42 protein-coding genes, 2 tRNA genes and 1 pseudogene (1 of these 45 only partly in view) are annotated in these 42,249 nt (G+C 70.9%); 33 read left to right on the top strand and 12 right to left on the bottom strand.

Features of this window, described 5'->3' with window-relative positions; translation table 11 throughout:
• Positions 1 to 189 precede the first annotated feature (189 nt).
• Positions 190 to 1,413, bottom strand: a complete 1,224-nt coding sequence (locus ABZ881_RS13325) for an FAD-dependent oxidoreductase (protein WP_358484385.1) — start codon at positions 1,411 to 1,413, stop codon at positions 190 to 192.
• Positions 1,410 to 1,730, bottom strand: a complete 321-nt coding sequence (locus ABZ881_RS13320) for a 2Fe-2S iron-sulfur cluster-binding protein (protein WP_358484382.1) — start codon at positions 1,728 to 1,730, stop codon at positions 1,410 to 1,412. The genes ABZ881_RS13325 and ABZ881_RS13320 overlap by 4 nt, the downstream gene beginning before the upstream one ends.
• Positions 1,731 to 1,785: 55 nt before the next feature.
• On the opposite strand from ABZ881_RS13320, the pseudogene ABZ881_RS13315 reads away from it, so the two are divergent.
• The 9 genes and pseudogenes from ABZ881_RS13315 to ABZ881_RS13275 form a co-directional block, all read left to right on the top strand.
• A pseudogene (locus ABZ881_RS13315) lies at positions 1,786 to 1,959 on the top strand (hypothetical protein); the annotation flags it as partial.
• The gene (locus ABZ881_RS13310; protein ID WP_358484380.1) at positions 1,916 to 2,254 is read left to right on the top strand and encodes a histidine phosphatase family protein; all 339 of its coding nucleotides are present in this window, start codon (positions 1,916 to 1,918) and stop codon (positions 2,252 to 2,254) included. The pseudogene ABZ881_RS13315 and the gene ABZ881_RS13310, both read left to right, overlap by 44 nt.
• Positions 2,251 to 2,772: a histidine phosphatase family protein gene (locus ABZ881_RS13305; protein WP_358484395.1), complete on the top strand. Its 522-nt coding sequence runs from the start codon at positions 2,251 to 2,253 to the stop codon at positions 2,770 to 2,772. The genes ABZ881_RS13310 and ABZ881_RS13305 overlap by 4 nt, the downstream gene beginning before the upstream one ends.
• A 319-nt stretch (positions 2,773 to 3,091) precedes the next feature.
• Positions 3,092 to 4,630: a tripartite tricarboxylate transporter permease gene (locus ABZ881_RS13300; protein ID WP_358484378.1), complete on the top strand. Its 1,539-nt coding sequence runs from the start codon at positions 3,092 to 3,094 to the stop codon at positions 4,628 to 4,630.
• Positions 4,627 to 5,169, top strand: coding sequence for a tripartite tricarboxylate transporter TctB family protein (locus tag ABZ881_RS13295; protein WP_358484376.1), 543 nt, complete (start codon positions 4,627 to 4,629; stop codon positions 5,167 to 5,169). Before ABZ881_RS13300 ends, ABZ881_RS13295 begins: the two co-directional genes overlap by 4 nt.
• A 77-nt stretch (positions 5,170 to 5,246) precedes the next feature.
• A complete protein-coding gene (locus ABZ881_RS13290; RefSeq protein ID WP_358484374.1) occupies positions 5,247 to 6,185 on the top strand; it encodes a tripartite tricarboxylate transporter substrate-binding protein in 939 nt (312 codons plus the stop codon).
• Positions 6,182 to 7,171: an ABC transporter substrate-binding protein gene (locus ABZ881_RS13285; RefSeq protein WP_358484372.1), complete on the top strand. Its 990-nt coding sequence runs from the start codon at positions 6,182 to 6,184 to the stop codon at positions 7,169 to 7,171. Before ABZ881_RS13290 ends, ABZ881_RS13285 begins: the two co-directional genes overlap by 4 nt.
• Positions 7,168 to 7,485: a transposase gene (locus tag ABZ881_RS13280; protein WP_358484393.1), complete on the top strand. Its 318-nt coding sequence runs from the start codon at positions 7,168 to 7,170 to the stop codon at positions 7,483 to 7,485. Before ABZ881_RS13285 ends, ABZ881_RS13280 begins: the two co-directional genes overlap by 4 nt.
• Before the next feature lie 242 nt (positions 7,486 to 7,727).
• On the top strand, positions 7,728 to 8,954 hold the full coding sequence (locus tag ABZ881_RS13275) for a tyrosine-type recombinase/integrase (RefSeq protein WP_358484371.1): 1,227 nt from the start codon (positions 7,728 to 7,730) through the stop codon (positions 8,952 to 8,954).
• An 8-nt stretch (positions 8,955 to 8,962) separates the two neighbouring features.
• Here the strand turns inward: ABZ881_RS13275 and ABZ881_RS13270 are convergent, their stop codons facing one another.
• Positions 8,963 to 9,181, bottom strand: a complete 219-nt coding sequence (locus ABZ881_RS13270) for a cold shock domain-containing protein (protein ID WP_060575120.1) — start codon at positions 9,179 to 9,181, stop codon at positions 8,963 to 8,965.
• 757 nt (positions 9,182 to 9,938) lie between these two features.
• On the opposite strand from ABZ881_RS13270, the gene ABZ881_RS13265 reads away from it, so the two are divergent.
• The 10 genes from ABZ881_RS13265 to ABZ881_RS13220 all read left to right on the top strand — a co-directional run bounded on the left by ABZ881_RS13265 (position 9,939) and on the right by ABZ881_RS13220 (position 21,131).
• The gene (locus ABZ881_RS13265; RefSeq protein ID WP_358484369.1) at positions 9,939 to 11,111 is read left to right on the top strand and encodes a hypothetical protein; all 1,173 of its coding nucleotides are present in this window, start codon (positions 9,939 to 9,941) and stop codon (positions 11,109 to 11,111) included.
• Positions 11,112 to 12,218: 1,107 nt separating this feature from the next.
• A complete protein-coding gene (locus ABZ881_RS13260) occupies positions 12,219 to 14,093 on the top strand; it encodes a PQQ-binding-like beta-propeller repeat protein (RefSeq protein ID WP_358484366.1) in 1,875 nt (624 codons plus the stop codon).
• Positions 14,090 to 15,013: a sugar ABC transporter permease gene (locus ABZ881_RS13255; RefSeq protein ID WP_358484364.1), complete on the top strand. Its 924-nt coding sequence runs from the start codon at positions 14,090 to 14,092 to the stop codon at positions 15,011 to 15,013. The genes ABZ881_RS13260 and ABZ881_RS13255 overlap by 4 nt, the downstream gene beginning before the upstream one ends.
• A complete protein-coding gene (locus ABZ881_RS13250) occupies positions 15,010 to 15,837 on the top strand; it encodes a carbohydrate ABC transporter permease (protein ID WP_358484363.1) in 828 nt (275 codons plus the stop codon). Before ABZ881_RS13255 ends, ABZ881_RS13250 begins: the two co-directional genes overlap by 4 nt.
• Before the next feature lie 175 nt (positions 15,838 to 16,012).
• Positions 16,013 to 17,146 (top strand): extracellular solute-binding protein, encoded by a 1,134-nt coding sequence (locus ABZ881_RS13245; protein WP_358484362.1) that lies wholly within the window; start codon positions 16,013 to 16,015, stop codon positions 17,144 to 17,146.
• The gene (locus ABZ881_RS13240) at positions 17,146 to 18,213 is read left to right on the top strand and encodes an ABC transporter ATP-binding protein (protein WP_358484360.1); all 1,068 of its coding nucleotides are present in this window, start codon (positions 17,146 to 17,148) and stop codon (positions 18,211 to 18,213) included. Before ABZ881_RS13245 ends, ABZ881_RS13240 begins: the two co-directional genes overlap by 1 nt.
• Positions 18,210 to 18,869, top strand: coding sequence for an HAD hydrolase-like protein (locus ABZ881_RS13235; RefSeq protein WP_358484358.1), 660 nt, complete (start codon positions 18,210 to 18,212; stop codon positions 18,867 to 18,869). Before ABZ881_RS13240 ends, ABZ881_RS13235 begins: the two co-directional genes overlap by 4 nt.
• A gap of 80 nt (positions 18,870 to 18,949) precedes the next feature.
• The gene (locus tag ABZ881_RS13230; protein WP_358484357.1) at positions 18,950 to 19,519 is read left to right on the top strand and encodes a DUF6328 family protein; all 570 of its coding nucleotides are present in this window, start codon (positions 18,950 to 18,952) and stop codon (positions 19,517 to 19,519) included.
• A 3-nt stretch (positions 19,520 to 19,522) separates the two neighbouring features.
• Positions 19,523 to 19,999, top strand: a complete 477-nt coding sequence (locus tag ABZ881_RS13225) for a DUF6328 family protein (protein ID WP_358484355.1) — start codon at positions 19,523 to 19,525, stop codon at positions 19,997 to 19,999.
• A 280-nt stretch (positions 20,000 to 20,279) separates the two neighbouring features.
• The gene (locus ABZ881_RS13220) at positions 20,280 to 21,131 is read left to right on the top strand and encodes a GntR family transcriptional regulator (protein WP_358484354.1); all 852 of its coding nucleotides are present in this window, start codon (positions 20,280 to 20,282) and stop codon (positions 21,129 to 21,131) included.
• 177 nt (positions 21,132 to 21,308) lie between these two features.
• Here the strand turns inward: ABZ881_RS13220 and ABZ881_RS13215 are convergent, their stop codons facing one another.
• A complete protein-coding gene (locus ABZ881_RS13215) occupies positions 21,309 to 21,737 on the bottom strand; it encodes an NUDIX domain-containing protein (RefSeq protein ID WP_358484352.1) in 429 nt (142 codons plus the stop codon).
• Positions 21,738 to 21,811: 74 nt separating this feature from the next.
• On the opposite strand from ABZ881_RS13215, the gene ABZ881_RS13210 reads away from it, so the two are divergent.
• From ABZ881_RS13210 to ABZ881_RS13180, 7 genes are all read left to right on the top strand, one after another.
• Positions 21,812 to 22,588: a GntR family transcriptional regulator gene (locus ABZ881_RS13210; RefSeq protein WP_358484350.1), complete on the top strand. Its 777-nt coding sequence runs from the start codon at positions 21,812 to 21,814 to the stop codon at positions 22,586 to 22,588.
• 109 nt (positions 22,589 to 22,697) lie between these two features.
• Positions 22,698 to 23,084, top strand: a complete 387-nt coding sequence (locus ABZ881_RS13205; RefSeq protein ID WP_358484348.1) for a hypothetical protein — start codon at positions 22,698 to 22,700, stop codon at positions 23,082 to 23,084.
• A complete protein-coding gene (locus tag ABZ881_RS13200) occupies positions 23,084 to 23,257 on the top strand; it encodes a hypothetical protein (protein ID WP_358484346.1) in 174 nt (57 codons plus the stop codon). The genes ABZ881_RS13205 and ABZ881_RS13200 overlap by 1 nt, the downstream gene beginning before the upstream one ends.
• Positions 23,254 to 24,507: a hypothetical protein gene (locus ABZ881_RS13195; RefSeq protein ID WP_358484344.1), complete on the top strand. Its 1,254-nt coding sequence runs from the start codon at positions 23,254 to 23,256 to the stop codon at positions 24,505 to 24,507. Before ABZ881_RS13200 ends, ABZ881_RS13195 begins: the two co-directional genes overlap by 4 nt.
• A gap of 1 nt (position 24,508) precedes the next feature.
• Positions 24,509 to 24,826, top strand: coding sequence for a hypothetical protein (locus tag ABZ881_RS13190; protein ID WP_358484343.1), 318 nt, complete (start codon positions 24,509 to 24,511; stop codon positions 24,824 to 24,826).
• 1 nt (position 24,827) lies between these two features.
• Positions 24,828 to 25,010, top strand: coding sequence for a helix-turn-helix domain-containing protein (locus ABZ881_RS13185; RefSeq protein WP_358484342.1), 183 nt, complete (start codon positions 24,828 to 24,830; stop codon positions 25,008 to 25,010).
• Positions 25,010 to 26,248: a tyrosine-type recombinase/integrase gene (locus ABZ881_RS13180; RefSeq protein ID WP_358484340.1), complete on the top strand. Its 1,239-nt coding sequence runs from the start codon at positions 25,010 to 25,012 to the stop codon at positions 26,246 to 26,248. The genes ABZ881_RS13185 and ABZ881_RS13180 overlap by 1 nt, the downstream gene beginning before the upstream one ends.
• A 75-nt stretch (positions 26,249 to 26,323) precedes the next feature.
• On the opposite strand, the gene ABZ881_RS13175 is transcribed toward ABZ881_RS13180, so the two are convergent.
• Positions 26,324 to 26,400, bottom strand: a tRNA-Pro gene (locus ABZ881_RS13175).
• Positions 26,401 to 26,545: 145 nt separating this feature from the next.
• Between ABZ881_RS13175 and ABZ881_RS13170 the strand changes: the two genes are divergently transcribed.
• The 6 genes from ABZ881_RS13170 (at position 26,546) to ABZ881_RS13145 (ending at position 37,106) form a co-directional block, all read left to right on the top strand.
• Positions 26,546 to 31,825 (top strand): glutamate synthase-related protein, encoded by a 5,280-nt coding sequence (locus ABZ881_RS13170; RefSeq protein WP_358484338.1) that lies wholly within the window; start codon positions 26,546 to 26,548, stop codon positions 31,823 to 31,825.
• Positions 31,822 to 33,561, top strand: coding sequence for a sulfite reductase flavoprotein subunit alpha (locus tag ABZ881_RS13165; protein WP_358484336.1), 1,740 nt, complete (start codon positions 31,822 to 31,824; stop codon positions 33,559 to 33,561). Before ABZ881_RS13170 ends, ABZ881_RS13165 begins: the two co-directional genes overlap by 4 nt.
• Positions 33,562 to 33,584: 23 nt before the next feature.
• Positions 33,585 to 34,469, top strand: a complete 885-nt coding sequence (locus tag ABZ881_RS13160; RefSeq protein ID WP_358484334.1) for a hypothetical protein — start codon at positions 33,585 to 33,587, stop codon at positions 34,467 to 34,469.
• A gap of 86 nt (positions 34,470 to 34,555) precedes the next feature.
• Positions 34,556 to 35,254: a CHRD domain-containing protein gene (locus tag ABZ881_RS13155; RefSeq protein WP_358484332.1), complete on the top strand. Its 699-nt coding sequence runs from the start codon at positions 34,556 to 34,558 to the stop codon at positions 35,252 to 35,254.
• 28 nt (positions 35,255 to 35,282) lie between these two features.
• Positions 35,283 to 35,861, top strand: coding sequence for a class F sortase (locus ABZ881_RS13150; protein ID WP_358484330.1), 579 nt, complete (start codon positions 35,283 to 35,285; stop codon positions 35,859 to 35,861).
• Positions 35,862 to 35,930: 69 nt separating this feature from the next.
• A complete protein-coding gene (locus tag ABZ881_RS13145; protein WP_358484328.1) occupies positions 35,931 to 37,106 on the top strand; it encodes a putative peptidoglycan glycosyltransferase FtsW in 1,176 nt (391 codons plus the stop codon).
• A 10-nt stretch (positions 37,107 to 37,116) separates the two neighbouring features.
• On the opposite strand, the gene ABZ881_RS13140 is transcribed toward ABZ881_RS13145, so the two are convergent.
• Positions 37,117 to 37,779: a zf-HC2 domain-containing protein gene (locus ABZ881_RS13140; protein ID WP_358484326.1), complete on the bottom strand. Its 663-nt coding sequence runs from the start codon at positions 37,777 to 37,779 to the stop codon at positions 37,117 to 37,119.
• On the bottom strand, positions 37,776 to 38,327 hold the full coding sequence (locus ABZ881_RS13135; protein ID WP_358484325.1) for a sigma-70 family RNA polymerase sigma factor: 552 nt from the start codon (positions 38,325 to 38,327) through the stop codon (positions 37,776 to 37,778). The genes ABZ881_RS13140 and ABZ881_RS13135 overlap by 4 nt, the downstream gene beginning before the upstream one ends.
• Positions 38,328 to 38,476: 149 nt before the next feature.
• Here ABZ881_RS13135 and ABZ881_RS13130 point away from each other — a divergent pair.
• Positions 38,477 to 38,547 (top strand) — tRNA-Gly (locus ABZ881_RS13130).
• 83 nt (positions 38,548 to 38,630) lie between these two features.
• Here the strand turns inward: ABZ881_RS13130 and ABZ881_RS13125 are convergent.
• The 5 genes from ABZ881_RS13125 to ABZ881_RS13105 form a co-directional block, all read right to left on the bottom strand.
• Complete coding sequence (locus ABZ881_RS13125; protein ID WP_358484324.1) at positions 38,631 to 39,764, bottom strand: tyrosine-type recombinase/integrase; 1,134 nt, start codon at positions 39,762 to 39,764, stop codon at positions 38,631 to 38,633.
• Positions 39,764 to 39,982 carry a helix-turn-helix domain-containing protein gene (locus tag ABZ881_RS13120; protein ID WP_358484321.1) on the bottom strand — a complete coding sequence of 73 codons (219 nt, stop codon included), beginning with the start codon at positions 39,980 to 39,982 and terminating at the stop codon, positions 39,764 to 39,766. Before ABZ881_RS13120 ends, ABZ881_RS13125 begins: the two co-directional genes overlap by 1 nt.
• Positions 39,979 to 41,334 (bottom strand): replication initiator, encoded by a 1,356-nt coding sequence (locus tag ABZ881_RS13115; protein ID WP_358484319.1) that lies wholly within the window; start codon positions 41,332 to 41,334, stop codon positions 39,979 to 39,981. The genes ABZ881_RS13120 and ABZ881_RS13115 overlap by 4 nt, the downstream gene beginning before the upstream one ends.
• A gap of 98 nt (positions 41,335 to 41,432) precedes the next feature.
• Positions 41,433 to 42,089, bottom strand: coding sequence for a hypothetical protein (locus ABZ881_RS13110; RefSeq protein WP_358484317.1), 657 nt, complete (start codon positions 42,087 to 42,089; stop codon positions 41,433 to 41,435).
• A protein-coding gene (locus ABZ881_RS13105; RefSeq protein ID WP_358484315.1) for a hypothetical protein crosses the window boundary here: on the bottom strand, positions 42,086 to 42,249 show its 3' portion. 52 nt of this gene lie beyond the right edge of the window; only the last 164 of its 216 coding nucleotides appear in the window; its start codon lies off the right edge, out of view; it ends in the stop codon at positions 42,086 to 42,088. Before ABZ881_RS13105 ends, ABZ881_RS13110 begins: the two co-directional genes overlap by 4 nt.

Raw genomic sequence — 42,249 nt, 5'->3', positions numbered from 1 at the left:
GGCAGCTCCTCGGCGAGCAGCGCCGGGATCCAGTACTGCCGGAACAGCTCGCCCATCGGCGTGCCGGGCCCGGTCTGCGTCAGCAGCTCGTTGATCTCTTGTTTGAGCACCGTGGGCCTCCATCACAGGTTGGTTCGGGACAGATCGGTTCGAGCGGGGTGTAGCGGTGGTGGTCGCCGGCGCGGCGCCTCACGCCGTGAGCAGTTCCTTCAGCGGTCGGTCGGACCGGCGCACCACGTCCGCGGGCAGGTTGATCCCGCCGGCGAGCGCACGTCGCACGACGAGATAGTCGGCGGGGGAGTTGACGGCGTCGACAGCCAGCAGGGCGCCGTCGCGGTAGTGCAGGGCGGCGAACCTCTCGGTGCCCGGGTCGCCACGCACCACGATCTCGTCCGGTTCGACCGACAGGCCCGCGATCTGCAGCTTCAGGTCCGCCTGGTCCGACCAGAACCAGGGGACCTCCGGGGCCGGGCGCGGCCCGCCGGTCAGCGCCGCGGCTGCGACCTTGGCCTGGTACACCGCGTTCTGGACGGACTCGACGCGTCGCGGCGCCGCGGCGGGGACGGTGGGATGCGGTTGCATGGTGCAGTCGCCGGCGGCCACGACACCGTCGATCGCGGTCCGGGCGTCCCGGTCGACCGGGACGCCGCCCCGGCACGAGATCCCCAGCTGCTCCGCGAGCTCGGTTCGGGGCGCGGCCCCGATGCCGACGAGGACGAGGTCCGCCGCGATATCGGTGCCGTCGGCGAGGTGGACCACACGGACCCGGCCGTGCTCGCCGTCGAGAGCGACGACTCCGGCACCCAGCAGCACCCGGGCGCCGCGGCGCTCGTGGGCGTCGCGGTAGAACCTCGAGATCATCGGTGCCACCGCCCGGCCCATCAGGCGTTCGGCGCACTCGACCACTGTCACCGAGCGGTCCAAACCGCCGGCTCCGGCGGCCGCCTCGAGCCCGACGAAGCCGCCGCCGATCACCACGACTCGCCGCGCCCGGCCGAGGGCGTCGCGCAGGCCGTCGGCGTCGGCACGGTCACGCAGGACGTGCACGCCCTCCAGGTCGGAACCCGGAACGTCGAGACGGCGGGGCCGCGCACCGACGGTCAGGGCCAGCCGGTCGAACGTGAGCTCACGTCCCCGGCCGGTGGTGGCGGTGGTCCGGCCGAGCCCGGTGATGCGCTCGTCGACGACGAGCTCGACGTCGCGGTCGCGGTAGAACGCCGGTGCGCGCAGCATCAGCCGGTCGGCGTCGACATCGCCGGCCAGGTACCCCTTTGACAGCGGCGGGCGCTGGTAGGGCGGGTCCGGCTCGGCTCCGATCAGGACGATCGGTGCGGTCTCGCCCGCGTCGCGCAGCGACGCCACCAGCTGGGCCCCGGCCTGTCCGGCGCCGACGACCAGCGTGCCGTCGCTCACGACTGCACGGCCGGGATCTCGACGGTCAGGCCGTCCAGTTCAGGGCGGACCACGACCTGGCAGGACAGCCGGCTCCCGTCCCGCCGTTCGGACACGGCGAGCTCGAGGAGGTCCTCCTCCAACTCGTCCGGCGGGTCCAGCCGACCTGCGAACTCGTCGGACACCCAGACGTGGCAGGTCGCGCAGCTGGTGTTGCCGCCGCACTCGGCGTCGATCCCTTCCACGCCGTTCTGCGTCGCCGCGAGCATCAGCGAGTCGCCCTCACGCGCGTCGACACCCGTACGGGTGCCGTCCGGCACGAACAGGACCTTGGGCAACGGTGGCCTCCCTTGTCACGGTCACGACGCAGCGATCGGTGGACCGTCCCGCTTAATGGTATTATATTATACCGCCAGTCTGTGGCGACACCAAGACCGTCGCGCTCCGCGAGATCCGTCCCGTTCCGGAGGTGAGGCGGTGCCGCACCCGCAGGGATATCGGTCCACGCTCGTCCTGATGCGCCATGGCCAGAGCGAAGGCAACGCGTCCGGCGTGGTCACCGGCTGGCGGGACGTCCCGCTCGGCTCCCAGGGGCAGGCCGAGGCCGCGCGCGGCGGAGCTGCTGGTCGGTCACGGATGCACGCCGACCGTCGTCCACACGTCGGTACTGAGTCGTGCCGTGGACGCGGCGCGCATCGTCTGGGACGAGCTGGCGCGCCGCGACGGTGCTCGTCCGGCCGCGCGGACCCACTGGGAGCTCAACGAGCGCCACTACGGCGCCCACCAGGGGGCGACGAGGGTGGACATCGTGGCCCGCTACGGCGTTCGGCGCTACCGACGGATCTGGCGGGCTACGACGTGATCCCGCCCCAGGTGTCGTCCGACGATCCCGAGCATCCCGCCACCGACCCCCGTTACGCCGGGGTGCTGCGATCGCGGCTGCTGGGCGGCGAGTCGCTGGCCGCGGTCCGTGCCCGGGTCGCCCGGGTACTGCCGGCGATCGAGCGCGACCTCGTCGTGTCCGGACGGGTCCTGGTCGTAGCGCACGGCAACTCGCTGCGAGCTCTCTGCATGCTGCTCGACAGGCTCGCCCGACGAGGTCGAGCGCCTGGACATCCCGACCGGGGCGCCCCTGCGCTACGACCTCGGTCCCGGGATGCGGCCCCGTCGGCGCGGCGGCGCCTACCTCGACCCCGAGGCGGCACGAGACAGGGTCGCGGAGGTCGTCGCGTACGGACCCTCCCTCCGTGCCGCCGGAGGGAGGTGAGTCCGGCGCGGACCCGATCCGGTCCGGTGCCGGCAGGTTCGGTCGTTCGTGAGCGGGTGACCGGTGGGGCGGCCACGCCCGGACCGGGATTCGACCGCAGCTGTCGCTTGTAGTGGTCTGTTGTATTACCTATACTCTCGCTGTGCCCGGACCCACCACTCCCGGCCGCCGCGCAGCCGCCCGGACGGCCCGCGGTAGGCGGCGTTCCGCATCGAGGACCCGGTCGACCGGCGCTCGCGTCGGTGCGACGTGCGACCGGAATCCGGTGAGCCACAACCCCTTGATCGTGACGCGGTGACCGGACCGGTCCACGTTGTGCAAGGTTCGCCGCCGTCTGCCGCTGTGACCGGCAGTTCGGCTCCCGGCACAGTCCCGTCACGACAGCGCCCATCCGACTCACAGCGGAGTCGGCAGTGAGATCACGGAGGATCGATGGGGGAAGCGATCCTGAGCAGTCTTGCTCAGTTGATGCAGCCGCAGACCTTGTTACTCATGCTCGTCGGCGTCGCCGTGGGCTTCGTGGTCGGGATCCTGCCGGGTCTCGGCGGGGCCGTGACCCTTGCGCTAATGCTGCCCTTCGCAGTCGGGCTGGAGCCGGTCCAGGCCTTCGCCTTCCTGCTCGGCATGCTCGCGGTGACCTCGACGACGGGTGACATCACGTCGGTGTTGTTCGGGGTCCCGGGCGACGCGACCGCGGCGGCCACCGTCCTCGACGGCCATCCGATGACGAAGAGGGGAGAGGCGGGCCGCGCGCTCGGTGCCGTCCTGTCCGCGTCGGCCCTCGGCGCCGTGTTCGGTGCGCTGGTGCTCGTCGCCGTGATCCCGATCGTTCGACCACTCGTACTGGCGTTCGGCCCGGCCGAGTTCTTTGCGCTCACCATCCTCGGTCTGACCTTCGTGGTCGCGCTCTCCGGTGGCAACGTCGTCAAGGGCCTCCTGATGGCGCTGTTCGGTGTGCTGGTCGCCATGGTCGGCATCGACGCGCAGGAGGGCGTCCCCCGGTACGCGTTCGGGGAGCTCTACCTGTGGGCCGGCATCCCCCTGGTGCCTCTGGTCGTCGGCCTGTTCGGCGGGGCCGAGCTGCTCCAGCTCATGTTGGCCCGCGGATCCATCGGCGGCTCGGAGAACCGGCGCTCGGAGGCTGACGCGGCCAGCGAAAAGGTCCGGGCGACCGGGATGGCCGCGCTGCTGCTCGGTGTGCGGGACACGCTGTCGCACTGGTGGCTGGTCGTCCGGTCGGGCGCGATCGGGGTGGCCATCGGCATGATGCCGGGCGTCGGCGGCTCGGTGGCGCAGTTCCTCGTCTACGGGCACGCGCAGCAGACCTCGCGCAACCCCGAGCAGTTCGGGCACGGCGCCGTCGAAGGGGTCATCGCGGCCGGGGCGAGCAACAACGCCAAGGACAGCGGCTCCCTGGTGCCGACCGTCGCGTTCGGCATCCCGGGCGGGGCCGCCACCGCGGTGCTGCTCAGCGCGTTCCTCGTCGTCGGGCTGGACCCCGGCCCGGAGATGCTGACCACCGACCTCGACGTCACCCTGTCGATGGCCTGGGTCGTCATTCTCGCCAACATCATCGCGGTGTCGATCGCGCTGGTGACGGTGCGGCACCTGGTCAAGCTGACGCTGGTGCCCAGCACTTACATCGTCCCCGCCCTGCTCGTCCTGCTCACCGTCGGCACCTACACCGCCAGCAACAACTTCGCCGACGTGCTGGTCATGCTGGCCGCCGCGGCCATCGGGGTCGTGTGCGTGCGGTGGAACTGGCCGCGCGTTCCGTTCCTGCTGGCGGTGGTCCTCGGTTCCATCGCCGAGCGCTACCTGTTCCTGTCGGTGTCGCTGTACGGCTTCGAGTGGCTCACCCGCCCCGCCGTCCTCGTCATCGCCGCAATCATCATCCTGACGCTCGTCCAGTCGGGGCGACGCCGGCTCCGGGCAACGCGTACCTCGACGACGGAGGGGGCTGCGAAGTGAGTGCTCCGGACAAGATCCCGGCCGAGAGCCCCGGGGCGACCACGACGGCCGGGGACGGGCCCACGCCGGCCCGTCGGCCCCCGGTGGTCGAGGTCGCGATCGCCAGCACCCTGCTCGTCGTGTTCGTCGTCGCCCTCGCCCTCGCCTGGCAGTGGAGCTTCCGCGCGGCGCTCACCCCGCTGCTGGCCGCTGGGACGGGGACCGTCCTGAGCATCCTGCACCTCGTCACCAGCCTCACCGGTCATTCCCGGCGGAGGTCGGCGGCCGTGTCGGGCGACGAGACCACCCGCGTGCTCGCGACCGCCGGCCGGCGGGCATGGACCGTGGCGCTTCTGTGGGTCGGGGGATTCTTCCTCGGGACCTACGTGTTCGGTCTCGCCCTGACGGGCGTGTTCTTCGCCCTGGCCTACCTGCGCGTGCAGGCCAGGGCCGGGTGGGTGGCCAGCGTCGTGTACGCCACCGCCGTCGGCCTGACCGTGTGGGTGGTGTTCGGCCTGCTGTTCGAGATCGCACTGCCCGAAGGGGTGCTGTTCACGTGAGAACCTCCCGATTCCTGGTCCCGATCGCGGCCGGGCTCACCTCGGTCCTGCTGGCCGGCTGCGGCCCGGCCGCCGAGATGCTGCCTGCCGAGGAGTTCTACCGCGATCGCACCATCGACCTGGTCGTCCCCTACGAGCCGGGCGGCGGCTACGACCTCTACGCCCGCGACATGGCACCCTACCTCGGCGCCTGCATCGGCGGGGACGTCAAGGTCGTCAACGAGGCCGGCGCTGGGGGTCTGCTCGCGACCTCCAACACGGCCGCAGGCGAACCGGACGGCACCCGCGTGCAGATCGTGAACACCGTCGGTGCGGTCAGCGCCCAGATCGGCGGTGCCGACGGCATCAACTTCGACCTGGGCGAGCTGTCCTGGATCACCCGGGTTTCCGCCGAGGCCACCGTGGTGGTCGCCGCCGCGGACGGTCGCTTCGAGTCGTTCGACCAGATGCGTGCGTCGGAGAACCCGGTACGCTTCGTCTCGACCGGGCCGGGGTCGAGCGATTACGTCAGCCCGCCGCTGCTCCGCCAGATCTTCGACTTCCCGATCGACGTGATCAGCGGTTTCGCCGGTTCGGGGGAGGCGCGGACGGCGTACCTGCGCGGAGACGCGGACGCCCAGGTGCTGCCTGTCGCGAGCACCATCGGTGCCATCCGCTCGGGAGAGATCCGCCCGCTCCTCGTCATCGGCGAGACCGCCAGCCCGCTGCTGGAGGGAGTGCCGCGAGCACGTGATCTGGAGGTTGCCGGCCAACCGCAGCGAGAGACGCTGTCGTCGCTGCTCAAGCTCGTCGACCTCAGCCGCACCATCGTTGCACCTCCCGGATTGCCCGCCGACCGCCTGGAGTACGTGCGCGACGGGTTCGAGTGCGCGCTGTCGGACCCCGACCTGGTCGCCGCCTCGGCGGAACAGCGGAGACCGATCGAGTTCATGTCCGGGGCCGAGCTGACCGAGGCCATGCGGACGGTCCTCGACGCCGACCCGGCGTTCCGCCAGATCATCCAGGACATCACGTGAGCCGGGTGCCGCTGAGCCTGGCGTGCTGGGACTACGACCGGACCCGCGCACTCGCGGACGGCACCGTCGTGCCGACGGGCGTGGACCTGACCTACCTCTGCCTGCCCGTCGAAGAGACGTTCTTCCGCATGCTCCGGCACCGGGAGTTCGACGTGGCCGAGATGTCGCTCGCGTCCTATGTCACGCACGTCGCCGCGTCGGACCCTCCGGAGCTGGTCGCCGTGCCGGCCTTCCCCTCTCGGGCATTCCGGCATCACGGCATCTACGTCCGGGCGGACAGCCCGGTGACCGATCCCGCCGAGCTCGCCGGGGGGTTGGTCGGCGTGCCGGAGTACCAGCTGACCGCGGCCGTCTGGATCCGCGGCATCCTCGCAGATCGGCACGGCCTGCCCGTGGAGTCGGTCGGTTACCGCACCGGCGGCATGCACCGCCCAGGCCGAACGGAAAAGCAGCCGCTGGCACTCCCCCCGGAGATCGTCGTTGAGCAGATCCCGGCGGACCGGACGCTGGTCGAAATGCTCGTCGACGGGGAAATCGACGCCCTGTACGCGCCCCGTACCCCACAGCCGGCGCGTCCGGGAACGGTACGGCGGCTGTTCCCGGACGCGCGCGCACAGGAGGAGCGGTACGCGTCGGAGACCGGCATCTTCCCGATCATGCACACGGTGGTGCTCCGCCGCGAGGTGTACCGGAGCCACCCGTGGGCGGCGAGGTCGGTGTTCGAGGCGTTCGAGAGGGCCAAGCGCGTCACCGAGGACCGGATGGCGGAGGCCGCTGCGAACCCGACCATGATCCCGTGGGTGATCGACGAGCTGGACCGTGCCCGCAGCATCCTGGGCCGGGATTACTGGCCCTACGGGTTGGCGGCCAACCGCGCCACCCTCAGGGTGTTCCTGCGCTACGCCCACGAACAGGGTCTGACCGGGCGTCGTCTGGACCCCGCGGACCTGTTCGTCGCCGAGACGCACGACAGTGTCGTGATCTGAACGGAACGGGGCACCGCACAACGATTCGCCGGCTGCGCGTCGACATCGCGACCGCCTGCCGGGTGCTGGCCGCACGCGGCCTGGCGGACGGCGTCCTCGGACACATCAGCATGCGGGTCGACGCGTACCGCATGCTGGTGCGCTGTCGCGGGCCCCGCGAACGAGGACTGGCCTTCACCGAGCCGACCGATGTCCGTCTACGCGATCCGTGCCGGTTCACGTCTGAGGCTCAATTCGCACGCTGGTGCGGAATCGCACCTGTCGCGCTCTCATCGGGTGAAGGTCACGGACCTGCTCGTCGGCACAGGTCTTGACGATTGCTCACGCCGACATCGTCTCGATCAAGATCGGCCGACTCCGTCGCGTCCCGGTCGACGCCGTGCAGGACTTCGCCCGACGGCTGATCGAGGCCGGGGAGGACGCCGCATGAGCAAGAACGTCAACGGCGACGGCAGCGTCTGGAAGCGCAACGACGGCCGCTGGTCCGGCGCTGCCTACGTGCGCACCAGCACCGGGCGGACCGAGCGTCGCTACGTCTACGGCAAGACGCGGCCTGATGCCGCCGCGCAAGCCCCGCGGCCGCCGGGGCAACGGAGAGGGCTCGATCTACCAGCGCGAGAGCGACGGCTACTGGGTCGGCATGGCCTATGTGCACACCACGTCCGGGCAGATCAAACGCCGCCCCGTCTACGGGCGGTCGTTCGAGGAGGTCCGCGAGAAGCTCGACGTCCTCAGGACCCGCTCGGCCGCCGGGATGCCCGCACCTGACCGGCGCACGACCGTCGCGCAGTTCCTCGACCAGTGGCTCGCCGACATCCGCGACGACAAGCGCGCCACCACGATCCGCGGTTACGAGTCCGCGGTCCGGCTGCACCTGGTGCCCGCTCTCGGCAAGAAGCGCCTCGACCGGCTCAACGCCGCCGACGTCCGCTCGTTCATGGCCGGGATGCGGGAGAAGTGCCTCTGCTGCGCCAACCAGTGGGACGCCCGCCGGCCTCCGGTGCAGCAGTGCTGCTCACGGGGACGCTGCTGCGGGCGGCGGCCCTCGACTCGGCAGCTCCAGTACGTGCACGCCGTTCTGCGGAACGCGCTCGGACATGCCGAGCGGTTGGAGCTGGTGCCGCGCAACGTCGCCAAGCTCGTGCGGGTCAAGACGCCGGAGTACTCCGTCGGGAAGGGGCTGCCCGTCGACCAGGTGCGCACGCTCCTCGCGACGGCCGAGGGGACGCGGTTCCATCCGCTCTACGTCGTCGCGGCCACCCTCGGGCTCCGACGGGGCGAGCTGCTCGGGCTGCGGTGGTGCGACATCGACATGGACGACGCGACGATCCACGTCCGGCAGACCGTGCAGCGCGTCGGCGGCGAGCTGGTCGTCGAGGGCACCAAGACCCGCGCCTCGTCGGCCGTCGTCCCGCTGCCGAAGATCACCCGCTCGGCGATCCTGGCTCGTCGCCGCGTCTGGGCCGACGAACGGGCGACCGCGGGGGAGTGCTGGCAGGACCACGACCTCGTGTTCTGCACGCAGGTCGGCACCCCGCTCGAACCGCGCGCGCTGAACCGCGACTTCGACAAGCTCCGTCTCCGCGCCGGCCTTCCTGGCGTTCGGCTGCACGACCTGCGGCACACCGTCGTCAGCCTGCTGCTGTCGCTCGGGACGCCACCGCACGTCGTGCAGGCCATCGCGCGGCACGCCGACATCGACGTGACCATGACGATCTACGCACACACCAACATGGACGAGATGCGCCAGGCGCTCGATGCGATCGAGTGGGAGGCGGGATGAGCCAGGTGTCAGAGGCGTCGTGCGCGCGTCGCGCGGAACCGGAAGCTGTCCTGCTGGGCCGGTTCGTAGTCGAACTCGACCTGGTCGCCCTGCTCGAACGCCTTGTAGCCCTCGGCCTCGATGGCGCTGAAGTGGACGAAGGCGTCGAGGCCGTCGGGCAGCTCCGGGCTGCTGATCGCACCCCAGCCCTTCTCGGCCTTGTAGAACTTCACGACCCCGGTTGCCATACGTCGATCAGAGCAGGCCACGTCGCCACGGTCCACGCGGTTGCGGGAGCCACTGATACAGCAACTGCTACATCTCGATCTTCGGTCGATGTAGCACCGACCTGTTTCCGCAGGTCGGATGTGGTCGGGGTGGCGGGATTTGAACCCACGGCCCCTCGCTCCCAAATCACGCCGGAACGGTCTCGCTCTGGATCTCCTGGTCGTCTGACCTGCGAGAATACTCTCGCGAGACGGCTCCCGACGGCGGCGTACCGCGCCCCGTTGCTACAGAACTGCTACATGCCGACCGCTGTCGAGCCGGCGCAGCCCTGACCCGTCAGGCTGCCCGCTGACGGCAGCCATCCCGCACGACCGCACACCGCCGGAACCCACGTGGCTCCGGCGGTGATGCCGGCGTGCCTGGACGACGGATCAGCCTGCCCGCGAGACGGCCTCCGCGAGAGGCCACGCCGTGCAGCACACCCCAGACACGTACCCCGGTCCCGACGCGTCGTGGACCACGACCGATCCCGGCACGACGAACAACACCGCCGCCGTCCCGGCCCTGTCGTCGGTGGCGGCCGTTGGCGCCGTGGCCGGCCCGCAGGCGCGGGCCGGAGGCAGGAGCGACTGCGGGCCGGACGCGAGCGACTCGGCCGCGGCCCCGGCTGCAGCCGAGGGCCGGCCCGGGCTTGTTCTATGTGCCATATCGGGCCGGGCCCCCGAACCGCCTCGGGCCCCGGACACAGTGGAGGGGCTGTGGTCTCCGGCGTTCCCCTTGCCCGAGCTCGTCGACGCCGCGGCCGCGCTGCTGCCCGCCGTCCGGGAGCAGTCGGGCACGCTCGCGGAGGGACCGCGCTGGGAACTGACGGTCGGGCCGGGCATGTTCGCCGTCGGCACCCGGGACTGGGCGCGCGCCGAACGCACCGCGCAGCGTCAGGCCGAGGTACAGCGCAAGGACGTGGATCTGGCGGTCGGTCAGCACCTCGCGACCGGCGAGTGGGTCGATCCGCCGCCACGGATGAGGATCACCGGCTGGTCGCGGAAGTCTCGGGCACGGATGGTGCGACGGCTCTGCGAGCTGGACTACACCCCGCTGTACGCCGGTGGTCGGCTCCCCGCGATGGTCACGCTGACCTACCCCGGCGACTGGGAGACCGTCGTCCCCACCGGCCCGGTGCTGAAGCAGCACATGAAGGCACTGCGCAAGCGCTACCTGCGCGCCTGGGGTGAGGACTGGGCGTGCGTGTGGAAGCTGGAGTTCCAGCGGCGCGGTGCACCGCACGTGCACATGCTGTGCACCCCGCCGCACGGCCAGGCAGCCACGACCGGGGAGCGCTTCCACGTCTGGCTGTCGCGGGTGTGGGCCGAGGTCGTCGACCACCCTGACCCCGAGCAGCGGCGACGGCACGAGCTGGCCGGGACAGCCCTGGACTACCGGGAGGGCCTGCGCGCGACGGACCCGCGCCGCGTCGCCGCGTACTTCTGCAAGCACGGGATGCTCGCGGCCAAGGAGTACCAGCATCAGGTCCCCGAGGCGTGGCAGGATCCCGCCCGCGGGCCGGGACGGTTCTGGGGCGTCTGGAACCTCGACCGCGCCACCCGCACGCTCGCCGTCACCCCGGCCACTGGCGTCCAGGCCGGCCGGATCGCCCGCCGCTGGGCTCGCGCGCAGGGCCGGGCGCAGCAGACCTGGAAGATGCGCGTCGAGCAGTCGACCGGGCGCGTCCGGTACAGGCGCTCGCGGTCACGCGTGAAGCTGATGACCAACGGCGGCCGAGGCTGGATCGCGGTCAACGACGGGCCAGCGTTCGCCGCCGGCCTCGCCCGCTACCTCAACCAACTCGACCACAGCTCAACAGGAACACGGCTGTCTTCCGTCTCCCCGTCGGCCAGGTCCCCCGAGAGCGCCTCCGGTGGGCGGGTCCAGGTGGAGCACCGCATGCGATGAACGACCTGGACCCGCCCACTGGAGGTGCTACCGCCGCAGGTGGCCGGCGGGGAGACACCCTCCCCGGAGGTCGCCCGGGGTGTGGGGCGCGGCGAGCGCGCCGCGATCGTCATGGTTCTGCTAGCTCCTACACGATGGAGGCACGACCGGTGGCAGGGCCACCGTCGCGTAACGCACACGCGGACGCGACTCCCGGCGGCTCTGCCTAACGCTGAGCAATGGCAAGTGTTACCCGCGCGCCGCGACCGGCGAGGATCTGATCCGCTCGTCGTGGTCTCCTGGGCCATGACTCGCCCCGCCAACTGCTCGAACGCGAACGAACCTGCGTCGATGACCTCGTGAGCAGCTGCCCGCACCCCACTGCCCTGCGCGGGCACGTCGCGACTTCGTCGCGGTACACGCCCGACGACAAGTGAGGACATCCACGACTGAACGAGCGCCGGCGACGACAGCGACGCACGGTTACATCCGAGGACTGCGTAGAGGACGTGCCCGTGACCGGCCCCTGTCGCTCAGACCTTGATCGCGAGGCCGAGCAAAGTAGGAGCCAGTCGGGTACTGACCGTCTAGATAGGTAACTCGGTCGGTGCACCTCGACTCTGGCCAAAGTGTATGCAAAACTATCTACACTGTTGGAGGTGGTTGTGATCACGTCTTATGGGCCGGAGCAAAGATCGGTATCGATTCGGCAGGTACTCGTTGTCGGGTTGCTGATCATGATCATCGGTGCTGTAGCAAGTAGCGCCGCGGTCGCGTTCGTAGGCATCGCGCTGTGCATGGGTGCTCTGATCGCGGCGTGGGCTGGGGTCCCCTGAGGCATGTCTGTGCTGCTCGATGGGATCGGAAGCAGGGACAAAGGGTCGAGCCTTCAGAGACGGAGTCGATAGAATGCGCGGAGAAGTACTTGAATCCTCCGGTTCGCCCTGTCCCGGGGTGTCCGTCAGTGACGGGTTCACTGTTGTTCAGACAGATGAAATCGGTAGCTTCGAGCTGGCGCCAGTTGGGCCGTTTGTGTTTGTCACACGGCCCGCCGGTCGTCGCTGTGATCGATGGTTCGTTCGCTCCGATGAGGATCGACCAAGATTCGTCCTCGAAGCTTCCGGGGACGTGCTGCCCTACCAGTTCGCGCACATCTCGGACCTGCACCTGGGGGCAGGGCCGGACGCGGGCAGCTTCTATCCGGACGCGGTTGAGCTGGGAACAGCAAGCTCCTTGCTCGACGTACTGGGCAAGATCGCCCGGGCAGAGCCGGAGGTGCGATCGGTCATCGCCACCGGAGACCTGACCGACATGGGTACCGACAGCGAGTACGCCGAGTTCCACGAGGTCCGGCAGCAGAGTCCGCTCCCGTTCCATGTCATCCCGGGCAACCACGACCATCTGGACGGCCGCATCGTCAGCCGGGTGACCCGCACCGGATACGCACTGCACGACGCGAACCCTGTCGCGTATGAGCGGCATCTGGGTCCCCGTTGGTACTCGTTTGACCTACCGGGTATCCACGTCGTGGCGATGGACTGGCACACCCACGAACTCGGGCTCGACCACGAGACACAGGAGCGGTGGATCATCGCGGACCTGGCGGCACGTACTCCGGGCACGCCGTGGATGCTGTTGTGCCACGACCAGCCGTGGCACAATCTTCTGGAGCGGTTGCCCTCACCGCCGCTGCTCACACTCTCCGGGCATCGGCACACGTCACGGGTGGTGGAGTCGGGCGGCACACTGCACGTCAACACGTCCACGCCGCTCTTTGGCGGCATCGACTTCTCGCCCCCCTCGTTCCGCGTGGTGACCTGGAACGGCGAGCGCTTCGCGCTGCGGACCCGGGTTCTCGACGCGACCGACGGCTCAGCCGGAGCCGACCGGACGGGTGCGACATCCGGGCGCGACGTCATCGCCTGGCGACATCGCCCGATCGACCGCGGCCGGTGCTCCGGGGTGCGCCTCGTGGACGGTACGGCCCTGCTCGGTGTGTGCCACGACGACGAGCCGCGAGGAGCCGTCGAGGCACTCGACGTGTCCGACGGCTCGCTGCGGTGGCGCGCCGAACTGCACTCGTCGGTTAAGGGGGCACCGGCGCTCCACCGCGACCTGGCGGTCGCGGTGGAGGTCGGCGGCGACGTGGTGGGGCTGTCCCGTGACGACGGCACTGAACGGTGGCGCACCCCCAGCCCCGACCCGCTCCGCACATTCGCCTTCGCCCCGCCGATGGTCCATCGCGGGGTCGCGGTCGTCGGCGACCTCGCGCATCTGCGAGGGCTCGACGCGGACACTGGAGATCTGCTATGGAACCGGGCCGGCCTCATGCCGTACCAGTCGGTCGTCGGCCAGGCGGCTCCAGTGGCCAGCGGGTCGGTGGTGATCCTCGGAAGCTGGCCGTCGCCGTCCTTGATCGCCGTCGACGTTGCGACGGGCTCGACGGTGTGGCCGCAGGCCGGCGGAGAGCCCAGCGAGCTCGAGGTCGGATTCGCCGGGAGCGAAGCCACCGTGGCGACCCCGTTGGTGGACGACAAGTCGGGGGATCTGGTGATCTGCGGACTCGGTTCGCTCGCCCGGATCTCTGTGCACGACGGGACGACACTGTGGCGCCGGCCCACGTTCCTGCCGTGGAACATGGCCAGCCCGATCTCCACGGATGTCGGCATCGCCGTCGTTGACCCGGGTGTCGGCGTGGTCATGGTCGACCGAGAGACCGGTTCGTCGGTCTGGACGACCCGGCTCGACGGGGTCGCGCCGCTCGCGCTGTCGAGCTACCGGCGGACCCCGCAGTACCTCTTCGCCTCACCGACCCTGCTCGGGACGAACATCGCCGTCCCCAGCGTCGGGGGCCGGTTGCACCTGCTGGCCGTCGAGGACGGGCGGCCGGTCGACGAGCTCGACCTCGGCGTGTCGTTGGTCGCGGGGGTCGTAGCCGACGGCGAGCACGTGCTCGCCACCGGTGCCGACGGCAGTGTGCTCGGACTGGGCGGTCTCCGGTGAGCGCCCCGACCCTCCGGCCGACGGCCCGGGCCGCGGAGTCGACCCGGGCGCGCTTCTCCGGGGACGCGTGGCTGGGAGCGGTCCTGGTCACGCCGGCGATGCTCGCGCTTGTCCTCTTCGTCGTGACGCCGGGTCTTCTGGCCTTCGTCGCGACGATGTTCGAGATCGATCTGTCCGGCCGGACGGAGTGGGAGTGGGCCGGGCTGGACAACGTCCGTGCCGTCATGACCGATCCGGCGGTGCTCCAGTCGCTGGCCAACACGTTGATCTACAGCGTGCTCACCATCGTGCCGAGTCTGGTGATCGGACTCGCATTGGCGTTGCTGGCCAACTCGCTTGGCCGGGGACGGCCCTTAGTCCGCACGCTGCTGTTCCTCCCGTTTACCGCGAACCTGGTCGCGATGGCCGTCGTGTTCCGCTTCATCTTCGACCTGCGAGGGGGTCTGGCGAACACGGTCCTCGGTCTCGCGGGGGTGGGACCGATCAACTTCCTGGGCGATACCGCGACCGCCCTACCGACGGTCGCCGCCGTGGGGGTGTGGCGCTGTGCCGCGCTGGCGATGATTCTCTTTCTCGCCGGCCTGACCAGCATCCCCACCGCGGTACACGAGGCCGCAGCCGCTGACGGCATCTCCGGCTGGGTGAAGCTCCGGTGGGTTGTCCTGCCGCTACTGAAACCCATCACCATCTTTGTGACGGTGCTCATGATCCTCCAGTCCGTGCAGGTCTTCGACACGATCAACGTCATGACTCAGGGAGGCCCCCTGGGATCTACCGAGACTGTCCTGACCATGGTGTGGCGTCTCGGGTTCACCTACTACGACCTTGGTCAGGGCGCCGCCCTCTCGACGATGCTGCTGATCCTGCTCATTGCGGTGGGGATCCTGCGTCGGCGCAGTTTCTCAGGGGAGTCCCGATGAAGGCTGACTACTACTGGCGGATCGTCAGGGCCGGCTGTGTCGCGGTCGTGGTGATGATCGCCGTCTTCCCGCTGGTCTGGATGGTCCGGACCTCGGTCGCTGGCGCGGACTCCGTCATCCTGGACGGGCTCTCTCCGATCCCGAGCAGCTTCGACCTCGGCAACTTCGAGCGGGCGTGGATGCTCGCTGGGCTGGGCACTGCAATGTTCAACGGTGCCGTGGTGTGTATCGCGATCCTGGCGATCCAGCTCCTGACCTGCGTCCCTGCGGCGTACGCGTTCGCCAAGCTACGTTTCCGCGGTCGGGATGCCGTGTTCATGGTGGTCGTGGCGTGCCTTCTCATCCCGACCCAGGCGACGGCGCTGCCGCTCTTCCTCGGGATCAGTGCGGTCGGGCTCTCCGATACCCTCGTCGCGCTCATCATCCCCTTCGCCAGCAGCGCGTTCGGGCTCTTCCTGCTCCGTCAGCACATGTCCACCATCCCCGACGTGCTGCTCGAGGCAGCACGGGTCGACGGCCTGCGCACGCCGTCGATCTTGTGGCGGGTGGTCGTCCCCGCGAGCGGCCCCGCGATCGCAACGTTCGCGGTGCTCTCGATCTTCGTCCACTGGAACGACTACCTGTGGCCGCTGATGGTCGCCCGGGATCCTGCGCTGCGTACGCCGCCGCTGGCCCTGGCTGTGTTCCAGCAGGCCGAGATCGGGCTCGACTTCGGTGCGCTGGCCGCCGGAGCCGTGATCATCACAGCTCCGATCGTCGTGCTCTTCCTCATCGCGCAACGCCGCTTCGTCGCCGGCATCGCCGGCGGCGAGATCCCTGGCTGATCGTTCGCACACACTGGGAGCCATCGTGTCCTTCACCCGCCGACGTCGTCGGGCAGCCGTCTCGGTCATCGCTGCCCTTACACTCGGACTCGTAGCCGCGTGCGGCGGCGGTTCGTCCGAGACCGCCACCGCGGCCTCCACCGCGGACTGTTCACCTGACGGGGTCCGTCTCACCGTGACCTACGCCCCGTACGGCGAGGTTGCCGCCGGGCTGGCCAAGCCGATCTTCGAATCCCGCTATCCCGGACTCACGGTCGACCTCAGGCCGACGAGCACGGTTGGCTACGACGACCTCACCCAGCAGATCGTTACCGACATCGCGGGCGGTGCTCGCCCTGACGTAGCGATGATCGGTACCGGGCAGCTGCAGTTCTGGGTCGACAGGTACGGCCCCCAGCCGATCGACCCCGCCGCCCTCAAGCCCACCTACGACCAGCGCTTCCTCGAGGTCGGCTCGGTGCGCGACGAGGTCTACTTCGCACCGTTCCAGGTCTCGGTCCCAGTCCTCTACACCAACCTCGACCTGACTACCGGCGCCGGAGTAACCGAACTCCCGACTACGACGGGGGAGCTCGTGGAGAGCGCACGCCGGGTCAAGGGGGGTTCGGGGTCCGCTCCGGTCCAGATCCCGCGCGACCAGATCGCGGACTGGCCTGTCCAGGCATTCGTCCAGAGCGCCGGACTCGCCTACGTCGAGGCGGACGGCGGCCCTGGGTTCGACTCTCCCGAGGGGGTGCGTGCCCTCGGGATCTACGAGCAGCTCGCCGCGGACGGACTCATCGACCCGATTTCGTTCGCCGACGCCATCACCGCGTTCAACACCGGCCGACTCGCCTACTTCATTTCCACCCCTGCGCTCGCCGCCCAGGCCCAAGAGACGATCGGCGGAGCTTTCGAGTGGACTGTTTCCGACTTTCCCGTCCCTGACGGGGGCGACCCGCGGCTACCGGCTGGCGGCAACGGCTGGATCGTTCTGTCAGACGACGCGTGCCGCGCCGCCTACTCCGCCGAGCTGATCGGCGAGATGCTCTCGCCAGAGATCATCGTGGAGAGTTCGAAGAAGTTCAGCTACATCCCGGTCGACCGGGAGGCCGCGGAGGCACTGGCCGCCGACCCGGCCGTGTCGAGCCCGATGGGATATGCCTGGCGCTACGAGGGGACCCCCACCCGGTTCGGTGGGTGGCCGGGCGACAGTACGCCGAGGGTCAACGTGTTCGTCGAGGACATGGTCCAGCGCCTCACCCGGGGTGAGCCGACGCAGCAGGTCGTGGCTGACATGTCCGCCCGGATCCGGTCGGCGGTGCGCTGATGAGCGTCGTGGAGCTGGACCGGGTAACGAAGAGCTTCGGATCGGTGACGGCTGTCGACGACGTCAGTATCACCCTGGCTGAGGGAGAGAGCCTGGTTGCGCTGGGCCCGTCCGGTTCGGGAAAGTCGACACTGCTCCGGATCATCGCCGGCCTCGAGAGTGCAGACTCCGGGGAGATCCGCATCGGCGGTGTGCTGCAGAACGACCTGCCGCCCCACCGACGGGACGTCGCCATCGTGTTCCAGCACTTCGCGCTCTACCCGCACCTGTCGGCCCTCGACAACATCACCCTCGGTCTGAGGCACGGACTCGGGCTGGCCCGTGCCGAGGCGAGGCATCGCGCATTCGACGTCGCCCAACGACTGGAGATCGACGCGTTGCTGGGGCGCCGACCTCGGGAGATGTCCGGCGGTCAGCGGCAGCGGGTCGCACTCGCACGGGCGCTGGCCCGGCGGTCGAACGTGGTTCTCCTGGACGAGCCGCTCTCCGGGCTCGACGCACAGCTGAGGCTGAGCCTGCGCGCCGAGATCGCCGGTGTGCTGGGCGCGACCGGTGCGACCACCGTGCACGTTACCCACGACCAGAACGATGCAATGGCGCTCGCCGACCGGATCGCGGTCATCAGCGGCGGACAACTGCAGCAGCTCGGCACACCGGACGACCTGTACCGGCGTCCCGCCTCCACGTTTGTCGCGTCCTTCGTCGGCGCACCACCGATGAACCTCTTCGACGTCCCGGCGGTAGACGGCGGCCTCCGTACACCGTTTGGGATCGTGCGGAGCAGGAGGTCGACCGCTGTGCAAGCCGGCATCCGGCCCGAACAGCTCCGCATCGGGTCGTCCTCGGCGACCTGGACTGCCGACGCCCGGATCCAGGTGGTCGAGCCGGAGGGGCCGTCGACGATCGTGCACATGGCCCTCGGCGACCTCAGCATGTGCGCCAGGGTTCATCCGGACGTCAAGGTCGCGGTCGGGGACGAGGTCGAGGTCGGGTGCGAGCCGGCGGACATCCATGTCTTCGATCCGGTAGACGGACGGTCCCTCGGGCTCGCTTCGGAGGTGCTGTGAACACCGGAGGAATGCCGCCCCGGACGCTGGTCGCGTTCGACTGGAACGGCACGGTTGTCGACGACCGTAGTCGGGCCGTCCGGGCAACCGACTCCGTGCTGCGTTCCCGCGGCCTGGGTGAGATGTCGGACCAGCGACTCCTGGCCACGTTCACCCTCCCGATGGCCACGTGGTTCGCTGCGCTCGGGGTGCCCTCCGGCGACCTCCCGGACGTGGAAGCGGAGTGGAACCGTGCCATGCGGGCCCGGACGGCCCGGCTCCGTGCGGGTGCCCGGTCCGTCCTGACCGCCCTCCGGGACGGAGGAGTGCGGTTGGTTGTCGTCTCGGCGGCTTCCGATGACGCGGTCGGTGCCGACATCGACGCCTCGGCCACCGGCTCGTTGTTCCACCAGGTCGACGCCGGGGTCGTGGACAAGGCCGCGCATCTGAACGCGCTCCGGCAGCCGGACGACGTGTTGGCGGTGTACGTGGGAGACACCGAGTACGACGTCGCCGCCGGGCGAGAGGCGGGGTTCCGCACGGTCGGGATCACCGGCGGTTACCAGGCCGCCACCCCCCTACACAGCTGCGCCGACGCGGTGGTCGACACCTTCGCCCAGCTCCACGACGTGCTCCTCGGCTGGTGTCCGGCCGCGTCAACCCGGGGGACCATCTGACGCCGTCACCACCTCTGCCCGGCGACCGCCATGCGGTGCGGGACCGGTCCCACCCGGACCGGTGCCACAGAAAGGACGACATGACAGCGACGACGCAGATACCCGATCCGGATACAGGACGCCAGGAGGGTCCGCTCGAACGGGCCGATCGGAACATGGCCGAGATCCTCCAGGAGCTGCGGGTGACGCTGATCGGTATCCAGATCCTGTTCGCGTTCCTGCTCTCCTTCTCGTTCAGCGAGCGCTTCCGACAGCTTGACGCCGTGCAGCTGGGCATGTACCTGTCGACCCTGCTCCTGAGCGTCGTTGCGACCGGACTGTTAGTCGCGCCGGCAGCAGTGCACCGGATGTCGTTCGCTCGCGGAAGGAAACCGGAGATCGTCCGGACGAGTCATCGGTGCTTCCTGGGAGGTCTCGCGGTCGTCTCGACGGTGATTCCCGCATCCGTGGCGCTGGTGCTCGACGTCGCGGTGTCACGGGCAGCCGGAATCGCAATCGGAGCGAGCTTGTTCGTATTCTGCCTGATCTTGTGGTTCGTTCTTCCTCTTCCCCTCCGTCGTCGTCCCGACCGGGGGATTGAGCCAAAATCGCGCTCACCGCGCGACGCGTGTCGTGACCCCGGCGCGCGGTCCTCCGGGGCGGTGGAGTGAGGAATGCTGGCGGTCCGGGATGAGTCGCTCCTCGAGCGCGCCGACCGGAATCTGGCCGACCTCCTCCAGGAGGTGCGCATTGCCCAGAGTGGGGTGCAGATCCTGTTCGGGTTCCTCCTCTCCGCGGGGTTCAGCCGACGCCTGACCGAACTCACGTCGCTCCAGAGCGCGCTCTACACGGGAACGCTCTCACTCAGCGTGTTGTCGACGATCATCCTGGCGGCTCCGGCTGCCGTGCACCGGATGACGTTCGCTCGGGGGCGGAAGCAGGCAACGGTCCGAATCGGGCACCACCTGTTCGCCGTCGGGCTGCTCACCGTCGGGCTCACCATCGTCGGGGCGACGACGTTGGTCGTCGACCTGGTCCTCGGGCCACGGGCCGGGAGCGTGGTCACGGCCGCGGTGTCCGCGTACCTCGCGGCGGTCTGGCTCCTGCTGCCATGGTGGTCGCGACGGGGCATCCTTCACCGCAGAGTCTGACGCTTCCGGCTGCAGTACTCGGGCCCGCGACGAGCAGGCGCAAGTCTGCTGGCGTGCTGCGTGAGGGCTTGCGACGGCCGCCCTATGCCGTTACGTCGTGCCCGTGATCGTGCCTGTCCACCACGCTCCGGCGGATGTCGCTACAACTACAGGAGTGGAGCTGTGTGCAGGGTAACGGGCGCTGGAATCGGTCCGGTACACTTGATCAGTGGCCGGTCGATGCGATCGGCGGCCGAACGATCCAACCCTGAGGCGGGGCAGGCTGGTCCGATTGGTGGTCGTGGCCGGCTTGCGCGACATGGCGAGGTTGACGGTGACAGCACGGCGCGCGGGAAACACCGTCGACGAGATTTATCGAACCCTCCGGGAGCGGATCATCGACGGGGTCTACGGCCCGGGTATCCGCATGTCGCAGGGTGGGATCGCCGCGGAGCTCAACGTGAGCCGGACGCCACTGCGAGAGGCTCTTCAGCGCCTCGAGGCGGACGGGCTTCTGGTGGGGCGGGCGAACCGCGGCATGGAAGTTGCGCCGGCTCGGGTAGGTCAGGTCGAGGAGTACTATGCACTCCGGCTCTTGATTGAGCCACCGACATTGGCCGAGGTCGCTCGGCGAATGGGCGCACGAGAACTGGCGACCATGGAGTCCGAGCTCGCTGCAATGTGCGACATGCGTAACCGCGTGCGGGATTTTCAAGAGGCGCATCTGAGGTTCCACGAACTAGTGATTCGGCGCTACCCCAATACGATCGCCGAACTTGTTCACTCTTTGCACACCAAGATCTATCGGTACCAAAGGCTGCATTTCTCGCGTCCCGAAGCTTCGAACGAATACACGTCGGTTGACCGCCTCTTCCTGGAGGCACTGCGAGAGCGAAACTTTTCAGTCGCCAGGCGACTATTCGAGTTCCATCTGATCGACGCAGCGATTGGCATGATCCACCAGAGTGAGCCCGACTATCGGTTTGATGCGCTGTTAGTAGCGGCGCGCGGTGTCGGCATACACCTGGACTCAGGGGTGGACGGTAGCCTTCCCAGGCCAGCATCTCTAACGTGGGCGAACGACCGGGAGGTTATAATCCCGGATTTAATGACATCGAATCTCCAAGTTGGAGGATCGCCGAAGGTTGCATAAGCCCTCGGCGGCAATTCTCGAGTGCGCGCACGGCGCAACTGTGACCTCCTAGGTGTGGGCGGAAGCGCGTCAGTCTGGAGGCGAGATTAGTGCAATCAGTCTCGTTGACTCTAACGGTCAGTTTGAGCTAGGGCTGGGCGATAAGGATCAGGACCGTTCGCCGTTTACCTTCAATGTTCAATTTTCAAGCAGTCTAACTCCATCGTGTGTTCGTACGTTCACGCCAGGTTCGAATGCGTCAGAGACGCGCACCGCATAGGTCGGAGAGAAGGAGTCGACCACGTCAGGGAGTGACATCCACTTGACATCTCGTGATTCGTCGGTCGACCCTTCTTTGCCTGCAACGGGTTCGCAGCGAAAGACGAGTGCGATGATGCCGCGACTCATATTCTTGTATATTCCAGAGAGTGGGCCGACTTGAGTCTTGATCCCAGTCTCTTCTAGAATCTCACGGTAGACGCCTTCCTCCGGTGACTCATCGAGTTCGAGGACACCACCGGGTGGTTCCCAGCGTCCGTTGTCGCGGCGTTGGATCACGAGTACCTCGTTGGCGTCGTTCACGACGACACCGGCGACGCTCACGGAGTGCTTGGGGGTCTCGGCCACGTCAGAGCCTCGCGTTCGACTGTGTTCGGTAACGTTCACTGTCAATGATAGTCGTCCAGTGGCCTGGAGGAGTCGTGGAGCTCGGGACGATCGACCGCAGGGCTGACCGTCCGCCGTACAAGCAGATCGCGGACCAGCTCCGGGCTGCGATCGAGTCGGGGGAGCTGTCGCCGGGCGACAGGATCCCGTCCGAAGCGACCCTCATCGACCATTACGGCGTTGCCCGGATGACGGTGCGCCAGGCGATCCAGGAGCTCCGAGCTGAGGCCCGTGTGGTGGCGGAGCATGGGCGCGGCGTGTTCGTTCGCACGCCGGTGCAGGTGAGGCGGCTCGCATCGGAGCGCTTCGCCCGCCGGCATCGTGAGGCCGGCCTCGCCGCCTTCGGGGTCGAGGCGGAGAAGACCGGTTTCACGCCACGCGTTGACCAGCTGGAGGTGTCGACGGCACTGCCGTCCGAAGAGATCCGCGACCGGCTGCGGCTCGCGGCCGATGAAGAGGTCGTCGTGCGTTCCCGGCGGTACCTTGCCGACGGGCAGCCAGTGGAGACAGCAATCTCCTATGTCCCTGCGGTGATCGCGGCGGACACAGCCATCGCGGCGCACGACTCCGGGCCGGGCGGAATCTACGCACGCCTGGAGGAACTCGGGCACGAGCTGGACCACTTCACGGAGGAGGTGTCGGCTCGGATGCCCTCGGCGGACGAGCGTGACCGACTCCAGCTCTTCGACGGCGTGCCGGTGATCGTGGTCGTGAGGACGGCCTACGAGACCACGGGGCGACCCGTCGAGGTGTGCGACACGTTGAAGGCGGCGTCCGCCTACATCCTGGAATACGACATCCCGGCTCGCTGAGCTGCGGGAACGCGGCGACCTGAGACTCTCTGGACATACTCACCTAGACGGCTAACCGCCTAGCCCGTAGAGTTGTGCTCGCCTAGAGGACTACTACGGAGTGATTCCAGTGCCGCAGATCTACGCCATCGACCAGACCGCGACCTTCGAGCGTCTGCTCTGGCTCTCGTCGGAGCCGAAGACCCGGTTCGGCGCGGACGTCCAGGAGACGACCAAGGACGGACTGCCGAAGTGGGAGGTGCAGCTCGTCGCGAGCTTCCGGCAGTTCGGCCGGTCGACGAACGAGATCATCAAGGTCGGCCTCGCCGCGCACCACCAGCCGGGCGCCGACCTCGGTCCGGCCGAGCCCGTGCAGCTCGTCGGGTTCGAGATCGGCGTGATGGACAAGAAGAACCGTGAGGGCCAGGTCGTCGGTGCGCAGGTCTGGTACCGGTGCCAGGAGGTGCGTGCGCTCGCCGCCACCGGCCCGCGGGGCAAGCAGGCGGAGGCGAGCTGATGAGCGCCTACGTCGGGACGACGGACGGGCTCGTGTTCGTCTGCCGGACCTGCGAGACCGGCTACGAACCGGACGCGGGGGAGTGCCCGGAGTGCGGCGACTGGACGTTCACCGCCGTGCTTCGGCCCGCCGCGATCGTCCCGCCTCCGCGTCCGGTGGGTGAGGCGTCATGACCGTCGAGCTGACCGTTCCGGCTCGTCGCGACGCCACGCGGCCCCGGGCCGGTGTCACCGGCTGGCTCGCCTGGTTGCTGCTCACCTGGTCCGAGCGCCGCGCACGCCGTGAGGAGGACTACGAGGCACGCGCCTTCGCCGAGTGGCTCCGCTACGCCTGGCGGGACGCCTGCGAGGGAGTCGGCGCCTGCAAGATCGTCGAGACGGTGACCGGCCCGACTGCCCGCACGCCGCGGGTCGGCTCGGTGGTGACCGGTCCGCCGGTGTCGATGCTCGTCGAGCTGATCCCCGGCCAGGAGCCGGAGGACCTCACTCGCGTCGGGGGCCGGCTCGCGCACTCGCTGTGCTTCGAGGGCCTGCGGGTCGTCCCGTACGCGGGCCGTTGGGTGCGGATCGAGCTGCTCGACCGGGATCCGCTCGCCGACCAGTACGCGCTGCCGCGCACCGCTGTGACGACGTGCCGGAAGCCGGTCCTGATCGGACGGGACGACCTCGGCGATGCGCTCGGGCACGTCTTCGCCGATGCGGCGCACGTCGCGTTGCAGGGGCAGAACGGTGCCGGGAAGTCCCAGTTCGCCTACGGGCTGCTGGCGCAGCTCGCCGGTGCCGACGACATCCGGATCGCGGGTTCGGACATCACCGGCCTGCTGCTCGGGCGCCCGTGGGAGGGCACCGTGCACCGGCGGTGGCAGGCGACCGGCACGGCCGACCTCGAGGAGCACGCGACCCTCCTCGAACGGCTCGTCGGCGTCATGGACGACCGCCTCGCCGCGCTGCCCGACCGGACCGACAAGCTCGACCCGACGCCGGGTACGCCGCTGTTCCTCGTCGTGGTCGAGGAGTTCCCCGGGCTGCTGCGCGCGGCGGCCGGCCTCTCGAAGCCGGGACGTGGTGAGCGCTCGGTGCTCGACCGGATCAAGGCCGCCAACCTGCGGCTGCTCTCGGAAGGCCGGAAGGTCGCCTTCCGCGTCGTCACCCTCGCCCAGCGCGCCGAGGCCGAGGCAATGGGCGGCGGCTACGCCCGTGACCAGTACGCGCTGCGGCTCTCGTTCCGGGTCCCCGGCGACTCGCTGGAGATGCTCCACGGTGCTGCCGTCCGGGACCTCGCCGAGCAGCACGCCACCGCACCGCCAGGTATCGCCGTCCTGTCCGCACCCGGGCGCGAGCTCGTCCGGGTCCGGGTGCCCTACCTCGGCGACTACGCCGATTACTGCGACCGCATCGCCCGCACCGCCCGGAAGGAGAACTGACATGGCCACGACCACCGACCCGGTGTTCGACACCGTCCGGGGCGGCCTGGACCGGGTCACCGCCGAGATCCTCCGACTCGGAGCGGTTCGGCCGGACAGCCCTACGACGCACGCGGTCCGTGCCCGCCGCATGGCCGACCTGTACGACCGGACCGCGCGTTGGTGGCGCGTGCTCGCCCGCAGCCAGGCCACCCGCAGCAAGGTCGACCTGCTGTTCTACTGCGCCGTCCTGGGAGCCCAGGGCGACGCCGAGCACGAGGCCCGCTTCTGGCGGGAGTCCGCCCACAACTGGGACACCCACGCGAAGGAGGCCCGCTGACATGGACGCCCTGCTGCTCACCGCCGAGGAGACTGCCAAGCTACTCCACATCGGACGCTGCAAGGTCTACGACCTGATCCGCAACAACGAGCTTAGCTCCATCAAGATCGGCGGTGCCCGCCGCATCCCGCGCTCGGCCGTCGAGGAGTACGTCTCCCGGCTGCTCGACGAGGAGGTGGCCTGATGGCACGCCGCCACCAGCCGTCCCCACCGCCGAAGCGCCGGGTCAACGGCGAGGGGTCGATCTACCAGCGCAAGGGCGATCTGCTGTGGGTCGGCACCGCCTACGTCCCGACCAGCTCCGGGAAGATCAAGCGGCAGCCGGTCTACGGCCGCAGCCAGGAGGAGGTCCGGGAGAAGCTCGACGGGCTCAAGGCCCGGGCCGTAAACGGCGGCCTCGTCGACGACCGCCAGAACACCGTGGCGGAGTTCCTCGCCGACTGGCTCGACGACATGCGCCACGAGAAGCGCGCCACCACTGTCCGCGGCTACGAGTCCGCGGTCCGCCTGCACATCGCCCCCGTGCTGGGACGCAAGAAGCTCGTCAAGCTCACGGCCGTCGACGTCCGGTCGTTCATGGCCGTGATGCGCGAGAAGTGCCTGTGCTGCGCCAACGGCTGGGACGCCCGCCGGCCCGAGAAGGAGCAGTGCTGCTCGGCCGGCCGCTGCTGCGGGCGCCACCCCTCGGTCCGCCAGCTCCAGTTCGTGCACGCCGTGCTCCGCAACGCGCTCGGGCACGCCGAGCGCCTGGAGCTGGTGAACCGCAACGTCGCCAAGCTCGTGCGGGTCAAGACGCCCGAGTACTCGGTGGGGAAGGGATTACCCGTGGAACAGGCACGCGCACTGCTCACTGCCGCCGAGGGCACCCGGTTCCACCCGCTCTACGTCGTCGCGGCCACGCTCGGTCTCCGTCGCGGCGAGCTGCTCGGTCTGCGCTGGTGCGACATCGACATGGACGAGGCGACGGTCCACGTCCGCCAGACCGTCCAGCGGGTCGGCGGCAAGCTCGTCGTCGAGGGCACCAAGACGCGCGCCTCGGAGGCAGTGATCCCGCTGCCGAAGATCACCCGCACCGCGATCCTCGCCCGGCGCCGGGCCTGGGCCGACGAGCGCAAGGCCGCGGGGGAGTGCTGGCAGAACTACGACCTCGTGTTCTGCACCCAGATCGGCACGCCGGTCGAGCCGCGGGCGCTGAACCGCGACTTCGACAAGCTCCGCAAGCGCGCCGGCCTGCCCGGCGTCCGGCTGCACGACCTGCGGCACACGGTCGTGAGTCTGCTGCTCGCGCTCGGAACACCGCCGCACGTCGTGCAGGCCATCGCCCGGCACGCGGACATCGACGTCACGATGACGATCTACGCCCACACCAACCTGGACGCCATGCGCCAGGCCCTCGACGCCATCGACTGGGAGGCGTCATGACCGGACACTGCTACAGGACTGCTACATACCGATCTTGGGACAAGACCGGGTCGACCTGTTTTCGCAGGTCAACCGTGGTCGGGGTGGCGGGATTTGAACCCACGGCCCCTCGCTCCCAAAGCGAGTGCGCTACCAAGCTGCGCCACACCCCGTCGGCGGCAGTCTAGCCCCGCCCCGGCGTTGCAGGACGGCGACGTCGGGCCGCGATGTGTCCCGCGCGACAGCCCACGGGCGTTGATCCTCTCCACCCGCGCTTCCTAAGGTAAGCCTTTCCTAAACGACAAGGAGGGGTGCCGGTTGCGCGCGCCGTCCCGACCCGCCGGTCTGCACGACCCGGCCGCCGAGCTGAGCAGCTGCGGCGTCGGTCTGATCGTCCGCAAGGACGGTGTGCAGACCCATGATGTCCTCGTCCACGCCCATCGTGCCCTGTGCGCGGTCCCGCACCGCGGTGGCATGTCGGCGGAGGGCATCGGCGACGGCGGCGGCGTCTCGGTGGATCTCTCGGTGCGGTTCTTCTCGGCGCTCGCCGGGCGCGAGCTGACGGCCCGCCGGTTCGGCGTCGGGAATGTGTTCCTCCCGACCGACGCGGACCGCGCCGGTGCCGCGGAGAAGCTGGTCACCGCGACGCTGGAGCGGCACGGCTGCACGGTACTGGCGGTTCGCGACGTGCCGACCGATCCGTCGGCACTGCGCCCGGCGGCGGTCGGGCAGCAGCTGCCGATCCGGCAGTGGATCTTCACGGTGCCCGACGGCGCCGACAGCGACCGGCTCACCCACCGCTGTCTGCTCGACGTCGAGGCGCTCGCCTACACCGATCCGGAGCTCGCCGGGCTGTACCCGCTGAGCCTGTCCACCCGCACCCAGGTGCTGAAGGGGCGGCTGAACTCGTGGGAGGTGCTGCGCTGGTTCACCGATCTGACCGATCCGGCGCACGAGGTGTCGAGCCTGTACTTCCACACCCGGTTCTCCACCAACACCGACCCGCATCCGACGATGGCACAGCCGTTCCGGCTGCTGGCGCACAACGGTGAGCTCAACACCGACCGCAAGAACCGGATCGCCGACGACGCGCTGGCCGCGGCCCGGGGGGACCGGATCGTCCGCCCGCCGGGCCAGTCCGACAGCGCCCGGTTCGACCAGACCCTGCACGCGCGGGTCGCCGGCGACGGTGTCGACCTGGTCGCCGCCGTCGTCGCGATGATGCCGCCGGCCTGGGAGAACGACCGGTCGCTGCCGGAGCCGGTGCGGGCGATGCTGGAGTACCACTCGCTGGTCGAGGAGATCAACGACGGCCCGGCCGCCGTCGTGTTCTCCGACGGCGACGTGACCGGCGCCCGGCTGGACCGGCTGGGCCTGCGTCCGCTGCGGACCTGCGAGACCGACGAGTACCTGACGGTCTCCTCCGAGGCGGGGCAGTTCGACCTGCCCGCCGAGCGGGTGCTGCGCCGCGGCCGGATCGAGGCCGGCGGGATGCTGTGGTGGAGCGCCACCGAGCGGCGCAGCTACGACACCACGCAGACCCTGGAGCTGCTCGCCTCCCGCGCCGACTACCCGGCGCTGCTGGCCGCGGCCCGCACCGGGCTCGGCGAGCTGCCCGCCCCGGACGGGGACCCGGGAGCAGACAGCGAACTGACGGTGCACCAGCGCTACGTCGCCTACGGCCTGGACTCCGAGGCGTTCCGGTTCCTGCTCGACCCGATGCTGACCGACGGCGCCGAACGGGTCTCGGCGATGGGCTACGGCAACGCGATCAACGCGCTCACCGATCGCGAGGGCGGTGTCGCCCGGTACTTCACCCAGCGGTTCGCGCAGGTCACGAACCCGCCGCTGGACCCGATCCGGGAGGCCGACGGGATGAGCCTGCGGGTCGCGCTCGGCGCCCGCCCGGTCGCCGACGGAGACCCGTTCCACCGGATCGTGCTCGACTCCCCGCTGCTCGATGACGACGGGCTGGCCCGGCTGCGGTCCGGCACCGCCGTGCCGGTCGCCGGGTTCGATCTGCTGCACACTCCCGGCGACCTGGAGGCGGCGATCGAGTCGCTGCGCGCCGACGTCGTCGCGTTCGCCCGCACCGGCGGCGGCATCGCGCTGCTCGACGACGGCGCGCTGAGCCCGCAACGCGCCGCGATCCCGGTGGTGCTCGGCGTCGCCGCGGTGAACCGGGCGCTGATCGAGGCGGGTCTGCGCCCCGCGGTGTCGCTGGTCGTCGCGACCGGGCAGGTGTGCTCGTCACACCATCTCGCCGTCGTGCTCGGGTTCGGCGCGTCCGCGGTGCACCCGCACGCGGTCCGGCTGCGCGCCGCCGAGTCCGGCGATCCCGCCGCGTTCGGCCGGTTCCGCCGGGCCGCCGAGAAGGCGCTGCTCAAGACGATGGCCCGGGTCGGGCTGTGCACCGCGGAGAGCTACGTGGCCGGTGAGTTCTTCGAGCCCGGCTACCTCGACACCGGCGATCCCGTGCTGCACCGCTGGTTCCCCGACCTGGACGCCCCGGTCGGCGGGGTCGGCTTCGCCGCGATCGAGCGGTCCGCCGCCGACTGGCACCACCGGGCGCTGACCGTCACCGGCCCCGACGACGTCCCGCAGCTCGGGCTGTTCAAGGAGCGCACCGACGGCGCCGGGCACTCCTACGGCGTCACCGCGGTGCGCGCGTTCACCGGGCTCACCGACGAGCGGGTCGCGCTGACCGCCGGCGCCGTCGACCCCTCGCTGCGGCTGCTCCCGCTGGCCGGGCTGGCCGACGCGTTCGGCCTGCACGACGAGGCGTACACGCACACCGGCCTGCGCGCGCTGACCGCCGCCGAGATCGACGACTTCACCATCACCCCCGGCTACCGCGAGTTCGCCGCCGAGCTGGCGCGGGAGCGCGAGCGGCGCCCGTCGGCGCTGCGCGACGTGCTGGTGCTGCCGGTGGACCTGCGCGACGGCGTCGACGAGCTGGACCGGGTCGACGCCCGCGGCACCGCGACCGTCGCCGTACGCGGGCTGCGCCGCGACGGTGACCGGCTGCTCGTCGACGGCGACGCCGGCCCGCTAGCCCGCTACCTGGCCGACCGGTTCGGCCCGGAGATCGACGTCGAGACCGACGGCCCGGCGGTGCGTGTCCGGTCCGCGTCCGGGACCGCCGCCGACTGGCTGGACCGGCTGGTCACCGCACCGGAGCCGGTCCCGCTGGCCGAGGTGCAGCCGGCGTCGGAGATCACCCGAACGCTCGCGTCCGGCGCGATGAGCCACGGCGCGCTCGTCGCGGGCGCGCACGAGGCCGTCGCGCACGGCACCAACATGGTCGGCGCCCTGTCGAACTGCGGCGAGGGCGGCGAGGCCCGCTCCCGGTTCGGGACGATCCGCGGCTCCCGGATCAAGCAGTTCGCCTCCGGCCGGTTCGGGGTGTGGGCCGGCTACCTGGCCGACCCGATGCTGGAGCAGATCGAGATCAAGATCGCGCAGGGCGCGAAGCCGGGGGAGGGCGGGCAGCTGCCCGGCCGCAAGGTCACCGTCGACATCGCCGCCGCACGCGGCGCCACCCCCGGCGTCGAGCTGGTCTCGCCGCCGCCGCACCACGACACCTACTCGATCGAGGATCTCGCCCAGCTCATCCACGACGCCACCGCGGCCCGGGTGAAGGTCGTCGTGAAGCTGGTGTCGTCGGAGGGCATCGGGACGATTGCGGTCGGCGTCGCGAAGGCCGGCGCGCACGTCGTGAACGTCGCCGGGAACACCGGCGGGACCGGCGCCGCCGCCGTCACCAGCCTGAAGTTCGCCGGACGCTCCGCCGAGATCGGCATCGCCGAGGTGCACCAGGCGCTGTCCGCGCACGGCCTGCGCGACGCCGTCGAACTGCGTTGCTCGGGCGCACACCAGACCGCCGGTGACGTCGTCGTGTCCGCGCTGCTCGGCGCCGACGGCTTCGAGTTCGGGACGAGCGCGCTGATGATGCTGCGCTGCGTCATGGCGAAGAACTGCAACGTGCGCTGCCCGGCCGGGATCACCACCAACGCCGAGGCGTTCGACGGCGACCCCCGCGCGCTCGCCCAGTACCTGCTCAACGTCGCGCACGAGGTCCGCGAGATCCTCGCCGGGCTCGGTCTGCGCAGCCTGCGCGAGGCCCGCGGCCGCACCGACCTGCTGCACCTCGCCGCGCACCCGGCGATCGTCGCCCGGCTGGACCTGCGCAGGCTGCTGCACCCGGCGCGCCGGGACCAGATCGCCGATCCGGTGCGGGTCGGGGCCGAGCACACCCACGACGAGTCGTGGTCGGCGACCGTGCGCGACGCGCTCGCCCGGCACGCCCCCGGCGTCGACGTCGACGGCGGCGAGCTGGGGAACCGGCACCGCTCGGTCGGCGGCCGGCTCGCCGTCGACGTCGAACGCATGCTGGACCACGAGCGGATCGAGGGCCCCGCGCTGACCGACGACCGCGGCCGCCGGTTCCTGCCGGACCGCTACGTCCGGATCCGCACCCGCGGCGCCGCCGGACAGTCGTTCGGGCTGCTGTGCAACGACGGGATGTGGCTGGAGCACACCGGCACCGCCAACGATGGCGTCGGCAAGGCGGCCTGCGGCGGGACGGTCGCCGTGCGGTCCCCGGGCGGCTCGCCCGGCGCCGGCCGCGGCCCGGGGGAGAACGTGCTGATCGGCAACTTCGCGCTGTTCGGCGCGACCGGCGGCCGGCTGTTCGTCGAGGGCGAGGCGGGGGACCGGTTCGCGGTGCGCAACTCGGGCGCGTCCGCCGTCGTCGAGGGGCTCGGCGACTTCGGCTGCGAGTACATGACCGGCGGCGCCGTGCTGAACCTCGGCACCGCGGGCGCCGGGCTGGGCAACGGCATGTCCGGCGGCTTCCTCTACCAGTACGACCCGGCCGGGCGGGCCGCGTTCAGCACCGACTCGGTGGACGTCGCCCCGATCGGCGGGTTCCACGAGACCGCGGTGCGGCTGCTGCTCGGCTGGCACGTCGAGGCCACCGGTTCGGCGCTCGGCGCGCGGCTGCTGGAGCACTGGGCGACCGAGCGCGCGCACGTGCTGGTCGCGACCCCGCGGGCGCTGCGGCTCTACCAGGACGCCGACGCCGTGCTCGCCGCGAACAGCCGCGCCGAGCTGGTCGACGAGCTGGCCGACGCGCTCGCCGCGCACCAGCTGCGCCGGCACAAGCTGGCCCAGCGCGACGGCGTCCCGGTCGCCGGGGGAGCAGTCCCCACCGACCCGGACGAGCAGATGTACGCGCTGGTCAACGGGCTCACCGTGCAGCGGATCGCGGAGGACGTCGCGCGCAGGCGCGGTGGCGACCCGCGCACCCTGCTGCTCACCGAGGACCACGCCGTCCGCGCCCGGCTGGTCCGTTACGCCCGCGACGCCCTCACCGGCTACGACGACGGCGAGCTCGCCGTGCTCGTCTCCGCGAAGCGGGTGGGCGACCTGAAGGCGGCGCTGGCCCGCCGCGACGTCTACGGTACCGACAGCCCGGGCACCTTCGGCTGGATCATCGCCAGGGACGCCGCGAACACCGCAGCGCTCGGCCGGGTCCCCGGGTTCGAGGAGCTGTTCGCCGCCCGCGCCACGCCGGACCTGGTGGCCGCCCCGTGACCGCGCAGTTGCCGGAGGACCTGCAGGCGCTCGGCATCTCCGCGGACGCGCCGTTCACCCCCGAGCAGCGGATCTGGCTGTCCGGGTACCTCGCCGGCGCGCGCACCGCGGTGACCCGCGCCGAGCCGGCCGGGGCGACCGCGCACCCGCCGGTGCACGTGCTCTACGGCACCGAGACCGGCAACGCCGAGCTGGTCGCGGGCACCGTCGCGAGCCGGCTCAGTGCCGCCGGCGCGCCCGCTGAGCCGGTCGAGCTGGACCAGGTCGACGCCGCCGCACTCGCCGCGATGGACCGGGTGGTGATCGTCTGCTCCACCTACGGCGACGGCGAGATGCCGGACGACGCGGACCTGTTCCGGCAGCTCATCGAGTCCGCCGACGCGCCGCGGCTGGAGTCGACGACGTACGCGGTCTGCGCGCTCGGCGACACTGCCTACGACGACTTCTGCGCCGCCGGGAAGCTGATCGACGCCCGGCTCGCGGAGCTGGGCGCGAGCCGAGCGCTGGACCGGGTCGACTGCGACGTGATGTGGGAGGACCAGGCCGAGCAGTGGTACGGCCGGGTCCTCGCGACGTTCGCCGCAGGCGGGACCGCACCCCCGGCACCGGCCCCGGTGGCGGCGGGACCGCGGTGGGACCGGCGCAACCCGTTCCCGGCGGTGCTCGCGCACAGCGTCCGGCTGTCCGGGCCCGGCTCGGACAAGGACATCCGGCACCACGAGTTCGCGCTCGCCGACAGCGGGATCGGCTACGCCGCGGGGGACGCGCTGGGCGTGCTCCCGTGCAACGACCCGGCGCTGGTCGACGCCCTGCTGGAGCAGCTCGGCGCGGACGGCGACGCCCCCGCCGGGGACCGCCCGCTGCGCGAGGCGCTGACCTACGCGCACGAGATCGTCACGCCGTCCCGCGACCTGCTCGCGGTGCTCGCCGAACGCGGCTCCGACGACGAGCTGCGGGCCGCGCTGGCCCATCCGGACAAGGCCGCCCGGGAGGCGTACCTGTGGGATCGGGACCTGCTCGACCTGCTGCGGACCGCCCGGTTCCGGTGCGACGCCGACGAGCTGCTGGGGCTGCTGCGGCCGCTGCAGCACCGGGCCTACTCGATCTCGTCCAGCCCGCTGGCCGCGCCGGACCGGATCCACCTCACCGTCGCGAGCGTGCGCTACCGGTGCGGTGATCGCGCCGTCGGCGGGGTCTGCTCGACCCACCTGGCCGACCGGCTCGCCGTCGGCGACACGGCGGGGGTGTTCCTGCAGCCCAACTCGACGTTCCGGCCGCCGTCCGACGACGCCGTCGACATGATCATGATCGGCCCCGGTACCGGGATCGCGCCGTTCCGGGCGTTCCTGCAGGAACGCGCGGCCCGCGGGGCGACCGGCCGGAACTGGCTGCTGTTCGGCGACCGGCACCGCGAACACGACTTCCTCTACGGCTCCGAACTGACCGGGTGGGCCGAGTCCGGCCTGCTCACCCACCTCGACCTGGCGTTCTCCCGCGACCAGGCGGCCAAGATCTATGTCCAGGACCGCATGCGCGAGCACGGCGACCGGCTCTACGCCTGGCTCGCCGACGGCGCGCACCTCTACGTGTGCGGCGACGCGAGCCGGATGGCCCGCGACGTCGACGCGGCGTTGCACGCGGTCGTCGCCGAGCACGGCGGCCTGGACGTCGACGGGGCCGAGGCGGTCGTCGCCGACCTCAAGCGGGCCAAGCGCTACCTGCGTGACGTCTACTGAGCTACCTGATCCGGAGTGTCCCCGTGACCCTGCCTCGCACCGAGCTCGACCTGCTGCTCGCGCACCGCGTCGGTACCCGGCTCGATCTCGATCCCGACTCGCTGGCCCGGCACCTGCCGCTGCTGGAGGACGTCGTCGCCACCACCGCCAACGGCAGCGCGCTGATCACCGAGCTGGGCACCTACGCCCCGCCGACGTTCGCCGGGGAGGCGTTCGCCGTCCGGGCGGGGCTGGTGAACCTGCGGCTGTCCCGCAGCGCGGTGTCGGCGCTGATCAGCACCGCCCCCGACGACGACTCCCGGGAGCCGGCCGGACTGTGGATGTTCGACGCCGACGGGACCGCGGTGCACCGGTCGCACCTGGTGTCCGAACCGGCGGCGCTCGTCGTCGACGTGATGGCCCTGGCGCCGCGTTCGCCCGGCCCGGCAGCCGAGCCGCCGGCCCTCCCGGACGACCCGGGCGAGCTCGACCATCTCGGCCTGCTCGACCTGGTCACCACCGGCGACGCGGACCTGCTGGACCGGCTCGCCCGCCCGTCGGTGCCGCCGTCGGGGTTCCTGCCCGTCGTCGAGCTGCTGTGCGCGCTGTGCGAGCACGGCGTCCCGGTCGGGTTCGCGGTGCCGAACCGCGGATGCCTGCAGGCGACGGTCGGGCGGGTGGACCACGTCGAGACCGGCGACGTCGTCGGCGTCGTGTCGGGTCCCGCGCAGTTCGCGTTCGGCCCGGGCGACGTCGCCGAACTGCGGGTCGTCCGCACGCACAGCGTGCACGGCCCGGTGTCGACGGTGCTGCTCACCGGCGTCGACGGCGAGTGCCTGGGGCTGCTCGGGCAGCTCGGCCTGCCGCCGGCCGACGCGGTCGCGGCGTGGGAGCAGATGGTCGCGGACGTCTTCGGGCGGCCTCGCTGATCACGATCGGGTGACGGCTGAACGCCGGGGGCGGCGGGTCCGTAGAGACCGGCATCAAGGATGAAAAAGTCAGAAAGGACTCCGAGATGCGTCGCACCCTCCCCCGCCTGGCCGCCGTCACGGCCGCGAGTGCCCTCATGTTCGCCGCGACCGCGGGCATCGCCATGGCCCAGGAGACGGAGGTGCCGGAGCCGGACACCTTCACCAGCATGTACACCGTGCTGGCCACCCCCGACACCATCATCAACAACGACGGCGAGTCCGTCCCGGGCGAGCCCGGCGCGACCGGTGAGTTCAACTTCCGGATCAACAGCGACGACGAGATCATCTGTTACGACATCACCCTGCGCGGGGTGACCGGGGAGTACGAGAGCCCGGCCAAGACCGCGACGCACATCCACGAGGCGAACGTCGGCGAGCCCGGCCCGCCGCGGCTGGCGTTCCCGGACCCGAGCGGTGAGGGCGACACCCGCACCTCGTCGGGCTGCCTGCAGGGCCCGTTCACCACCGGTCTGGAGGGCGACAACGGTCAGGACACCGCGACCGGCTTCACCCTGAGCCAGATCGAGGCGAACCCGGCCGGCTTCACCGCCGACACCCACACCGCGGACTACGCGGCCGGCACCGTGCGCGGCCAGCTGACCGAGGTCCCGATGGGTGGTGTCGAGACCGGTGCCGGTGGCGCCACACACGACGCCGCGATGTACGCGATCGGTGCGGCCGGGCTGGCCGCCGCCGCCGGGGCCGGCGTCGTGCTGGTCCGCCGGAGCCGTGCGCAGGGCTGAGCACGCGCGTGACCGGCGCCCGGGACCAGTGCTGTCGGCACTGTTCCCGGGCGTCGTCGCGTTGCTCCTGATGCTGACGGCGTGCGGCGCGCCCGCCGCGACCGACGCGCCGGACGCGCCCGAACCGCCCACCGCGCCGATCACCCAGGAACCGGTCGTCGCGGAGCAGGGCGAGGTGCTGCCGACGTCGCTGCGGATCCCGGCGATCGGGGTGGACGAGCCCGAGCTGCTGCGGCTCGGCGTCGCCGACGACAACACCGCGGAGGTCCCGCAGGACTTCTCGCGGGTCGGCTGGTTCGACCGCGGCACCAACCCGGGCCCGACCGTCCTGCTGGGGCACGTCGACTCCCGGGCCGGGCCCGCGGTGTTCTTCGACCTGCGCGATCTCGGGCCGGGTGACGTGATCGAGGTCGGGCGCAGCGACGGCACCGTTGAGGAGTACGTCGTCGAGCGGACCCAGCAGATGCCCAAGGACGAGTTCCCGACGTTCGAGGTGTTCGGCGCCACGGCGAGCGACGTGCTGCGGCTGGTCACCTGCGCCGGCGAGTTCGACCGCGGGGAGCGCAGCTACATCGACAACCTCGTGGTGCACGCCCGGGCCGGGTGACACCGTTGCAGGACGCGCCGTGCCGGCCGGTTACGTCGCCGATGCCCGGATCTGCCGGACACTGATCGAGTGACGTCGCCGAGGTCGAGTACACGGTCCGGGCCGGGGGACCGGCCGGCCGGTCCCGCGGCGTCGCTCCGGGCCCGGCTGGCCCGGCTCGGCCGGGTGCCCCCGCTGCACCTGGTGCTGGGCGTGACCGGGGTGCTGCTCCTGGTCGGCGTGGTGATGGTGCTGTCCGCGTCGGCGGGCGGGCGCACCGTCGCCGACGGGATGGTGCTCACCGTCTTCGTCCGGCACATCATCTTCCTGGTGGTCGCGATCGCCGCGTTCGGCCTGGGGATGGTGGTCCGGCCGTCGTGGCTGCGGGCCTGGACGCCGATCCTGCTGATCGCCTGCGTCGCCGCGCTGATCGCGGTACTCGTCCCGGGGATCGGCGAGGTCCGCGGCGGCGCCCGGCGGTGGATCTCGGTCGGCGGGTTCACCGTGCAGCCCGGCGAGGCGGCCAAGGTGATCGTGCTGCTGTGGGGCGCGCATGTGCTGGCGCTGCGCGGCCGCACGGTGCGGCTGGCGCGCTACGCCGTCCTGCCGCTGGTGCCGGTCGGGCTGCTGATCGCGGCGCTGCTGATGATGCAGCCCGCGCTCAGCACGACGGTCGCGCTCGGCGTGATCGTGCTGGCGCTGCTGTACTTCGCCGGGACCCCGCTCGGCCCGCTGGCCGCGATGTGCGGCGGCGCCGTCGCCGGCGCCGCGGTGCTCGGCCTGACCTCGGGGTACCGACGGGACCGGATCACCACGTTCCTCGGCGCCGGTGACGAGCTCGGCGCCGGCTACCAGTCCCGGCAGGCGCTGCTGTCGCTGGCCGACGGCGGCGTGTTCGGCACCGGCCTCGGCCAGGGCCGGGCGAAGTGGGACTACCTGCCCAACGCGGCCAACGACTTCATCTTCGCCGTGATCGGCGAGGAGCTCGGGCTGCTCGGCGGACTGCTGGTGCTGTCGCTGTACGCGCTGCTGGGCTGGGTGGGGCTGCGGATCGCGGCGCGCACGAAGGACCCGTTCCTGCGCCTGACGACGGCGGCGACCGCGACCTGGGTGGTCGTGCAGGCGGCGATGAACGTCGGCTACGTCGTCGGCCTGCTCCCGGTGACCGGGCAGCAGCTGCCGCTGGTGTCGGCGGGCGGGACCGCGCTCGTCAGCACCCTGTTCCTGCTCGGGTTGATGGCGAACGCGGCCCGCCGGCTGCGGTGAGCCCGGCCGGTCAGGTGGCCGTCAGGTCACCGCGCAGCACGGTCTCGCCGTAGGCGTCGAGCACCTTGAAGCCGGACGCGTCCGACCGCAGCACCGACGAGTTCAGGTTGCAGATCATCGGGTTGTCGCCGGTCCCGATGAACTCGCCGGCGCCGACCTCCCGGCCGTCGTCCGCCTCGACCACCACCCGGTAGGTGGAGCCGGCCCGGAACCCGTCGGCGTCGAGCACGATCTCGACGCCCCAGGTGTGCGGGATCGCGACCGCGGTGGCCTGCACCGCCGGGTCCATGGCCTGCACCGCGACCGGCTCGCGGGGGATCCCGTCGTAGTCGCCGACGGCGTAGCCGAGGACCCCGCCGACCAGTACCGCGACCGCCGCCGCGGACGCCACCGGCAGCCACCGAGGGCCCCGTCGCGGTGCCGCACCCTCCGCACGGGCGGCGGACACGATCCGCTCGCCCAGGTCGGGCGGCGGGAACGGTGTGTGGTCCAGCTGCGCCGGATCGACCCGGCGCAGCGCGGGCAGCACGGAGGAGATCTCCGCCAGCTCGGCCCGGCAGTCCGCGCAGCCGTCCAGGTGCGCCTGCAACGTCGCCGCCTCGTCACGGGGCAGCCGCCCGATGGCGTGGTCGCCGAGTGCCTCGCGCAGGGCCCGGTGCTCGTCCGGAGTCACGGTTCCACCCCCATCTCGTCCATCGCCAGCCGCAATGCCTTCAACCCGTAGAACACCCGGCTGCGGATGGTCCCGACCGGCACCCCCGCCTCCGCCGCGATCTCCGCGTGCGGGCGCCCGCGCAGGTACGCCTGCACGATCGCCTGCCGGTGCTCCGGCCGGAGCCGTCGCAGCGCCTCCTCGACCAGCCAGGTGTCGACCAGAGCGTCCTCGGCCGGGCCGATCGAGTCCCGTCCGGACTCGGGCTCGTCGGTGAGCTGCTTGCGCCAGGGTCGCACGTTGAGCCGGCGGATCTCGTCGACGACCACGTTGCGCGCGATCGCGAACAGCCACACCCGCAGGCTCGCCAGCGACGGGTCGTAGGAGTCGGCCCGCCGCCAGGCCCGCAGGAACACCTCCTGCACCGCCTCCTGGGCGCCGCCGTCGTCGCCCAGCTGGCGCAGCGCGTAACGGTAGATCTCCGGGCCGTGGGCGCTGTACGCGGCCCTGAGCCCGGCCTCGGTGTCGAGCCCCGGGTCCGTCGGCGGAGCCTCCGGAGGGGAGCCCACGGACCGCAGCCCGCGTCTGCGCGCCATCATCGGTGTCCGGAACCTCCTGAACGTCCTTGCCCGGATGTTCGTACGTACCCGGGGTCGGGGATGTTCAGTGCTTCGGAGTGGGATACGCTCGCAGACGTCCGATCGGCAGGATCGGGCATGCGGGCGTAGCTCAATGGTAGAGCCCCAGTCTTCCAAACTGGCTACGCGGGTTCGATTCCCGTCGCCCGCTCAAGTAGGTCTACCAGCGGAAACGGCACCCACTCCCGATCTTGGGAGGGGCGCCGTCATCGTTGTCGTGCAACTAGCGTGCAATTAGCTGTCGTCGTGCTCGTCGTGCTGGACCAGGTCGTTGAGGCGGCGCGCGATGGCGCGGTCCCGTTCGCTGGTGGCGTGTTGGTAGATCAGGGCGGCCCGCATCGAGCCGTGGCCCATGCGGTGCATCAGCTCGCGGGTGCTGGCTCCGGCCGTGGCCGCGAGGTGGTTGCCGGTGTGGCGCAGGTCGTGGAAGTGGAAGCCGCTCGGGAGGCCGGCCGCGACGACCGTGCGGGTCCAGGCGGTGGCGCGGTGGAAGTTGCCTCGGCGTAGCGGGCCGTCGCGGTCGCCGGTGAACACCAGGCCCTCTGTGCCTTCCTCGGCGTACTCGGCGATGTGCTCGCGCAGCTCGGTCACCAGCACGTCGGGCAGGGCGACGGTGCGAGCCCCGGCCACGGACTTGGTAGGCCCGGCTTCGATCTCTCCGTTCTTGTGCTCGGCCAGGCGCCGGTAGACATGGATTGCTGCGCCGTCGAGATCGATGTCGCAGCGCCGCAGAGCCACCAGCTCACCCCAGCGGAGTCCGGTGAACGCGGCCGCGAGAACGAGGACCCGGAAGCGGGGAGGCACCAGCCCGGCGAGCCGGTTGACCTGTGCGACCGTCGCCGTCGGCCGCTCCGGGGTCCGGTGCTGGCCCGCGCCCTTGATCCGGCACGGGTTGCGCTTGATCAGCCCGTCGTCGACGGCGGTGTTGAGGATGGCGCGCAGGAGCCGGTAGGCCTTGGCGGTCCGGTCCTCTGACCGTCCGTTGTTCAGGAGAGAGGACCGCCAGGATCGGACGCGGTCGGTGCTGATCTGGCCGAGCGGGTAGTCGCCGAGGTACGGAGCCAGGTGCAGGGCCCAGAGACTGGCGTACTCCTCGCGGGTCCTACGGCTGATCTTGTGCTCGGCGATCCACTGCTCAGCGAAATCACGCAGCGGGACCCTCCCCAGAGCCGGGTCGGTCCAGTCGTCGCGCAGCAGCTCAGTCTCGACCGTCGAGAGCCACTGCTCGGCCTCGCGCTTGCGGGCGAACGTGTCGGGTGCAGTTCGTCGTCGACTATCGGGACCGAGGTAGGAGGCCTGGTAGCGCCCGGACGGCAGCTTTCTGATCAGGCCGAAGCGGCGGTGTCCGGGGCGGTTGCCGCGTGCCATCAGCTCACCTTCCGAAGCTGTCGACGCACGGCGGAGGCGTCCACGGGCTCGACCCGTCCGGCCTGGACGAAGGCCTCAAGGTCGATGACGCGGAGCCGGACGTGCCTGCCCATGTGGTGGAAGGCGACACGGCGCTCGGCGATCAGCCGCCGGACGAAGCGCACCGAGGTGTTCAGGTAGGCCGCCGCCTCGGGCACGGTCAGGTAGTGCGCGGTCATGATGTCTCCTTCCGGGCTCGCGTGGTGCGCTGTTCGCGTCGTCGTTCGGCGATGCCGAGTGCGATCTCTCGTTCGGCGTCGTTGCGGTGCCCGATGTGCACAACGGCCCAGTCGTTGACCACCAGCACCGCTCCGGGCTCGGTGGGGGTGTCGAGGGCGGCGAGGGTCTCCCCGAGGCGGTAGGTCCGTCGGTCGCCGCGGATCGCGCCGAAGGTGGTCGAGTAGGCGCGGGACTTGGTGAGGAAGTGGCCGCGGAACCCGAGCATGTGTGCCCACCGGCGCAGGTTCAGCCCCTCGTACTGCTCTTGGCCGCCGAGCTCCCACGCGGTCTCGATCAGGCGTCGGTGGTGCGGGGTGATGTCGAGGTGGTCGAGGTGAGCGATGTCGCGGATCGGGCGGTCGGTGGCCTCGGACTTGCCGGTGCCTTTGGTGGCGTACTTGGCCACGTAGGCGGCCAGCGCTGAGTCGGTGATCTCTCCGTCGTCGTTCTCCAGCGCGGCCGCAGTCGTGGAGGTGATGGGTCGGATGTCGACCTGGGTGCCCCACGCCAACGTCTTCGGGGTGCCGTCCGGCCGGTCCACGGTGAGCGAGACGTCGTGGGCGGCGTCCCGGATCGCGGCGTGCAGAGCGTCGGCGGTGATCCCGGCCGGCGGCGTGGTCCAGGGCCCCTCGGGGCCGTCGAGGCGGACGACGGCGTGGAAGTGCACGAGTCCGCGGCGCTGGTACTCGGCGACCTTGGCGTAGGACAGCCGGGCGTGGTCGCGGAAGTCGCGGACCCTGACCCCGAGGGCCTGGGCGAGCAGGCGGCGGAGTCGGATGGCGAAGCGGTTCCAGAGGACTCCGGAGTGGGCCTGCCAGAGCACAGCGCCGATGTAGTCGTGGGTGTCGGGATCGAGGGCGCAGCCGATGCGGGGGTCGTCGCGGTGGTGCTTGTCCCCGCAGCGGCAGGGGATGACGAGGCCGCGGGCGGTGACCCGGCGGGTGTGGACCGGCCCGAACGAGGGCGCGGTGAGCGTGACGAACAGCCGCGGGTGGGCGGCGGCGGTGTCGGGGACGCCCTTCCCACCGGCCATTCCGGAGCGCAGGAGGTGGTAGGCGTCGGAGGCGTAGCGGTCCGAGCACGCGGGGCACACCGACGCTCGGCGGTTACCGCAAGGGGCCAGGATCTCCCCATCCCGCTCGGCCAGGACAGTGCCGGTGGCGCGGTCGTAGATCCGCGAGGAGCCGGTGAGATGGATGGGGGCGGCGCAGCCGCCGATGGCGGTGACCTCACGGCGCCAGGTCTGGAAGCCGTCGGAGCGCAACAGGTGGGACAGGTCGTGGTCATGCTGGGTGGTCGTGGCAGCCGTCATCACGGCATCCCTCCGAGGGACGAGGTGAGTGGGATGTGGGTGGCCCCGGCCCCGCCGGGAGCTGGACTCGCGCGGCGGGGCCGGGCCGGATCACCGGGTCAGCGGCGGTAGAGGCGGTGCTCGTGCTCGATCTCGACCAGCCCGGGCGTGTAGCCGTGGTAGCGGGCCAGGAGCCGCGCAGCGGCCCGGTAGGACGATGCGTGGCCGACGGTGGCGCCATGGTCGTTCTCGACCCGGTAACGGCCGCCGTCGCGCAGCACCGTCCCGCCCTGCCCCGTGCTGCCGAGGCAGACCAGCGCCTTACCCGGCGCGACGACGTCGACGCCGATCACGCCCGTGGAGCGCTGCGGCGCCTTCTGCGGCTCCGGCGTCGGAGTCGGTTCCGGGATGGGGCGCAGGTGGTCCCAGCGGGACACCATGTCCCGTGTCGCCTTGGGCACCAGGACCGAGCGGGCCGGTCCTTCGGAACCTGCGTGGTGGACGTTGTGGGTGCCGCCGAGCCGCAGGTGTCCGGTGTCGAGGAGCTGGGCCACCGTATCCCCGTCGTGGCGGGCGACGGCGTCGGCGCAGCCGGGTCGGGCCAGGTCGGCGCGCAGCACGAGTCCGGTGCGCTCGATAACGAACAGCCCCGGGTCCTGCGCCAGGCCGACGACGCGGGCGACCTCGCGCGGGTCCTGGGTCGCGGCGGGGCCGTGGTCGGTGGTCTCGACGGTGACCGGGTCCCCGAACAACGCACCCTGGACGGTCCCCGTCATGGGGACCACCACCAGGTAGCGCGGGCCTCCCATGACCACTCACGAGCGAGCTGCCGGACCACATACCACTCCGCCACGACCGCGCCGCCCGCGAGGATCCAGAACCAGCCCGAGGCCGATCCCAGGTAGAGCCACGTGCCGCCGACGATCAGCGCGAAGA

The sequence above is a fragment of the Pseudonocardia sp. NPDC046786 genome, from assembly GCF_040645415.1.
Taxonomy (GTDB): Bacteria; Actinomycetota; Actinomycetes; order Mycobacteriales; family Pseudonocardiaceae; genus Pseudonocardia; species Pseudonocardia kongjuensis.
The sequence above is the reverse complement of the archived record's forward strand: the minus strand, read 5'-3'. Positions and strand labels throughout refer to the sequence as shown.

Excerpts from the sequence above, each read along its gene's own strand:
- ABZ881_RS13310 (WP_358484380.1), top strand. The coding sequence starts at position 1,916 with ATGGCCAGAGCGAAGGCAACGCGTCCGGCGTGGTCACCGGCTGGCGGG.
- ABZ881_RS13300 (WP_358484378.1), top strand. The coding sequence starts at position 3,092 with ATGGGGGAAGCGATCCTGAGCAGTCTTGCTCAGTTGATGCAGCCGCAG.
- ABZ881_RS13290 (WP_358484374.1), top strand. The coding sequence starts at position 5,247 with ATGCTGCCTGCCGAGGAGTTCTACCGCGATCGCACCATCGACCTGGTC.
- ABZ881_RS13275 (WP_358484371.1), top strand. The coding sequence starts at position 7,728 with ATGCCGCCGCGCAAGCCCCGCGGCCGCCGGGGCAACGGAGAGGGCTCG.
- ABZ881_RS13270 (WP_060575120.1), bottom strand. The coding sequence starts at position 9,181 with ATGGCAACCGGGGTCGTGAAGTTCTACAAGGCCGAGAAGGGCTGGGGT.
- ABZ881_RS13250 (WP_358484363.1), top strand. The coding sequence starts at position 15,010 with ATGAAGGCTGACTACTACTGGCGGATCGTCAGGGCCGGCTGTGTCGCG.
- ABZ881_RS13240 (WP_358484360.1), top strand. The coding sequence starts at position 17,146 with ATGAGCGTCGTGGAGCTGGACCGGGTAACGAAGAGCTTCGGATCGGTG.
- ABZ881_RS13230 (WP_358484357.1), top strand. The coding sequence starts at position 18,950 with ATGACAGCGACGACGCAGATACCCGATCCGGATACAGGACGCCAGGAG.
- ABZ881_RS13225 (WP_358484355.1), top strand. The coding sequence starts at position 19,523 with ATGCTGGCGGTCCGGGATGAGTCGCTCCTCGAGCGCGCCGACCGGAAT.
- ABZ881_RS13200 (WP_358484346.1), top strand. The coding sequence starts at position 23,084 with ATGAGCGCCTACGTCGGGACGACGGACGGGCTCGTGTTCGTCTGCCGG.
- ABZ881_RS13195 (WP_358484344.1), top strand. The coding sequence starts at position 23,254 with ATGACCGTCGAGCTGACCGTTCCGGCTCGTCGCGACGCCACGCGGCCC.
- ABZ881_RS13190 (WP_358484343.1), top strand. The coding sequence starts at position 24,509 with ATGGCCACGACCACCGACCCGGTGTTCGACACCGTCCGGGGCGGCCTG.
- ABZ881_RS13185 (WP_358484342.1), top strand. The coding sequence starts at position 24,828 with ATGGACGCCCTGCTGCTCACCGCCGAGGAGACTGCCAAGCTACTCCAC.
- ABZ881_RS13180 (WP_358484340.1), top strand. The coding sequence starts at position 25,010 with ATGGCACGCCGCCACCAGCCGTCCCCACCGCCGAAGCGCCGGGTCAAC.
- ABZ881_RS13155 (WP_358484332.1), top strand. The coding sequence starts at position 34,556 with ATGCGTCGCACCCTCCCCCGCCTGGCCGCCGTCACGGCCGCGAGTGCC.
- ABZ881_RS13125 (WP_358484324.1), bottom strand. The coding sequence starts at position 39,764 with ATGGCACGCGGCAACCGCCCCGGACACCGCCGCTTCGGCCTGATCAGA.
- ABZ881_RS13120 (WP_358484321.1), bottom strand. The coding sequence starts at position 39,982 with ATGACCGCGCACTACCTGACCGTGCCCGAGGCGGCGGCCTACCTGAAC.
- ABZ881_RS13115 (WP_358484319.1), bottom strand. The coding sequence starts at position 41,334 with ATGACGGCTGCCACGACCACCCAGCATGACCACGACCTGTCCCACCTG.
- ABZ881_RS13110 (WP_358484317.1), bottom strand. The coding sequence starts at position 42,089 with ATGACGGGGACCGTCCAGGGTGCGTTGTTCGGGGACCCGGTCACCGTC.